Annotated in this window: 54 protein-coding genes and 1 pseudogene (2 of these 55 running past the window's edge); 30 read left to right on the top strand and 25 right to left on the bottom strand. The window is 55.0% G+C overall.

Going from position 1 to position 56,014, the window contains the following annotated elements; genetic code table 11:
- The 6 genes in view from AC2FH6_RS10105 to AC2FH6_RS10080 are tightly spaced (each overlapping or abutting the next) and all read left to right on the top strand, a layout consistent with a single transcriptional unit that may run on beyond the window.
- Positions 1-229, top strand: the 3' end of a protein-coding gene (locus AC2FH6_RS10105; RefSeq protein ID WP_496692034.1) for a UbiA family prenyltransferase. Its footprint begins 683 nt before the window's first position; only the last 229 of its 912 coding nucleotides appear in the window; its start codon lies off the left edge, out of view; its stop codon occupies positions 227-229.
- Entirely contained in the window at positions 226-2,685 is a 2,460-nt protein-coding gene (locus AC2FH6_RS10100; protein ID WP_496702355.1) for a PEP/pyruvate-binding domain-containing protein, read from the top strand. Before AC2FH6_RS10105 ends, AC2FH6_RS10100 begins: the two co-directional genes overlap by 4 nt.
- Positions 2,675-3,775, top strand: a complete 1,101-nt coding sequence (locus AC2FH6_RS10095) for a BtaA family protein (RefSeq protein WP_496702354.1) — start codon at positions 2,675-2,677, stop codon at positions 3,773-3,775. Before AC2FH6_RS10100 ends, AC2FH6_RS10095 begins: the two co-directional genes overlap by 11 nt.
- Positions 3,772-5,103, top strand: a complete 1,332-nt coding sequence (locus AC2FH6_RS10090) for a hypothetical protein (RefSeq protein WP_496702352.1) — start codon at positions 3,772-3,774, stop codon at positions 5,101-5,103. Before AC2FH6_RS10095 ends, AC2FH6_RS10090 begins: the two co-directional genes overlap by 4 nt.
- A complete protein-coding gene (locus tag AC2FH6_RS10085; protein ID WP_496692038.1) occupies positions 5,100-5,945 on the top strand; it encodes a hypothetical protein in 846 nt (281 codons plus the stop codon). Before AC2FH6_RS10090 ends, AC2FH6_RS10085 begins: the two co-directional genes overlap by 4 nt.
- Entirely contained in the window at positions 5,938-7,359 is a 1,422-nt protein-coding gene (locus tag AC2FH6_RS10080; protein ID WP_496702350.1) for an AMP-binding protein, read from the top strand. Before AC2FH6_RS10085 ends, AC2FH6_RS10080 begins: the two co-directional genes overlap by 8 nt.
- 483 nt (positions 7,360-7,842) lie before the next feature.
- On the opposite strand, the gene AC2FH6_RS10075 is transcribed toward AC2FH6_RS10080, so the two are convergent.
- Positions 7,843-8,787: a hydrogen peroxide-inducible genes activator gene (locus AC2FH6_RS10075; RefSeq protein WP_496692040.1), complete on the bottom strand. Its 945-nt coding sequence runs from the start codon at positions 8,785-8,787 to the stop codon at positions 7,843-7,845.
- A 96-nt stretch (positions 8,788-8,883) separates the two neighbouring features.
- On the opposite strand from AC2FH6_RS10075, the gene AC2FH6_RS10070 reads away from it, so the two are divergent.
- Positions 8,884-10,344: a catalase gene (locus AC2FH6_RS10070; RefSeq protein ID WP_496692041.1), complete on the top strand. Its 1,461-nt coding sequence runs from the start codon at positions 8,884-8,886 to the stop codon at positions 10,342-10,344.
- Positions 10,345-10,513: 169 nt separating this feature from the next.
- Here the strand turns inward: AC2FH6_RS10070 and AC2FH6_RS10065 are convergent, their stop codons facing one another.
- Complete coding sequence (locus tag AC2FH6_RS10065; protein WP_496702348.1) at positions 10,514-11,038, bottom strand: redoxin domain-containing protein; 525 nt, start codon at positions 11,036-11,038, stop codon at positions 10,514-10,516.
- Positions 11,039-11,096: 58 nt separating this feature from the next.
- Complete coding sequence (locus tag AC2FH6_RS10060; protein ID WP_496701326.1) at positions 11,097-11,846, bottom strand: hypothetical protein; 750 nt, start codon at positions 11,844-11,846, stop codon at positions 11,097-11,099.
- A gap of 86 nt (positions 11,847-11,932) precedes the next feature.
- Here AC2FH6_RS10060 and AC2FH6_RS10055 point away from each other — a divergent pair, with 86 nt between their 5' ends.
- The gene (locus AC2FH6_RS10055; RefSeq protein WP_496702346.1) at positions 11,933-12,478 is read left to right on the top strand and encodes a MarR family winged helix-turn-helix transcriptional regulator; all 546 of its coding nucleotides are present in this window, start codon (positions 11,933-11,935) and stop codon (positions 12,476-12,478) included.
- Complete coding sequence (locus AC2FH6_RS10050; protein ID WP_496702344.1) at positions 12,475-13,167, top strand: MOSC domain-containing protein; 693 nt, start codon at positions 12,475-12,477, stop codon at positions 13,165-13,167. The genes AC2FH6_RS10055 and AC2FH6_RS10050 overlap by 4 nt, the downstream gene beginning before the upstream one ends.
- A gap of 251 nt (positions 13,168-13,418) precedes the next feature.
- On the opposite strand, the gene AC2FH6_RS10045 is transcribed toward AC2FH6_RS10050, so the two are convergent.
- The 3 genes from AC2FH6_RS10045 to AC2FH6_RS10035 all read right to left on the bottom strand — a co-directional run bounded on the left by AC2FH6_RS10045 (position 13,419) and on the right by AC2FH6_RS10035 (position 15,471).
- Positions 13,419-13,991: a TetR/AcrR family transcriptional regulator gene (locus tag AC2FH6_RS10045; protein ID WP_496702342.1), complete on the bottom strand. Its 573-nt coding sequence runs from the start codon at positions 13,989-13,991 to the stop codon at positions 13,419-13,421.
- A complete protein-coding gene (locus AC2FH6_RS10040; protein WP_496702340.1) occupies positions 13,988-14,527 on the bottom strand; it encodes a dihydrofolate reductase family protein in 540 nt (179 codons plus the stop codon). Before AC2FH6_RS10040 ends, AC2FH6_RS10045 begins: the two co-directional genes overlap by 4 nt.
- Positions 14,528-14,598: 71 nt before the next feature.
- Complete coding sequence (locus tag AC2FH6_RS10035) at positions 14,599-15,471, bottom strand: LysR substrate-binding domain-containing protein (RefSeq protein ID WP_496702338.1); 873 nt, start codon at positions 15,469-15,471, stop codon at positions 14,599-14,601.
- A gap of 102 nt (positions 15,472-15,573) precedes the next feature.
- Between AC2FH6_RS10035 and AC2FH6_RS10030 the strand changes: the two genes are divergently transcribed.
- A complete protein-coding gene (locus tag AC2FH6_RS10030; protein ID WP_496702336.1) occupies positions 15,574-17,142 on the top strand; it encodes a trimethylamine methyltransferase family protein in 1,569 nt (522 codons plus the stop codon).
- A 454-nt stretch (positions 17,143-17,596) separates the two neighbouring features.
- Here AC2FH6_RS10030 and AC2FH6_RS10025 read toward each other — a convergent pair whose 3' ends face one another.
- From AC2FH6_RS10025 to AC2FH6_RS10005, 5 genes are all read right to left on the bottom strand, one after another.
- Entirely contained in the window at positions 17,597-19,261 is a 1,665-nt protein-coding gene (locus AC2FH6_RS10025; protein WP_496702334.1) for a Na/Pi cotransporter family protein, read from the bottom strand.
- A 304-nt stretch (positions 19,262-19,565) separates the two neighbouring features.
- A complete protein-coding gene (gene pbfA, locus AC2FH6_RS10020) occupies positions 19,566-20,918 on the bottom strand; it encodes a (R)-1-hydroxy-2-aminoethylphosphonate ammonia-lyase (protein ID WP_496702332.1) in 1,353 nt (450 codons plus the stop codon).
- Positions 20,919-21,025: 107 nt separating this feature from the next.
- Positions 21,026-22,489, bottom strand: a complete 1,464-nt coding sequence (gene phnY / locus AC2FH6_RS10015) for a phosphonoacetaldehyde dehydrogenase (protein WP_496701311.1) — start codon at positions 22,487-22,489, stop codon at positions 21,026-21,028.
- A 3-nt stretch (positions 22,490-22,492) separates the two neighbouring features.
- The gene (gene phnA, locus AC2FH6_RS10010; RefSeq protein WP_142637684.1) at positions 22,493-23,737 is read right to left on the bottom strand and encodes a phosphonoacetate hydrolase; all 1,245 of its coding nucleotides are present in this window, start codon (positions 23,735-23,737) and stop codon (positions 22,493-22,495) included.
- A 19-nt stretch (positions 23,738-23,756) separates the two neighbouring features.
- Complete coding sequence (locus tag AC2FH6_RS10005) at positions 23,757-24,944, bottom strand: 2-aminoethylphosphonate--pyruvate transaminase (protein ID WP_142637685.1); 1,188 nt, start codon at positions 24,942-24,944, stop codon at positions 23,757-23,759.
- Between the two features lie 119 nt (positions 24,945-25,063).
- Between AC2FH6_RS10005 and AC2FH6_RS10000 the strand changes: the two genes are divergently transcribed.
- Complete coding sequence (locus AC2FH6_RS10000; protein WP_142637687.1) at positions 25,064-25,954, top strand: LysR substrate-binding domain-containing protein; 891 nt, start codon at positions 25,064-25,066, stop codon at positions 25,952-25,954.
- 32 nt (positions 25,955-25,986) lie between these two features.
- Here AC2FH6_RS10000 and AC2FH6_RS09995 read toward each other — a convergent pair whose 3' ends face one another.
- The 3 genes from AC2FH6_RS09995 to AC2FH6_RS09985 form a co-directional block, all read right to left on the bottom strand.
- Positions 25,987-28,008, bottom strand: coding sequence for a putative 2-aminoethylphosphonate ABC transporter permease subunit (locus AC2FH6_RS09995; protein WP_281973208.1), 2,022 nt, complete (start codon positions 28,006-28,008; stop codon positions 25,987-25,989).
- Positions 28,005-29,120, bottom strand: a complete 1,116-nt coding sequence (locus AC2FH6_RS09990; RefSeq protein WP_281973207.1) for a putative 2-aminoethylphosphonate ABC transporter ATP-binding protein — start codon at positions 29,118-29,120, stop codon at positions 28,005-28,007. Before AC2FH6_RS09990 ends, AC2FH6_RS09995 begins: the two co-directional genes overlap by 4 nt.
- A gap of 132 nt (positions 29,121-29,252) precedes the next feature.
- Positions 29,253-30,272, bottom strand: a complete 1,020-nt coding sequence (locus AC2FH6_RS09985; RefSeq protein WP_281973206.1) for a putative 2-aminoethylphosphonate ABC transporter substrate-binding protein — start codon at positions 30,270-30,272, stop codon at positions 29,253-29,255.
- 498 nt (positions 30,273-30,770) lie between these two features.
- Here AC2FH6_RS09985 and AC2FH6_RS09980 point away from each other — a divergent pair.
- Positions 30,771-31,001 (top strand): annotated as a pseudogene (locus AC2FH6_RS09980) (transposase); the annotation flags it as partial.
- 52 nt (positions 31,002-31,053) lie between these two features.
- Here AC2FH6_RS09980 and AC2FH6_RS09975 read toward each other — a convergent pair.
- A complete protein-coding gene (locus tag AC2FH6_RS09975) occupies positions 31,054-31,893 on the bottom strand; it encodes an EamA family transporter (RefSeq protein ID WP_496701306.1) in 840 nt (279 codons plus the stop codon).
- Positions 31,894-31,945: 52 nt separating this feature from the next.
- Entirely contained in the window at positions 31,946-32,113 is a 168-nt protein-coding gene (locus AC2FH6_RS09970) for a helix-turn-helix domain-containing protein (RefSeq protein ID WP_496702458.1), read from the bottom strand.
- 858 nt (positions 32,114-32,971) lie between these two features.
- Between AC2FH6_RS09970 and AC2FH6_RS09965 the strand changes: the two genes are divergently transcribed.
- The 11 genes from AC2FH6_RS09965 (at position 32,972) to AC2FH6_RS09915 (ending at position 41,981) form a co-directional block, all read left to right on the top strand.
- Positions 32,972-33,157 (top strand): hypothetical protein, encoded by a 186-nt coding sequence (locus AC2FH6_RS09965; protein ID WP_142637697.1) that lies wholly within the window; start codon positions 32,972-32,974, stop codon positions 33,155-33,157.
- Between the two features lie 21 nt (positions 33,158-33,178).
- Entirely contained in the window at positions 33,179-34,327 is a 1,149-nt protein-coding gene (locus AC2FH6_RS09960; RefSeq protein ID WP_142637699.1) for a TRAP transporter substrate-binding protein, read from the top strand.
- Between the two features lie 113 nt (positions 34,328-34,440).
- Positions 34,441-34,953, top strand: a complete 513-nt coding sequence (locus AC2FH6_RS09955; RefSeq protein ID WP_281973202.1) for a TRAP transporter small permease — start codon at positions 34,441-34,443, stop codon at positions 34,951-34,953.
- 12 nt (positions 34,954-34,965) lie between these two features.
- Positions 34,966-36,294 (top strand): TRAP transporter large permease, encoded by a 1,329-nt coding sequence (locus tag AC2FH6_RS09950; protein ID WP_142637703.1) that lies wholly within the window; start codon positions 34,966-34,968, stop codon positions 36,292-36,294.
- Between the two features lie 12 nt (positions 36,295-36,306).
- On the top strand, positions 36,307-37,614 hold the full coding sequence (gene hisD / locus AC2FH6_RS09945) for a histidinol dehydrogenase (protein WP_282027724.1): 1,308 nt from the start codon (positions 36,307-36,309) through the stop codon (positions 37,612-37,614).
- Positions 37,607-38,368, top strand: coding sequence for an SDR family NAD(P)-dependent oxidoreductase (locus AC2FH6_RS09940; protein ID WP_496702330.1), 762 nt, complete (start codon positions 37,607-37,609; stop codon positions 38,366-38,368). Before hisD ends, AC2FH6_RS09940 begins: the two co-directional genes overlap by 8 nt.
- A complete protein-coding gene (locus AC2FH6_RS09935) occupies positions 38,365-39,345 on the top strand; it encodes a zinc-dependent alcohol dehydrogenase (protein ID WP_496702329.1) in 981 nt (326 codons plus the stop codon). The genes AC2FH6_RS09940 and AC2FH6_RS09935 overlap by 4 nt, the downstream gene beginning before the upstream one ends.
- A 33-nt stretch (positions 39,346-39,378) precedes the next feature.
- Entirely contained in the window at positions 39,379-39,792 is a 414-nt protein-coding gene (locus AC2FH6_RS09930) for a universal stress protein (protein ID WP_496702328.1), read from the top strand.
- A gap of 40 nt (positions 39,793-39,832) precedes the next feature.
- On the top strand, positions 39,833-40,339 hold the full coding sequence (comD, locus tag AC2FH6_RS09925; RefSeq protein WP_496702327.1) for a sulfopyruvate decarboxylase subunit alpha: 507 nt from the start codon (positions 39,833-39,835) through the stop codon (positions 40,337-40,339).
- Complete coding sequence (comE, locus tag AC2FH6_RS09920) at positions 40,336-40,890, top strand: sulfopyruvate decarboxylase subunit beta (protein WP_496701293.1); 555 nt, start codon at positions 40,336-40,338, stop codon at positions 40,888-40,890. Before comD ends, comE begins: the two co-directional genes overlap by 4 nt.
- On the top strand, positions 40,890-41,981 hold the full coding sequence (locus AC2FH6_RS09915) for an alpha-hydroxy acid oxidase (RefSeq protein WP_496702326.1): 1,092 nt from the start codon (positions 40,890-40,892) through the stop codon (positions 41,979-41,981). Before comE ends, AC2FH6_RS09915 begins: the two co-directional genes overlap by 1 nt.
- A 228-nt stretch (positions 41,982-42,209) precedes the next feature.
- Here AC2FH6_RS09915 and AC2FH6_RS09910 read toward each other — a convergent pair whose 3' ends face one another.
- Positions 42,210-43,088 (bottom strand): LysR substrate-binding domain-containing protein, encoded by an 879-nt coding sequence (locus AC2FH6_RS09910; protein WP_496702325.1) that lies wholly within the window; start codon positions 43,086-43,088, stop codon positions 42,210-42,212.
- A 98-nt stretch (positions 43,089-43,186) separates the two neighbouring features.
- On the opposite strand from AC2FH6_RS09910, the gene AC2FH6_RS09905 reads away from it, so the two are divergent.
- Positions 43,187-43,891 (top strand): SDR family oxidoreductase, encoded by a 705-nt coding sequence (locus AC2FH6_RS09905; RefSeq protein ID WP_142637939.1) that lies wholly within the window; start codon positions 43,187-43,189, stop codon positions 43,889-43,891.
- A gap of 24 nt (positions 43,892-43,915) precedes the next feature.
- Here the strand turns inward: AC2FH6_RS09905 and AC2FH6_RS09900 are convergent, their stop codons facing one another.
- The 4 genes from AC2FH6_RS09900 to AC2FH6_RS09885 are packed head-to-tail and all read right to left on the bottom strand — an operon-like array spanning position 43,916 to position 47,699.
- The gene (locus tag AC2FH6_RS09900) at positions 43,916-44,704 is read right to left on the bottom strand and encodes a heme ABC transporter ATP-binding protein (protein WP_496702324.1); all 789 of its coding nucleotides are present in this window, start codon (positions 44,702-44,704) and stop codon (positions 43,916-43,918) included.
- A gap of 3 nt (positions 44,705-44,707) precedes the next feature.
- Complete coding sequence (locus AC2FH6_RS09895; protein ID WP_496702323.1) at positions 44,708-45,784, bottom strand: FecCD family ABC transporter permease; 1,077 nt, start codon at positions 45,782-45,784, stop codon at positions 44,708-44,710.
- The gene (locus AC2FH6_RS09890) at positions 45,781-46,647 is read right to left on the bottom strand and encodes a heme/hemin ABC transporter substrate-binding protein (RefSeq protein ID WP_496702322.1); all 867 of its coding nucleotides are present in this window, start codon (positions 46,645-46,647) and stop codon (positions 45,781-45,783) included. The genes AC2FH6_RS09895 and AC2FH6_RS09890 overlap by 4 nt, the downstream gene beginning before the upstream one ends.
- Positions 46,644-47,699 (bottom strand): hemin-degrading factor, encoded by a 1,056-nt coding sequence (locus tag AC2FH6_RS09885; protein WP_496702321.1) that lies wholly within the window; start codon positions 47,697-47,699, stop codon positions 46,644-46,646. The genes AC2FH6_RS09890 and AC2FH6_RS09885 overlap by 4 nt, the downstream gene beginning before the upstream one ends.
- Before the next feature lie 238 nt (positions 47,700-47,937).
- Between AC2FH6_RS09885 and AC2FH6_RS09880 the strand changes: the two genes are divergently transcribed.
- From AC2FH6_RS09880 to AC2FH6_RS09855, 6 genes are read left to right on the top strand one after another with little or no spacing between them, the layout of a single operon-like run.
- On the top strand, positions 47,938-49,968 hold the full coding sequence (locus AC2FH6_RS09880; protein WP_496702320.1) for a TonB-dependent receptor domain-containing protein: 2,031 nt from the start codon (positions 47,938-47,940) through the stop codon (positions 49,966-49,968).
- Positions 49,969-49,988: 20 nt separating this feature from the next.
- Positions 49,989-50,435: a hypothetical protein gene (locus AC2FH6_RS09875; RefSeq protein ID WP_496690031.1), complete on the top strand. Its 447-nt coding sequence runs from the start codon at positions 49,989-49,991 to the stop codon at positions 50,433-50,435.
- A 4-nt stretch (positions 50,436-50,439) separates the two neighbouring features.
- Positions 50,440-51,108, top strand: a complete 669-nt coding sequence (locus AC2FH6_RS09870; protein WP_496692969.1) for a MotA/TolQ/ExbB proton channel family protein — start codon at positions 50,440-50,442, stop codon at positions 51,106-51,108.
- Positions 51,098-51,469: a biopolymer transporter ExbD gene (locus tag AC2FH6_RS09865; RefSeq protein ID WP_496701278.1), complete on the top strand. Its 372-nt coding sequence runs from the start codon at positions 51,098-51,100 to the stop codon at positions 51,467-51,469. Before AC2FH6_RS09870 ends, AC2FH6_RS09865 begins: the two co-directional genes overlap by 11 nt.
- The gene (locus tag AC2FH6_RS09860; protein WP_496701276.1) at positions 51,469-51,861 is read left to right on the top strand and encodes an ExbD/TolR family protein; all 393 of its coding nucleotides are present in this window, start codon (positions 51,469-51,471) and stop codon (positions 51,859-51,861) included. The genes AC2FH6_RS09865 and AC2FH6_RS09860 overlap by 1 nt, the downstream gene beginning before the upstream one ends.
- Positions 51,858-52,679 (top strand): energy transducer TonB, encoded by an 822-nt coding sequence (locus AC2FH6_RS09855; RefSeq protein WP_496702318.1) that lies wholly within the window; start codon positions 51,858-51,860, stop codon positions 52,677-52,679. The genes AC2FH6_RS09860 and AC2FH6_RS09855 overlap by 4 nt, the downstream gene beginning before the upstream one ends.
- A gap of 66 nt (positions 52,680-52,745) precedes the next feature.
- Here AC2FH6_RS09855 and AC2FH6_RS09850 read toward each other — a convergent pair whose 3' ends face one another.
- The 4 genes from AC2FH6_RS09850 to AC2FH6_RS09835 all read right to left on the bottom strand — a co-directional run.
- Positions 52,746-53,480 (bottom strand): ATP-binding cassette domain-containing protein, encoded by a 735-nt coding sequence (locus AC2FH6_RS09850; protein WP_496692973.1) that lies wholly within the window; start codon positions 53,478-53,480, stop codon positions 52,746-52,748.
- The gene (locus AC2FH6_RS09845; RefSeq protein WP_496702317.1) at positions 53,477-54,688 is read right to left on the bottom strand and encodes an alanine racemase; all 1,212 of its coding nucleotides are present in this window, start codon (positions 54,686-54,688) and stop codon (positions 53,477-53,479) included. The genes AC2FH6_RS09850 and AC2FH6_RS09845 overlap by 4 nt, the downstream gene beginning before the upstream one ends.
- 16 nt (positions 54,689-54,704) lie before the next feature.
- Positions 54,705-55,658: an ABC transporter permease gene (locus AC2FH6_RS09840; protein WP_496702316.1), complete on the bottom strand. Its 954-nt coding sequence runs from the start codon at positions 55,656-55,658 to the stop codon at positions 54,705-54,707.
- Between the two features lie 61 nt (positions 55,659-55,719).
- Positions 55,720-56,014: the end of a substrate-binding domain-containing protein gene (locus tag AC2FH6_RS09835; RefSeq protein WP_496692975.1), read on the bottom strand. It continues 755 nt past the right edge of the window; the window shows 295 of its 1,050 coding nt (coding positions 756-1,050); its start codon lies beyond the right edge, outside the window — the gene reads right to left on this strand; the stop codon is at positions 55,720-55,722.

Here is a 56,014-nt window from a genome sequence, read left to right as displayed (position 1 = left end):
GCTGTCATTCGTGTTTCTGGTTGGCACGGGGTTTGCGTCTGGAGCTGGTTGGTTAACCGTATTGGTCGGGGCCGCTGCTTTCGTGCCTTGTGGTCTTGCGGCACGCAGCTATGTGAAAGCTCCAACACCCAAGGCACAGGACAGGATGGACGCAATCGCGGGACTATGGGTATTTTTCTGCTATGCCACTGCGGGCTTTCTGCCGTTCCTGATCGGAGGCTTTAGATGACCCTTATCATCAATCAATCCGATGCGACTGACCCAACAGTGGTCGGAGGAAAAGCCGCTGCGCTATCAAACCTCGCTCGTCGCGGATTCAATCCACCTGCGTTTTTTGTTATCACCGATGCCGCATTCCGTGCAGGTAAGACAGGGCCTGTCGCAGCACGTGGGTTGAGTAAGGCGCTTGGCGCTGCACTGGATGCGTTGGGTCCGGGGTATTATGCAGTGCGTAGTTCCGGTCGGGCCGAAGATGGTGTCGAACACAGCCATGCAGGTCAGTTTGATACGGTTTTGAATGTCACCGGTAGCAAGGTCATACAGGCGGCAAAACAGGTTTGGCAATCGGGGTTTGCGGATACAATCGCCACCTATCGCTCGGTCAAATCCGGGGGCGAGGCAGAAGCGCCCGCGATAATCGTACAGCGCATGATTGAGGCGACGACCGCGGGTGTTGCTTTTTCGGCCGATCCAGTGACAGGGCAGCGAAACACCGTTGTCGTGTCTGCCATCAAAGGTTTAGGCGATGCGCTGGTAGCAGGTGAGGTTGATGGTGAGGATTGGATTATTGATCAAGCCAAACAGCCCGAGTGCGCGCAAACCACGCCTCAGGTTTTGACACCGGATCAGGTGCTGCAGGTCGCGATGCTGGCGCGCAAAGCGGAAGAGGCTTTTGGCGTTCCGCAAGACATTGAATGGGCGTTCGATGCGGATGGGCTGCACATTCTTCAGGCTCGGCCGATTACGACCGAGCTGCGACCAGTGGCGGTGCCGGATGATGTACTTACCATTTTTGACAATTCGAACATCGTCGAAAGCTATCCGGGCATGGTCAGTCCACTGACCTATTCTTTTGCACTGCACGTCTACTCACGGGTTTATCGCGCTTTTGTGCGGCTTCTGGGCGTTTCGAATAAAACCGTCGCGCAGAACTCAGCCATATTCGACAATTTTCTTGGGCGTATTGATGGGCGTGTCTACTACAATCTGGTCAACTGGTATCGGGCGCTGGCGTTGCTGCCGGGGTTCTCGCTGAATCGCGATTACATGGAAACGATGATGGGTGTGTCCGAACCCATGCCCCGCGAGATCACAGATAGCATTGGACCTGCTCCTGCCAGAGGTGTGCGCAAGATACTGGAATACGCCAAACTAGCGACGGTAGCGGGCAGTCTGATCTGGCAGGCCGTGCGTTTGCCGCGCACGCGGCGTAAATTCTATGTCAGGCTGAACGATGTTCTGGACCGTGGTCTGGACATAGAAGCTGCGAATGCGACCGAACTGGCCGCCGAGTATCGTCAGATCGAAAGCACTCTTCTAGATCGCTGGGATGCGCCGCTTATCAATGATTTCCTTTGCATGATCGCGTTTGGGGCATCGCGCAACTTGCTGCTCAAGTGGTTGGGTGAAGACGGGCTGTTGCTGCATAACGACGTCATGATTGGTCAGGGTGATATCGTCTCAGCCGAACCGGCGCAGCGTATTGCCCGCATGGCCGGCTTGGTCCGCGAGGTCGGGATTGCTGATCAGCTAGGCGCGGAATGCCGGTTGGAAACCCTTGCTCCTTACCCTGAGATCGAAGCCGAGGTTAGATCTTATCTCGATAAATTCGGGGATCGATGCACTGAGGAGTTGAAGCTGGAGAGCATTCCGCTGCGCGATGATCCCACCAGCCTGTTGATGGCCGTCGCAGCCAGTGCCGCCCGTCCTGAGGGTAAGCGACACATCGGCACCGAGCCGGATTGGAAAACCCTGTTTCCCGGCAATCCGCTGAAACGCTACCTATCCAAATGGTTCGTAGGCTGGGCCAAGGGCCGCGTACGTGACCGTGAAAACCTGCGCTTTGAACGCACCCGTATTTTTGGCCATGCCAGACGTGTTTTTCTGGGAATTGGTCGAGAGTTTTCGGCAAGGGGGCTGCTTGCAGAACCCCGCGACGTATTTCATCTGACGACGTATGAGGTCTTGGGAGCCGTCGAAGGGTTCAGCCTATCGCCTGATCTGAAAACCATAGTCGCGCAGCGTCAGCGCGAAGAATCCGCTGCGTCCCAGCGTCCGGATCCGCCAGAACGTATAGAAATTCGAGGTCCCGCCATTGCTCCGATTTGGGCGGAAATTGAAGAGGTAGACAGTGATCCGGAGCGGATAAAATCCGGTACCGGCTGTTCAGCTGGACAAGTTATCGCAAAGGCCCGTGTGATCCGTGACCCGCGGACTGAGGCGCTGCAACCTGGTGACATCCTCGTGGCGCGTCACACCGATCCGGGCTGGATCGCAGTATTTTCGAACGCCTCGGCCATTGTTGTGGAACGGGGGTCACTTTTGTCGCATTCCGCAATAGTGGCGCGAGAGTTGGGAATCCCATGTGTGGTCGGTCTGAAAGGGGCCACTCATTGGATCAAGGATGGCGAAACCCTGTCGGTCGACGGGGCTAGTGGCAAGGTGGAACGGTGCGATGGGGCATAGTGAAATCGAAGGCAAGGCTGATTTTGATCACATCCGCTATGCACAGCTGTGGGAAGATGCAGACGTTTTGACCGACGCGCTGGGCGATTGTGCGGGGGGAACGCTGGTATCCATCTGCTCGGCCGGGGATAATGCGCTGGCTATGTTGATACTCGATCCAGCGAAAGTTGTGGTTGTCGATTTGTCGCCAGCACAAATCGCCTGCCTAAAGCTACGAATTGGCGCTTTCCAGACCCTGACACATCCCGAGTTTCTGGAGCTGACGGGATCGCAGCCCAGCAAGAGGAGAGCAGCCCTGCTGGAGCGAGCTTTGCAGGATACCGACCCTGAAACCCGAACCTTCTGGAGTGGTTTTGTCCCTGACGTGGAACGTTACGGGGCAGGCGGGGTTGGCAAGTTCGAGCGGTATTTTCGCATCTTCCGCACCCGGCTTTTGCCGTTTGTGCATTCACGACGTACGATTGATGACGTTTTTACGCCCCGGTCACCTGAGGCGCGCGAGGTTTTTTTCGATACGCGCTTTGACACCTTCAGATGGCGGCTGTTGTTGAATGTGTTCTTTTCCCGTTTTGTGATGGGGCGCATGGGCCGCGATAAGGCGTTTTTCGATCACGTAGAGGGCAGCCCCGCCCAGCATGTGGCTCGTCGCATTCGCCACGCGGGCGTTGATACCGACCCGTCACAGAATCCCTATTTGCACTGGATTCTGAAAGGCACGCATGGAGACGCGTTGCCGATGGCATGGCGGCCCGAGCATTTTGATACGATCCGCACCCGCCTGGATCGTCTCGATATCCGTCCGGGATCATTAGAGGCTTTTGTCTCGACCGGTGAAAAAGCCGACGGGTTCAACCTGTCTGACATTTTCGAATACATGTCGCCCGATGTATTCGAGCAAGTCTATGGCTCGATCCTGTCAGCTGCCGCGCCCAAGGCACGTCTCGTGTATTGGAACATGATGGCACCGCGCCGCGTGCCTGCGCGATACAGGAGCGTAGTTGAAACACATCGCACGACTGAGGATCGACTGAAGTCACGCGACATGGCGTTTTTCTACTCGGATTTCGTCGTGGAAGAGGTGCTTTCGTGAGCATCCAGGCCCAGATTTTACTGGCCTTGGCGTCTGTTGCGGTCCTGTTGGGATTGATGGCCGTTGTCCGATGGCTGGCGCAAAAGGTCGGCTTGAGCGCAGAAGTGCAACGTAAACTGATGCATGTTGGAACCGGACTCTTTACACTGGTTCTGCCGTGGATTTTTCCGGAACGCTGGCCAATATACATGCTAATCGGGGTAACGCTGATCGTCATGCTGATCTTGCGCCTGCCCCGGTTCTCACAAGGTCTGGGCGCAACCCTACACAGCGTCGAGCGCACGTCATACGGCGATTTCCTGTTGGCGCTATCCGTTGGGCTTTGCTTGTTGCTGGCCGGGGAAAACACCCTGTATTACGTGCTTCCGATCGCCGTTTTAACACTGGCTGATGCCGCAGCCGCGCTTGCCGGGACCACGTACGGGACCAAACGCTATGTGGTCGAAGATGGCGAAAAAAGCCTAGAAGGGTCAGTGGTGTTTTTTGTCGTAACTCTATTGGTTGCGATCATCTGCTTCTTGTTTTCGTCGAAACTCCCACCGTCCAACATCATAATGCTGTGCCTTATGGTTGCGGCCTTTGGCACATTGGTCGAGGCACAAAGCTGGCGGGGGTTTGACAACTTGTTCCTGCCGCTTGGCTTGCTGATTTTTTTGAAAGTTCACTACTACAGCTCCTTGGCAGAGCTGGCGTTGTTGGCCATTTTGTTCTTTGCCGCACTTGCCAGTTTTGGGGTGGTGGGAACCAAGCTGGGCCTGACCAAACATACGACCCGTGTGTATGTTGTTGCGGTTTTTCTGCTGCTGGCGACCGCGAAACTGCAGAACACAGTACTGCCGATCATGGTTCTCGCGGCACACGGCTGGGCGCGTACTGCTTCTCCTTGCGACAGTAAGTTCCCCGATTTGGATATCGTAGCCGCCTTGGGGCTAATAGGGTTCGGCTGGCTTGCAGCGGGAAATGCAACGGGATGGGATGCAATATCCTTTTTTGGACTGAGTGCAATGGGGTTGGCCATGGGGCTCACAGCTGTGGCGCTGCGTGCCATTCCTATTGCGATACCGCTTGCTGCCGCTGTCCTGTTTCTAATCCGTACCTGGGCGGTTTCCCTGAATTCTGACCAATCAAACTGGGCCGAGCCTTTGACCGCGCTCTCACTTGTATCACTCGCATTTATGGCGATTGTGCCCTTGGTGCTTCCGCATTTGCTCCAAAAGAACCGCGTTTCGAGGCTCACGCTTTTGGCGCTGTTACCTCCGCTTGCCTATTACATCTGGTCCATAGCAGGGTCTATTGACGGCGGGATTGTTGCTGGAGTTGTATCATGACGAAAGAAAACATTCAGACCAAAGGCGCCAAACTATCTGTTTATCTGCAGGGCCCTGATTGGGATGGTGCCCCAGCTGCAACAATAGGCGACTTCTCGTGCGAGACCCCAGAGGCCGGTCTGGAGGTACTGCAAACGGCTATTGGACGGGTCCGGTACGCCGGGGTTGATCGGATAATTGGACCTATGTCCGGTGATACATGGCACAGCTATCGGTTTGTATCGGACAGTGATGGATCAGCACCCTTTTTAATGGAGCCGACGCACAAATCACATGAGCCCGATGTGTTTAGGGCGGCAGGATTTGCCGCCATCAGCAAGTATTTCTCGGCGCGAGTATCATTGGCGCAAACGGCCAATTCGTCTCTAGCTGCAGTTGATGGGTTCGACGTAGAACCCTGGGACGGAACCAACCCTGAGGAGTTGTTCCGGCAGGTGTATCAACTATCTGTCGAGGCTTTTTCCCGAAACGCTTTTTATAAACCTATTTCTGAGCGCGATTTTCTTGCAATGTATATGCCTGTTGTTCCGATGTTGAAGCGCGAGCTTATCTTTTTTGCCCGCCGTCCGGACAGCTCATTAGCGGGCTTTCTGTTTGGTATTCCGAACTATGCTGAAGGCCCAAACCCAACAGCCGCGATCCTGAAAACTTATGCAAGCCTTGAGCGTGGTGCGGGTCGCCATTTGGCCAGTCATTTCCACAAGTCTGCTCTGAAGCTAGGCTTTGATTCCGCTATCCACGCGCTGATCCATGATGACAACCAATCAGCGGATCGCAGTGTTGTTGAAGGAGCCACCGTATTTCGACGGTACAACCTGTTAGGACTGCGCCTGGATGACTAACTTGTTGGACCAATTTGCCGTAGCGGTTGATAGACACCCGGACCGGACGGCCATTGTTGAAGGCAGCGGTCGCGAGGTCACCTTTCGTGATGTGCAGATACGCGCGCAGCAAATGGCTAGGAAGTGGAGACGTAAGGGGATTGGGCGTGGCGACCGCGTTCTTCTGGCGATGCCGGTCAACGCTAATCTCTACGCTAGTCTTGCGGCCTTGTGGTCGTTGGGCGCAACGGTGGTTTTGCCTGAACCCACGATGGGACTCGCGGGGCTGCGTCATGCAGCGAGAACGACCCGACCCAAGGCTTTTTGCGCGTCGGGTTATTTTGCGTTGCTCAGGTTTGTTGTGCCGGAACTCTTCAGGCTGCGCCTTTTGCTACCAGGTACCGCCCGGGGTGATCTGAGCGTCGCGCCCGTTCAAGACGGTGACACGGCGCTCATTTCCTTTACATCCGGCACTACAGGTCAGGCCAAGGCCATCCCCCGCAGCCACGCGTTTCTGATGGCACAACATGATGCCATTGCGCCGCTTCTGGACAGTGATGCAGTTGAACGGGATCTGGTAGCGTTTCCGGTGTTTACCCTGATCAACCTGGCGGCTGGGCGCACGACAGTTCTGCCGAATTGGAGAATGAGCAATCTGGATCGACTATCCTCCGAACAGTTTGCGGGCTGGATATCGAAGCAGCAAGTGACCCGTCTTTTGATCCCTCCGTCGTTGTGCGAAAAACTTGCACAGCGTAAAGATACGGGCCGGCTGCACACAGTCTTCACCGGCGGCGGTCCGGTATTCCCTGACCTGATTGAAAGGCTTCTCGCCAATTCCGGTCTGGACGTGGTCTGTGTCTATGGGTCAACCGAAGCTGAACCGATTGCGCATCTTGATGCGCGGGAAATCACCGAAGTTGATCAACTTGAAATGGTGGCGGGCAAGGGGCTTCTTGTTGGGCATCCGGTTTCGAAAATCAAACTCCGAATTCAGGACGATGAAGTTCAGGTGGCGGGCGATCATGTAAATGATGGCTATCTTGATCTCGCACACTCCAAGGAAAACAAAATCAAAGACGGTACTACGATTTGGCATCGAACCGGCGACGCGGGTCGGTTAGATGATCAGGGGCGATTGTGGCTGTGGGGCAGACTGGGGAGCGATGTGACAACCCCGGCTGGTCAAACCTTTCCTTTTGCAATCGAAGTAGCTGCCCGGCAATGGCCGAGCGTGACGAACAGCGCGCTCATGAGCTTCGATGGGCGTCCGATTTTATGCATTGAAGGCGACGCGGATCAGCTTTCAAACTGGAATAGCCTGGCGCAGGAATTCGGTGTTGCCAATGTGACCCATGTGAAAAAAATGCCTATGGACAAACGGCACAGGTCCAAAGTTGATCGGAAAAAACTCACCCAATTATTGGGTTATTAGATCACAGAATTTTCACCTTAAGAGCTCCAACGGAAAACCGTGGTCGAGCACACTTTTTGCCTTCCAACCGAAAGGCAGGAAAGTCCGGGTGCTTATGAAAAACCAGTGCCAGTATAGCTGCTCGCCGCATGAATGACTATTTCTCCCACTGCAAGTTGGCTGTGAGAAAGCGCAAGGGACAGGATGGGCTCATTTGAGACATTTATCGCAGCGTCGATGAGGTGTCGTTGTTCGTTCTGGGTTAGAAATGCTTGATGTTTGGGTCAGAATTGAATGAACCAGACCCAACCGTCACAGTTGGACTAGAAATGTGATGAACGTTCGACGTCAGAAGGCGGCTCAATGTAGGGCATCAGCCGAATTTGATCTTTGGGTGGCTTTGTTGATGGCTTAAACAAACATCACATTAGCACATTGCGATGTCGTCAGGAGGAGGCACCCACGTCATCAGCAAAGCCTATCCCAACCTTGGCTGGTCTCGCTCTAGGCATTTCCGTTCAAATATCGCGTCATATCCGGAGCGGCCATAAGCGTCTGAATGAAAGTCCCGAAGTGTTCAAGCGACCCTGCGCGCGGGTCGCTGTCGCGCCATGCCAGTCTGATAGAACGGCCAAAGATCCCATCAGCAATGGGATGTGTCGTTGCCAAGCCGCCGAAACGATCAGGGCCACTCACAGACAATGCCGGAAACAGCGCACAACCCTCTCCGAGTGCGACCATTTGCCGGAGCATTTCAAGGCTGCTCGCCACCCTCTGTCTAGGTCGGTCAATCCGATCGCAAAATGCTACGGTCTGATCCCTTAGGCAGTGCTCTTGAGAAAGCAGAACGAGCTGAGAGGACAGAACCTTGGACCAGCGAACTTTCTCATTGGGTCTGAAGTCCAGATCCTTGGGGCAGGCAAAAACAAATGGTTCGTGAAACAACGGAAGCGCTCTCAGTACAGGCTGTTTCGGGGCCGTCGCAATCAGTGCAGCGTCCAGCGTCCTCCTGACGAGCATCTCTTCAAGAACGTGAGTGGGTTCTTCGAACAATGACAACTGGAGATTGGGGTACGCATTTTTGAGAGACTTGAGGATAAGCGGCAGCAAGTAAGGCCCAAGTGTTGGAAGTACACCAAATTTTAACTCTCCCTCCAGATTGTCACTTAGGCTCAGCGACAATTCCAGCAGTTCACGGGCTTCTGTCAGAAGGATTTCTGCTTTTTGCAGAACTATCTGTCCATTTTGCGTCAACGAAATATGCCGTCCGTGGCGTTCGAATATCGAAAAGCCAAGGCGCGCCTCCAGCTTGGATACCTGTTGGCTGATTGCAGGTTGTGAAACCCCACAGATATCAGCCGCCCGGCCAAAATGGCCTTCTTCGGCAATGCTTTGAATGTACTCAAGATCTCTGAGTGAAAGGCCGGCGACTGAGGTTCTTCTAACCATGCATCACCTCTGATTATCGATCGGATAATTTATATAAGTTGGAGTAATTTGGCTGTTTTCGGTTTTGTCCTGCCAATACCAACTCAGGAGATTGACATGACCAGTAAATCGAAGCTGACCACCGCATTTGGCGCGCCAGTGCCTGACAACCAACACACACTGACGGCGGGGCCGCGTGGACCTGCGCTGCTTCAAGATGTTTGGTTTCTCGAGAAGATGGCCCACTTTGATCGCGAGGTGATCCCCGAACGTCGGATGCATGCCAAAGGGTCTGGCGCTTACGGTACATTCAAAGTGACCCATGACATCACCCAGTATACGCGTGCCAAAATGTTCTCTGATGTTGGCAAGAAGACGGATCTCTTCCTGCGGTTCTCGACCGTTGCAGGGGAACGCGGCGCAGCGGATGCAGAACGGGATATCCGCGGCTTCGCTATCAAGTTTTATACGGAAGAGGGCAACTGGGATCTTGTGGGCAACAACACCCCTGTGTTCTTCCTTCGCGATCCGCTGAAATTTCCCGATCTCAACCATGCCGTCAAACGCGATCCGCGGACGAACATGCGCAGTGCGGATAGCAATTGGGATTTCTGGACCAGCCTTCCCGAAGCCTTGCTTCAGGTGACGATTGTTATGTCTGACCGGGGGATTCCGGCCACCTACAGACACATGCACGGCTTTGGCAGCCACACGTTCAGCTTTATCAACTCGGACAACGAGCGGTTCTGGGTCAAATTCCATTTCAAAACGCAACAGGGGATAAAAAACCTCACCGACGAGGAAGCAGCACAGATCATCTCCGGTGACCGTGAAAGCCATCAGCGAGATCTTTTTGACGCCATTGAAAACGGTGATTTTCCTAAATGGACGCTTTATGTCCAAGTCATGCCAGAGAAGGATGCGGGTACATATCACCTCAACCCGTTTGATCTGACCAAGGTTTGGCCACATGGGGATTTTCCGCTGATTGAGGTTGGCGAGCTGGAATTGAACCGGAACCCTGAGAACTACTTTGCCGAGGTTGAACAAGCAGCCTTCGCCCCCTCTACAATCGTGCCTGGTATCAGCTTTTCGCCGGACAAGATGTTGCAAGGACGTTTGTTTTCTTATGGTGACACTCAGCGGTATCGGTTGGGTGTCAACCATTCCCAGATCCCTGTGAATGCGCCTCGTTGCCCGTATCATTCCTACCATCGTGATGGCGCGATGAGGGTCGACGGCAATGCCGGATCTCGGATTGGTTATGAGCCCAACATGCATGGCGAATGGTCCGAGCAACCGGATTTCTCTGAACCACCTTTGTCCATCGAAGGTGCTGCGGATCATTGGAACCACCGCGAGGATGATGACTACTTCTCGCAGCCCGGTGAGTTGTTCCGCCTGATGACGCCAGAGCAGCAAGAAGTACTGTTCGAAAACACTGCCCGCGCAATCTGGGCTGCACAAAGAGAAATTCAGATCCGCCACATATCGAACTGTTTCAAGGCAGATCCTGCATATGGTGCCGGTGTAGCAAGGGCTCTTGGTTTGACCGATGAAAGTGGGTTCCCCGCGTAAAGACAATTGGCAAGCCCCCGATCTTCGGGGGCTTCCCTGATACTGCGGGGTAGTCGACGGCGGGCACCGTTTGGTGTGATCGGGTATTCCGTCGCTGCGTGTGGCTAAACTGCCTTTTGGCGATGACCTTGGGGAAAAACGGTTTCCATACGCGGGCGCATTGGCCGGCTCACACATTGCAGCTACCTGATGCGCCTTCGTTTTGATTGACGGTGGCGGGATTGCTTGTGACCGATGCGGCCCGTCGTGTCAGAAGACTGCCAATCTCAGACCCCAACTGCAGTTCTGAGACCTGTCCAAGGTGATGCACAACGATCCGTCCCGACTGATCCAACAAGACAAGGCTTGGTGTACCGCGCATGCGAAAGCGGGACATCGTGTTTGGCAATTGCCCCACCCCCTGCCTGTCCACGCCGACAGGGAAGGTGATGCGATATTCATGCAGGAAGGCTTTCAGAGACACCGGTGTCATGGCGTCGTGATGCTCGAACACAGTGTGCAAGCCAATCACGGCTACCTTTTCTTCAGGAAACGTCTTCTGAATCGATTGCGCCAAGGGAATACCGTGCAGGACGCATCCCGGGCACAACATTTGAAATGCCTCAATAACAACAATCCGTCCCCTTAGACCGCCTAATGTTAGGGGTGTGTCTGTATTTAACCATTCCGAAACGTCTAGTTCTGGTGTTTGCATTTTCATTGCCCTCAATAACACGCAGCCGCCTTGGGTTCGGCGGCTGCGTGGTCGAATGTCAGTGAAGCTTCCCCGGCAGGCTCAGGTCGCCGGATGCGACGTCGAAAACATCTGTGACGCACAGCAAGGGCGCATGGATGTTAGCGTTCACTCGCAATGCAGAAGTGACACCATCGTAAGCGACACCATCCAGTTCTACGTTGCTGGCAAAGCCGGCATTCACCGAGATTTCGGGCCCATCGAACAAAGGCGTAAACCCAGGGCTGTCCAGAAAGATCGGGAACCCAGGCCATGTCGCAGGTAGCTTGGGCGAGGAACCCTCGGGGATGTCACGCACGGCAAGCGCGTCGGGTCCGCACGCTTCGGTCGGGGTCAACACAACCCAGTGGCTGTGCCATTCGATGCCGTCATTCGCCGGATCGCCGTCGCCGTTCTCGTCAAAAAGCGGTGTGTCATCAAAATCAGGATGACTGGTTGCGGCCATTGCAAGGATGCCTGTGCTGCCTTCGAACCCAACGGCTGAAGGGTCCAAAGAAGTAGGCCAGACATATGACCAGACGTCTGATCCACCGACCTCTCCGGTTGCCGCTGGAACCGAAGCGCCAGCCGTCCCATTCGTTGTCATGTGAAAAGTGACCGTGTTTCCATTGCGATGCGCATGCGCTGCCAGAATGTCAAAGTCCGCGACTTTACTGGCGTCCGGCGAAGATATGATGGCGCCATCTTGATGGATGGCATGGTTCCCATCTGCAAGAGCCGTGCCTCCGATGACCAGTGCCAAAGTAGAAGTGAGCGTTGAGAGTTTCATGAGCGTCTCCAAATAAATAATATCGAGTCGCTACTATAATGAGAAATGCATTGCAACTATAATTTCGACTCGCTACTAAAAGTGCTATGAACACAGACCACCGCATACGCACACTGATCAACCGTCTGGCCCGGATCGATGCTTCCGAAGGGTGGGCAGGAGATTTGAACCCGACTCAGAGGATGGCGCTGGAATACCTCGCACAGGCGAACATGTTTTCGCGCTCGCCGTCGCAAGTTGCAGAGTATATCGGAACAACCCGTGGAACGATGTCACAGACGCTCAAGGCTTTGGCGCGCAAGGGCTATGTAGAAGAGCAACGCAAAGAGCTTGATCAACGGTCGATCTCTTATGACCTGACCAAGGAGGGGGTCAAAATTGTACGTCAGCCGAACCCTGTTGCACAGGCAATTGGAGATATGCCCGTAGAAAACCAAGCCATGCTTGAGCAGGGGTTGATGCAAAGCCTCAGTCTGGCTTTGGCCGCAAATGGAGGTCGGTCATTCGGCCAATGCAAATCCTGTACATACCATGATGCCACGACGGAAAACGGTTTCTGCAAACTGTTGGGTGTATCATTGGACGTCGGTGAAAAAGACAAGATCTGTATCGAGCACGAGGAAGCCAGATGAACCATTTTGATTTATCGGCGAACATCGACGGCATATTTGTCGGAGCGGTCAAAGATTGTTGGGAAGGCAAATCGCCATCGGCCATTCAAAAAGACAGGGTGGACGGGCGGCAGTTGATTACCTCGCTCGGATTTTCCGAGGATGCACAGGCAGATTTGACCGTGCATGGAGGCGAAGACAAAGCCATCCATCATTATGCTTTTGATCACTATTCGGCTTGGCAAGCAGAGGGCCTAATGGCACCCGGCACACTGCCAGCGGCGTTCGGTGAGAACATTTCAACAACGGGGCTGACCGAGGAAAACCTCTGCATTGGCGACATCCTGTCTCTGGGTACGGCGGTTGTTCAAATCAGTCAGGGGCGGCAACCGTGCTGGAAACTCGGGCTACATACGGGGCGCAAGGAAATGCCTTACCAGTTTCAGAAGACGGGCCGAACCGGATGGTACTATCGTGTGCTCGAACCTGGCGAAGTTGGCGCCGGTGATCGGATCACCTTGGTTGAAAGGTTAAATCCAAATTGGTCTGTATTGGCCGTCACACGTGCAAGGTTGACTCGTCGCATTCTGCCAGAAGATGCCGAGGTGTTGTCTCAGATGAAAGAACTGGCTCAAGGTTGGCGACAAGCTTTCTGCCGAATGGCGGAAGGCAACACCATAGAGGATACATCGGCGAGGCTAGGTGCCTGAGGCATTGTATGAAACATTTAAGCCGTGGTTGGCGATAACGCACCTTCCTCGAACCGAAAACATCGAGATCACGAAAGCAGCCAACCGCCAAGTATCAATCCTTTGGCAAACCGAACTCATTTGAGACATAAGCCTCAGCTTCGATGAAAGTTAGTAGCTTTGGGGCAGAAATACTTGACGTTAGGGTCAGAAATGAATGACGCAAACTGCTCATTGCTTGAGGACACCCTCTGATGGGCATGTTTTTCATATCACGTCGCCGCGAGGTCACCCGCCGCTTGAGCAAGAATCCAGTCAACCCCGCGCAGAAAATCGTCTATTGTCAGGGGATTGTCTTCTCCGCTCGAGGCTGAGAGCACAAACCCATGTGCATAGTCGATCAGCACGTGAACAAGAACATCACCGCCATCGCTGTATTCGAGTTGGTCCGTGCTGACCTTTAATTCCTCGGCCACGTTCATGAGGTCCGCGCTCATGAGCGTTACATCGCCTAGGATTGCACGGAGTAGATTGGCGTTCTTCAAAGCGCAACCATAGTAAGTCGCCATAATGCAGCGGGCGCGTTTGACCGGGTTGCCACCATTCACTCCATCCAAGACGCCTGCAAAGGCAAGTTCTAGCAGATCGGACAATAGTTGCTTCTTGCTACCTGCGTGATAGGTCACGGCCATCGGAGTGACGTCAAGCTGATCGGCAAGTATGCGAAACGATAGCGCATCAACACCTTTGCTTTGGGCGATCGGCAATGCGGCCTGCAGGATCACTTGCTTCGAAAGGCGCTGTGCAGCCTTTGACGGTCGCCCCGGTGGAGAAGCTTTCGTCACCTGGTTTTCAGTCTGTAATCGAGATCTACCAGACCGGAGGAAAAGCTGCTAACCGTAACCAACTCCAGATCAACGTCACCTTCTGTTTCACCAAAGATCCGAATGCCTTCACCAATCAGGATGGGAACCAAGGTAATCCGCATGTCCTCAATCAGCCCGGCTTTGAGGAAGGATTGGATGATTGCACCGCCATCCACATAAACTCGATTGTAACCACGCGCGCCAAAATCCTCCATCAAATCAGTGGGTGTTTTGTCTGAAACTTCAACTCTATCGCGCAGTTCATCTGGAATGCCTGAGGGTTTCATTGAGCGACTGAGAACCACCACCGGTTTCGTGTAAGGCCACTCTCCAAATCCCAGAACTGTCCGGTACGATCCGGACCCCATCACGATCACGTCGACGCTACTCTGAAACGCGACAAACCCGTGATCTTCGTCTGCAGTGGGTTGCTTTTCCAACCAGTCCAGCCTGTGATCTGGCCTTGCGACAAAACCGTCTAGGCTCATTGCCATCATGATATGTCCTGTGGGCATCCTCTGGGTCCCTATAATTAATTTATATGCCGTATAATAATGGCTCTGAGGATACTCAAGGGGAATGACTGCTACGATTGACCCAGAATCCAGTCCGAGAAGGACTGTACTGCGCCGGTTGGTGCGGAGCTATACGGTTGAACCAAAAAATACCCATAGTCGGGCAGATCGGTTTCCGACAACCGAAACAGTCTTTCAGCATTTAGATCGTCCCGAACCAGATCATCCATCAAAGCTATTCCCTGTCCGTCGATGACTGCCTGCGCCCGGACATTTGGGTCAGGAACGATTAACGCATCTCTCCTTGATTGTCGGGGAAGCTTTGCGACGTTCAGCCAATCAGACCAGGCGTTGCTGTCATCACGATCTCTTAGCAGCGTAAGATGCGATATTGCCTCTTTCATTCCTAACTCTATCACTAGGTCAGCTGCCGCCCGGTCACCCACAGGATAGGGCGGCATGGGCATGAACGGAGTAACGGTGCCGCCGATCCAATTCCCGCTACCCCACCTGATTGCAAGATCCACATCCTGCATCTCAGCTTCTGAAAACTCGATCATCGGTTGAATGCGAATCTGCACGTCCGGGTGGCTTTGCATGAATGACATCAGGCGTGGCGACAGCCAGCGCGCAGCGAAATAGGTCGAGACGCCAACGGTTAGAGAACGCGTTGAAATCCCCTTTAATGCATGAATTTCAGCTTCGATTTCTTCGTATCGGGTCTGGCAGATCGCGAGCAGTTTTAATCCTTCACCAGTGAGTGTGACACCACGCGATGTGCGCTGGAACAGGATCATCCCAAGATCGGCTTCAAGCGTTTTGCTCTGATAGCTGATGGCGCCCTTTGTCATGTTGAGCGCCGATGCTGCCGTCGAGAAGCTGGAATAACGAGCAATCTCGGCAAATAGCCTGAGTAAGTCATGGTGATGAAATCGGGTACTCATATCTTTAGTGTACAAAATTTCTAAACGCTAAGAGTAGTTTTTTTCGATTTTCAAATATGTTTTTAAGGTCGAAAACTGCATTCAAGCTCGTGGAGCGATGAAATGAAGTTGGACTTGTTGAACGCAAAAGCAAAAACACCGACACCGGCGGAGCACCGCGGCCGCGCGCGCAGGTGCCGCTTGGCCCGTAGTATTGCCCCTTCTGAGAGCACACCGTTCACGGGTCGCAGGATACCTGCATACAATCTACTAAGTGAAACGGTATTGGCCCGGATCGAAGATCAAGCCGACTGGATTCTAAGCAATATTGGCGTCGAGTTTCGGGGGGATCGAACGGCACTGGATCACTTCGCCCAAACGGGTGCCCGCATCGATGGCGAACGTGTGCGGTTTGAACCGGGTCACGTCCGTGCGCTTTGCGCTGCGGCTCCAAGTGAATTTCAGTTGCATGGCCGAGACCCGGTCAGAACGGTGACACTTGGCGGTGACAACGTTGTGCTGATGCCGGGATACGGCTCTCCCTTTGTCAGCGATCTGGTGAAGGGCCGACGATATTCGACGCTGAAGGATTTCCGCAATTTCGTCAAACTGGCCTACAGTGCGGCCGCCTTGCATCATTCCGGCGGCACGGTTGTCGAGCCGACAGATGTGCCGGTGAATAAACGGCATTTGGACATGATGCTGGCGCATCTGACACTCTCAACCAAGCCCTTTATGGGCTCTGTTACGGCACCCGAGCGCGTGCGTGACAGTATCGAGATGGCACGCCTCGTCTTTGGACGGGACTTCATGGAGCACCACGCGGTGATGCAGGCCAATATCAACGTCAATTCGCCGCTGGTTTATGATGATACCATGTCGTCGGCTCTGCGTATCTATGCGGAGGCAGGCCAATGTGTCTGCGTCTCCCCTGCGATTTTCGCGGGTGCCATGGGGCCGCTTTCGCCGGCGGCGGTGGCGGCGCAAACTCTGGCAGAAGCGATGGTTGGCATTGCGCTTGCGCAACTGGTGCGCCCCGGTTGTCCGGTGGTGTTCGGCTCGTTCCACTCCACAATGAACTTGCGCACGGGCGCTCTAACCTTTGGATCGCCCGAGGCAAACATGACCACGATGGCGCTGACACAATTGGGACGAAGGCTTGGCGTACCTGTGCGCTCTGGCGGTGGGCAGATCACCGCCTCCAATGCGCCAGATGGGCAAGCGATGCAGGACAGCACCGGTGCCATGTGGTCCACGCTTTTGTCCGGAGCCCATCAGGTCTGGCATGCGGCAGGCTGGCTCGAAGGTGGGCTTGTGATGTCCTACGAGAAATTCATCATGGATCTAGACCACTGTGGCGCGATGCTGAAACTGCTGAAGGGCTTCGAAACGAATGAGGAGGCATTTGGCCGTGATGCCTATTTTGAAACGGGCCCGGGCGAAAATTTCCTGTCGACCAAACACACGCTGCGCCACTATGCGGCAGCAAATTATGAGCCACAAATTTCTGACGCAGGGCCATTCGAGACCTGGTCTGAAAATGGTGCTCTCACGTCAGATCAACGCGCCACTGCGCGGTGGCATCAGATGTTGAACGATTACCAGCGTCCTGAAATGAAACCCGGCATACAAGCCGCGCTTGAAGACTTCGTGTCAGAACGCAAAGCGCGAATGCCGGATGAATGGTACTAGAACGGAATATCCAATACCTAAGAACTCTGCCGGGATTGCCAGCTTGCTTGAGCAAGATTGAAGAACGTCGGCGCCTATGTCGTCAGGAGGACATTTCGCGGGCATAGCTGATCCAAAACTGGAAGGCATCTGATCGGGCATGGTGGAATAAAGCTGAAGTAAGTTGATAGCGGGGAGACGGGAGCTGATGGTGATCTGGTCATGGGCAACCAGAAATCTCTGAGTCTGCCAGAGTGACTTGTCGGGACCGATGATCTTTTCGCGTTTTCGGGTTGATTGGTGGGATCCTTCAATCCGGTTACTTAGACCCTTGTGCACTGCGCAGTGCTGGGCTCAGGTTTTGGAAGACACTGAACAATTTCAAATTTTGATTTCGAGAACGAACTCACTTCGGTGTTTCCAGTCGCCTTTGTTCTCGCTCTTTTCTTGTCTTCGCATTGAGACCGGCTCGGGCCTATTCAGCAATTTCGTTGATCAATCGTGTCTCGAGAAGTTGACCGTTCTGGTAAAGGACCGGGTAAGCAATCGATGCAATATGACTGTTGAAGTCCCGGAAAGCCCGCAATGTCTCTAGATGAATATCACTGGTTTCGAAGCTTTCCGTTGTTCCATGCTGCAACCGGCGCAGGTGACGCTTGCGGCTTTCACGTTCCACGCGTTTGATTTCGGTTTTCTCAAGGCTGAGAAGCCGGGCGCTTTCCAGATCGTCTGAAACAAGTACATTTGATGCCAGTTTCATGTTTGCAAGAATACCTTCATGCATCTGAACAAGTTCAGACCAGCCATCTTGCGAAAAGCTAGAGCCTTTGGCCCGCATTTCACCGGCCAATACAGTCAGGCGTTTGGCGACAACGTCACCCGCCGTTTCAAGCCTGATCGCAAACTCCATAAGGTCGCGCGCGGTCTTAGCATCGTGTTTTTCATATAGCTCAGGGTGTATCGCGGCGACAAAGGCTCGAATACCCGAGAGGCACCGGTTTACGTCCTCGTCAATGGCCTGAACCGACCGGATCTGTTCTTTGTCTCCGCTGCGGTAAAGTTCAAGAGCAGGACGGAACATGGTTTCGAGAAGATCGCTCATCCGCAGCAGCTCACGCTTGAGGCTCGGCAAGGCCTGATTGGGATTTGCCACGTCTTCCATGTCCAATGCGCTGACCGGTTGTGCGGATTGCGACTTCTGTACTTTCTGCTGGTCTGGCAAGAGCCTTTCGAACAAGTTCTGCCAGTGTCCACAAAACGGAAGGGCTAAAACCAAAAGCGACAGGTTGAAAGCAAGATGCACGTTGACTAGCATTTGCCCCCCTTGCGGGTCGCCCAAAAGCCCGGTTCGTAGGGCAAAATTTGCTGCAAACAAACTAGCCAACGCCCAACTTCCTCGCAGCGCCAAATTTGCATAGGGTATTCGTCGGGCCGTCACTGGCATTCCTCGGGTTAGCCATACCGGAATGAAGGCCGAGCCAAAGTTCGCGCCAAAAACCAAAGACATTCCGGCGGCAAATGGGATCGCTCCAATTTGCACAAGTGTCACACACATAAGGATGGCCGCTACCGAGGAATGCATGACGAAGGCTAAGGCACTCCCGACAAGAAATGCAGTGATATAGTCGCGCGACAAGTAATCCGCCACTGCGGGTAAAAATGCACTGTCCCGAATTGGATCCATCGCCTCACGAAGGAACCGAAGTGAGATCAGGATAAAGGCAACGCCCATCAGAATACGCCCTAGTTGTCGGGCTTTTTTGGCTTCGGTCTTGACGAATAGATAGCCTCCAATCGCCAGCAGCATTGGAATAAGCCAGTCCAACCGGAACGTAAGAATCTGGATGATCAATGCGGAACCCAGATCGCCTCCGAGCACAATCGCCAGACCGGCAGGAAAACTCAACATTCCACTGGCAGCAAACCCAGAGGTCAACAGCGCCACTGCCGCCGAACTTTGCAGTACAACCGCCATCATCAGACCCACAAGTGAGGCCTGCAGGTAACTGTGCTGTCGCGTCAAAACGCGCTGGAACGACGCTCCATAGCTGCGCTCAATTCCAGTGCGTACCATTCGAACTGCAAAAAGCAGCAACATCGTCGCGCCAGCAAGGCTGATTAAAAAGCTGACTATCGCCATGCTCTACCTCACTCCCACGGTTTGCTTGGAATAACAGGGTGCGCTGCAATCTTGCCAACCAACGACCGGAGACCGACCCGGTGATTTTGCGGCCGAGTAATTTCGATAAAACGCTCAGCGCCCGAGTTTGCTGAAATAAATCGGACGCGCCTGTTCCACCGGGAAAACGCATTCACTTTCTTGGCGGTAGGCAATGGCCCTTGGCGCCATAACTGAGAATTGATCTCCACGTCCATTGACCACTGTTTTCCTGGAAGCAGAGAGAGCAACGGCGTGAATTGCTCTAAAGGTATGGCCACAAAGATCAACATTCGTCCTTAATCGCGTTGACAACAATGCCGATTGCACAGTCGAGATCCTTGCGCGTGATCGTTAGCGGCGGTGACAATGTAAGCACACACCCCTGACTGATTTTGTAGCTTAGGCCAGCTTCCAAACAAGCATAATAGATCCGCTCGGCTCGTGCATTTCCAGGTGTCTTGTCGGCACGGTCATCGACAATTTCGACACCAAACATCAGACCACGGCCGCGAATGTCACCGACGATCGGGATATTCTGAAGCTCGCCCATCAGACGATCCATAGCGTGCTCGCCCAACTCAGCCGCCCGGTCAACCAACCCTTCATCTTCGATGATTTGTATTGTGGTAAGCGCGGCGCGTGCAGTCACCGGGTTTTTTTCGTGTGTATAATGTCCAATGGCAAAGTCTCCGCAGACGTCTAGTTTGGTTCGCGCGATACAAGCTGCAATCGGCAGGATGCCTCCGCCAAGTGCCTTACCCAAGGTGACGATGTCAGGGATAATCTCGTCATGCTCAAAGGCAAACATCTTGCCGGTCTTTCCAAGCCCCGTGGGAATCTCGTCCATGATCAAGAGAGCCCCGTGACGATTACACGCCTCCCGCACAGCTTTCCAGAAGCCCGGTGGCGGCACATAAGGCACCGCGCGCATAGGCTCAGCGATGACCGCAGCTACGTCTCCCTCGCGTTCTAGAACGAACTCGACCATTTTTGCACAAGCCAACCCACAGGTATCTGGGCCGGCGTGATTGTACGGGCATCGGTAACAGGCAAAAGGTGCCACGTGCTCTGCACCCGGGAGAAGCGGGCCGGCTATATGGCTGCGAAATGTCGCCTCGCCGCCGACGCTTGCGGCGCCAAAACCGGCACCGTGGAAGGCATCCCAGAAGCTAATTGTTTTGAACCGACCGGTGGCAGCGCGCGCTATCTTGAGAGCGACCTCGTTTGCATCAGAGCCGCCGGTCGTAAACAGCATTTTCCCAAGGTCGTCTGGCGCGATTTCGGCGAGCTTTTCGGCCAATTCAACCGCGGGATCATTGGTGAAGCGACGGGGTGCGAAAGACAGGTCATCCAGTTGCGCCTTGATCGCGGTGATCAAACGGGGATGTCCGTAACCGATATGATGCACTGAATTGCCATGGAAATCCATGTAACGGCGGCCGTCCAGGTCTTCGACCCAAATCCCCTCAGCTTTGGCAATGGTGCTAACGCATGGCGAGGACAGTGACTGGTGGAGAAACGCGTTAGCGTCGCGTTTCAGCAAGGGTGAAGATTTAGGCCCTATAGATTCCTTCATCCATGCTTTTCGCGCGCTGGAAGTATTGGATTCGCCTTCCGTGTGGACGATTTGTGACATGCTTTTTCCTCAACGCCGCTTGTGAAAAAATGCGGACCTCGCAAAGTCCGCCAGTACCAGGGAGGAACTTGTGGTGCCCCGACCCGGGTCGGGTCGGGGCACAAAAACTAGCGTGGCCAGGGCAGCGAGTAAGTTTTTACGTTAGTAAAAAACTTCATTGCCTCGATGACACCTTCTTTAACCCCATTACCGCTGTCCTTGATGCCTCCGAAGGGGGACATTTCGATACGGTATCCGGGTTGTTCCCAAATGTTGCAGGTGCCCACGTTCAGACCGTTGATAAAGGCAATCGCACGGTTCAAGTCGTTCGTACAGACGCCTGAGCTGAGGCCGAATTCGGTACCGTTCGAAATACGCATCACCTCGTCGTCATTGTCCGGAACCCGAACGATGGGCACAATGGGGCCAAAGGTTTCTTCCATCACCAGCTCGCTGTCATGGGGGACCTTATCGACAACGATGGGCGGCAGTAGTGCGCCCTGACGGCCCGGATGATAGAGGATTTCTGCGCCGTCGGCCTCGGCCATGTAAACGCGTTTTTCGAATAGTTCAGCTGCCTTGTCATGGATGACACAGCCCAGTTCGGTCTCGGGGTCTTGTGGGTCGCCGAACTTGATCTTCTTCGCCTTTTCCAGAACCAATGGCACAAACTTGTCGGCCACGCTTTCTTGCACCAGAATACGTTTGATCGCAGTGCAGCGCTGACCCGAATTGCCGGTGGCGCCTGCCACAGCAATGGTCGCGGCCTTCTCAAGGTCCGCGTCAGAAAGATCGTTCAAAACGATCAGAGGGTCATTGCCCCCCAGTTCCAGAGCTTGCCGCTTGTAAACGCCTTTTTCGGCGATCATCTTACCCACCGGCACGCCGCCGGTGAATGTGATGATGTCGATGTTGTCATTGGTGATCATCTCATCGCCAATGTCACCTGGCCAGCCGGTAACCACTTGGAACATCTCGGGTGGTAGACCCGCGTCGTAGAGGATGTCAGCTAATGTCAGCGCCGTCAGTGGCGTCAGTTCCGTCGGCTTACACACCATGCAGTTGTTGGTCGCGATTGATGGCGCGATCTTGTGGCTGACCATGTTAAGTGGATGATTGAATGGTGTGATTGCCGAAATCGCATTCACCGGCTCGCGCATGGTGAATATTTTTCGATCTTTGCCATTATGGGTCAGGTCGCATGAAAAGATCTCGCCATCATCCTTCATCGCCTCAGCGGCGGCGAACTGATAGACATCTTGTGCACGCTTGGTCTCATAAATCGCATGCTGGTGACAGATACCCAGTTCCAACGTCAGCCATTTGGCAAGGTATTCACGACGTTCACCAATCAACTCGCCCGCACGCTGCAGGATCTGGCTGCGCTCATACCGTGTGAGTTTTGGAGTGTAATTCGCCGCGATTTCGAACGCTTTGCGCGCATGTTCTGCCTTGCCGGCGGGTACATGCCCGACAATCTCGTTTGTGTATGGGTACAGAACCGGCACCGTTTCGTCGGTAAAGACGATCTCGCCCCCGATGCGCATTCCTTCATTGCGGATTTCGATTTTCGACATGGTTTGATCTTTCATGGATTACTGCGCCGCCGCTGTAGTTGCATAGAAAAACGCATCAAAATTGCGCAACTCGGGCGCAGTCCCCAAGTCGATAACCCGGTTTACGATGAAAGGAACTTCCTGCTCGGTCAGTCCACCGTGGCTGCGCAGCGGCTCGTTGAGAGCGGCCAGATCGTGGCGGTCTTCAGAGGTACCGATACAGATGTTCTCACCCGAGACCATCACAATATCACCAATGCGGTCACCGGGCAGTTCAAAACGCTTGATCGCTTCTTCCTTGGTCAACACGTGGGTGATGCCGGCTGTGGCTTTCAGTTTGCCGATGATGTCGCTGCGATCCGCGTCTTCGGGCAGATAGCAGGTGGCAAACGACCCGAGTGCGCCGTGGTGCACCACATAGGGGTCCGTGATCGGCAAGATGACACGGGCCGCGTCCTTGCCCAGCCATTCATCCACCAGATCCTGCACATATACTACGCTGGGCGATCCATCGGCGTGGTGCTTGGGCTTCATGCCGTGGTCGGCGGTGACCACGATGGCAGCGCCCATGGCGTCCAGTTCGGTCAGATATTTGTCAAACATCTCATAGAATGCCTTGGCCTCGGCCTGATCGGGTGCGTATTTGTGCTGCACGTAGTCGGTGGTGGTCAGATACATCACATCTGGTTTCCACTCTTTCAGCAACTTGACACCCGCAGCAAAGACAAACTCGGACAACTCTGCCGAATAGACCTCGGGTTGGGCCATGCCCAACCATGCGCTTGCTTTCTCCTGACCATGCTCAGCCTGGGTCGACGTGTCGGACTTTTCCGCAGAGAAGCATTTGGCCCGGTCGTCGTCGAACTTCAGACCCGCCCCCAACAACGCGCGCAGCTTGTCCTTCGCGGTGACTATGGCCACCTTGGCGCCAGCGTCATAGAACTGCTTGAACACGGTCGGTGCACGCAAAAAGCGCACATCGTTCATCATCACTTCTTCACCACTGTCCGGATCAATCAGATAGTTTCCACAGATGCCGTGCACGATAGGCGGACGGCCTGTCGCAATGCTGAGGTTGTTAGGGTTAGTAAACGACGGGATCACCGAATGGGCCAGCCGGTCAGTGCCGGTTTCGCGCATCCGCTTGAGAGTCGGCATCAGACCGTCAGCAATAGCTTTGTCCAGGTATTCTGGCTCACAGCCGTCAAGGCAGATGGCAATGGCGGGCACTTTGGGCATCGGGTAGACACGCTCGTTGGCTTCAACAGGGGTGTGGATGGTCATTTGGTTTGTTCCTTGATCCTTAAGCGGCCAGTTTGGCGCGTTCTTCTAAAGCTTGGAGAGGAGGTGTGGCACTCGACACACCCATTTTTTCCAAAGTTTCCTTGGCGGCAATTACAACTTTCCGCATAACCTTGTCGTCCATCTGACCGATGCACCCAACGCGGAAGCTGTCGACGACGGTCAACTTGCCGGGGTAAATGATGAACCCTTTTTCTTTCATCAGATTGTAGAACTGATCAAAGACAAAGTTATCATCGGCCGGGCAGAAGAATGTTACGATGATTGGGCTCAGCCAGCGATTGTCGAGCAGAGTTTCGAAACCCAGCTCACGCATGCCGGCGACCACAACATCCCTGTTGCTGGTGTATCGGGCTCCGCGACCGGAAACGCCGCCCTCAGCCGCATGTGCCCTGAGGGCTTCGATGAAAGCGGCAACCACATGGGTGGGCGGCGTAAATCGCCATTGACCGGTTTTGTTCATATGCGCCCACTGCGCGTGAACGTCCAGAGACAGCGAATGACTGTTACCCTTGGCATCCTCAAGCTCGTTCTTGCGCGCGATTATGAACCCAAACCCCGGAACACCCTCAATACACTTGTTGGCGGACGAAACCATTGCCTCATAGCGGACTTCCGTAGGCTTCAACTCGATCGCACCAAAGGCTGACATCGAGTCGACAAGAAGCTTGCGACCAGCGGCGTAAACCGCCTCCGATATTTCCTCTACCGGATTCAGAATGCCCGAGCTTGTTTCGCAGTGGATAGCAACGACATGGGTGATCGCGGAATCATTCGCCAGAATCTCGGCAACTTCTGAGCCACGCGGCGGCAGATAGTCGCCCTTGTCCAAAACAACATGATCGCGTTCCAGATACTCGAGCGTTTGCGCCGAGCGCTGACCGTAAGCGCCATTGGCCAGCACCAATGCCTTGCCATCGCGCGGAATGAACGAAGCCAGCATTGCCTCTACTGAAAACGATCCGCTCCCCTGCATCGGTACGCAGTCAAACTCATCGGCGCCCTCGCCAAGCAATGCCAAAAGACTGGAGCGCAACTCCTGGGTCATACCCCGAAAGTCATCATCCCAGCTTCCCCAATCCCTCAACATGGCTTCTTTCACGGCGTATGACGTGGTCAAGGGGCCAGGAGTTAGTAGATAGGGCTCGCCGAGACGCGGTTGTTCAATTTGAGGAAAAGAAGACGTCATAACCAAGCTCCAGATCAACGTTTCAAAGACACAGTTGCAGCAACCGCAGCTATATGTGAAATTGCAAATATCAATCTAATTATAAGCTCAGCCTATGCTCGAACCTTCAGGAGTTTGAAATGCGACATAGCCAGCTCAAAGCCTTTCATTTCGTGGCCAAATATGGTGGGTTTTCGCGTGCTGCAGAGGCGCTTTTTTTGACGCAGCCAGCAATTTCAGAGCAGGTTCGCAAACTTGAGCAGGATCATGATTTGTTGTTGTTCAAGCGTGAGCGAAAAAGAGTGAACCTAACCCCGGAGGGGACGCAGCTTTACCGGTACACCAAGCAGTATTTTGAGATCGAGGATCAGATCGAGGACTATCTGTCTGAAACGAGGGCTGCGATCGACGGCGAGCTGCGGATCCTTGCCGATTCCGCGCACCACTTGACCGACTTTCTGGGGCCGTTCCGAGAAAAATATTCAAACATTACGATTACCGTCCGCGCTGGCAACACCGAGGACATTTTGGAGGAACTCAGATCTTACAACGCAGAAATTGGTGTTGTTGGCAGCGTGTCTCCCGGCAAGGACATGAGCGTTCTTAGCCTCGGTTCGACCGAGATCGTGGCATTCACGGCCCGCAGTTTGCTTCTCGCCTCAAAACCTACATTGTCCCTCGCAGAGCTGGCGGAGTTGCCTCTCATCTTCAGGGAACAGGGATCAAAAACACGCCAAAAGCTCGAAGATGAAGCCAGTAAACGGGGGGTGCCGCTGAAACCGGCGATTGTGGCCGAAGGAAGAGAGGCCGTCAGAGAGTTGGTGGCATCAGGTGCAGGTATCGGGTTCGTGTCCCAGGCAGAATACGGTCACGACGACCGTCTCAGACAAATCAAGCTGCAAGACGTCGACCTGCAAATGGGAGAAAGCATGATCTATCTCTCCCAACGGCGTGAGGTGAAGACCATTCGCGCCTTCATGAAATTCGCCAATTCTGTTCTAGAAGAAAAACAAAACCCCACCAATCAGTGATCGGTGGGGAGATGCCTAAATGGGTTTTCTTGTCAGCGGGTTCGCCAGGCTTGCGTGCGACCGAGGACGCCTTTGGAAGCAATCAGGTGGATGATCCGCGCTGCGGCGTTTGTGTAGAAGATCATCATCCCCATTGCGGCAGCTGGCGCAATATCGCCCGCATCGTCCATGTTTAGCACTGCAATAGATGCCAACGTGGTTTTGGGCGAGTATAGGAACACAACCGCAGATACCGTCGTCATTGCGTTTACGAACAGATAGATTGATATGTCCAGCACGGCTGGCAGGCAAACAGGGACCGTGACACGGGCAAACAACTTCATCGTCGGTTGCTTGAGCGAGGCTGATACCGACTCGAATTCTCTGTCCATCTGCTTGAGCGCTGTCACTGCCGTCAGGTGCGACACAGTATAGAAGTGTGTCACCGTACAGATCACCAAAATTGCCATTGTTCCGTAGATACCGTTCAGCGGATTAGACGGGCTATTGAAGAAGAAGATGTATGACAGGCCCAGCACCATGCCCGGGATCGCCATTGGCAGCATCGCGAACATCTGAAAGATCGATCGACCTGTTCTGAACCCGTTCGACTTTTCAACCAGATAGGCACCAAAGAAGACGACTGAAGTACCGATCACCGCCGTCAAAAGCGCCAGCTTGATCGAGTTAATGTAAGAGCCCCAACCGCCACCATCCATCTTGTTGAAATCGTAGTTCTTCAGGCTCAGGCTCAGGTCGTAGGGCCAAAACTTGATGAGCGCCGCGAATTGGCACACAGCCAGCAGCCCAACGATGAACAAACCGATCAGACAGCAATAGACTAGAAAGAACCGATCTGCCTTTCGATTTGGGGTTGGCTGGTACGGGACCGACCGGGCCGACAATAAGGCAACCTGCTTTGATTGCACCATGCGGTCGATCGCGAACGCCAGGATTGCCGGGATCACCAGAACGACCGAGACTACGGCACCCATTTCAAAGTTCTGCTGGCCGATCACCTGCTTGTAGATATCAACCGCCAGAACGTTGAACTGACCTCCAATCACTTTTGGCAGACCAAAATCAGTTATGACCAGATTAAATACAACGAAAGCGGCCGAGATCAGACCATATCGCGCGCCGGGAACGGTGACCGTCCAAAAAGTACGCCACGGCGTTGAACGCAGGCTGACTGCAGCTTCGTATAGTCGTGCATCAGAGATCGCCAGCGCCGTTGAAATGATCAGGAAGGCGTGCGGGAAGGTGAAGAACACCGAGCCTATCACGATGCCAATCGGACCATAGATACTGGCGCCGAACAGCAACTCTTTTATCATGCCCTGATTGCCGAACAGATAGACCAGCGCGATCCCGGGCAACAGCGAAGGCACCAGGATCGGAGCCATCGCAATCAGACGAAACACACCCTTGAACCGCATGCAACTCCGGTTCAGCGCATAAGCGAACCAGAACGCCAAAGTTACTGTGACAATGGTGCTAATTACAGAAATCCAAAGGGAGTTCTTGATAGAATTGAACAGTGCCGGGGTTGAGAAGTAGTTGACGAAATTTTCCAAGCCTCGCGATTGAACTGGCCTCAGCTGAACCCGGCGGAACTGATTGGAATCGAGCGTGACCCAATCCGTATTGTCTTGTAGCGTAGAACCGACAAGAAACCGCCCGGTGTCGCTTGTGTTACGGATTTGGTACATGACCGGACTGCGAAAGCTGAAATCGGGAAAAAGCTCGGTTACCGATAGCCGCCCGTCTGAGCCGGTAGACAGATCGGTGCCTGAAAAAGCCCCGATTTGTTCGTTCAGTGTGTCGGCTGACAGGATGGTTCCGTCAAATTGCCCCGCTTCGTCACTGACCTGAAACTCGTATTGTGACAACTCCATCCGATAGGTCGAGAATGACTTGGAAAGCATCGTGTAAAGCGGCAGGACCAACGTCGCGACCAGATAGAGTGCGATCACGAACATGCTGCCGCGCATCAGGATGTCATCCCTGCTGAGCTTGGGTTTGATGTCAGGCCCAGCTGGAAGAGTCCCCGGGTTGGTTGAAATCTCGCTCATGCTGCCGTCTCCGGAACATCAAAGGCCATTAGCCGGTTTTCGGGCAGTTCAATCACCATGGTCCTACCCTCTTCCAGTTCTAGGCGGCGCACGGCATTGATCGAAAAATCTGCGATCAGTTCCGAAGATCCAAATCGCTCGTTGCTTAAGCGGCATCGCCAGAATGAACCGAGGAATTCCATTTCATCGAGAGTGACGTCGATGCAATTCCTGTTGCCGCCGGTATCGAGATAACCAGCCTCATGCGGGATGATATCCTCCGGTCGGATCGCCGCAATCGCTGGCATTCCGTCGTTGAACGTGTGGCTGAGGCACGCAAAGGTCTTTTCGCCGACACTCAGTCGACCACCCTTGGTGACCTGAGACTGGATCTGGTTCATTTCCCCGATGAAGTCTGCCACGAACAAGTTTGCGGGTTCTCGGTAAATTTCTGTAGGTGACCCCACCTGCTCGATAACCCCATGATTCATGACCACGATCCGGTCCGCCATCGCCAGCGCTTCTTCCTGATCATGCGTAACCATCACAGTAGTCACACCCAGTTTGCGCTGCAGCTCTTTGATTTCGTGACGTAGATGGACGCGCACCTTTGCGTCCAATGCTGAAAGCGGCTCATCCAGCAACAAGAGACCGGGGTTGGTCGCAATGGCGCGGGCCAACGCAATCCGCTGCTGCTGGCCACCGGACAATTGCGCAGGATACTTTTTGCCTTGTTCAGGCAACCCAACCAAATGAAGCAGTTCGCTGACACGAACGGCAATATCCGATTTGCTGCGACCAGTGTTTTCCAAGCCGAAAGCAATGTTCTTTTCGATCGTCAGGTTCGGGAACAAGGCGTAAGACTGAAACACAATCCCGAAATCACGCTCTGACGGCGGCAGATTTGACACATCCTTGCCGTCTTGCATGACAGTGCCCTTGGTTTGCAGATCGAGACCCGCAATCGCCCGGAGCAAGGTTGTTTTGCCGCAACCCGACGGCCCCAGAAAGCAGACAAATTCGCCTTCGTTGATTTCGAGGGATATGTCCTTGAGTGCAAGAAAGCTGCCGAACGCCTTCCACAAATTCTGGATGCTTAGATACAGTTCACCGGGTGGGGTTTTCTGAAGCACGGGAGCGGTCCTCATATCTGCACCTCGGGAACGGCCGATCTGGGCCGGTTGAAGCCGGGCGCGCTGGTCGCGTTGTTTGGAAAAATAGAGTGGTGTGCAGAAGAGGTGCTTACACCTCTTCTGCAGGTTGGTTTACTTCGCTTCAGACTTCCCGTCATAGCGAGACTGCCATTCTTTCAGTATCGCCGCGCGGTTGTTGGCGGCAAATTCAAAGTCGTTGTCGATCATCGCATCCAGAAGACCTTCAGGGAAGTGCTCGACCGGTTTTGCGACGCCAGGATAGGCGACAACGGCGTACCCTGTGTTGTACATCTCGTTGGCTTCCTTGGTGACGGTGAAATCAACCAGTTTCTGCGCGGCTTCGAGATTTGCAGTACCGGCAACAATAGCGGTCGCTTCCATGTCCCAGCCGACACCTTCTGACGGGACAATGATCTCAAGCGGCGCACCATCAGCTTTCGACTTAGCACCACGGAAAGCAAAAGAGATGCCAATCGGGATCTCACCTGCAGCAGCCAGTTTGCACGGCTTTGAACCAGAGTGGGTATATCGCGCGATGTTCTCGTGCAATCCGTCCATGTACTCCCAGCCGCCTTCTTCGCCGAACATCTGCAGCCAACTTGAAACATCAAGGAAACCAGTGCCCGACGAGTTCGGATTTGGCATGATCACCTGATCCTTATACATGGGGTCTGTAAGATCCTTCCACGATGTCGGCGGCGTCAATCCCGCTTTCTCGGCCTCGACGGTATTGTAGCAAACTGCGGCAACCCAAGCGTCCATGCCAACCCACGCCGGAGGATTGTCGCCATCGACAAATTTCGCGTCTAGGTCGCCAACACCCGCAGGCGCGTAAGGCTCCAGCATACCTTCGGACTTGAGCAACAACAGCGAAGTGGCCGCGAGACCCCACACGACGTCTGCCTGAGGGTTGTCCCTCTCGGCCAACAGTTTGGCGGTGATGATCCCGGTCGAATCCCGCACCCAGTTGATTTTGATGTCCGGATTGCTCGCATTGAACGTCTCAGCGTAGCGCGCCAGGTCTTCAGCTTCGACGGCTGTGTAAACTGTCAATTCGGTTTCAGATAACGCAACTGTAGCAGTCAAGGAGCTTACGGCCAGGGCTGCAAGAAATTTGGTCTTATGTTTCATCGTGATCCTCTGTCGGTTGATTATTCTCGGGAACGCCATTCTTGAGCAGCGCTTATTTGCAGTTCCATGCCCCGGCAGTGTGACAGATAAATAGATCAAGAAAAATCGATTATACCTTCCACATCATAAGCAAAACCTATGTAAGGCAATCCGCCCTAGCGCTCGGAATTGAGTGTCATACCCCATTGATATGAGATAGGAACTCTCCCTGCACCAGTCACCCAAGAGTTTCGTTCAAATCAGTGCGCTTCGGCATTCGCCCATCGAACGGGCGGTGGGCTACGAAATCCGAGGCTACATACTGCTACCTGTCGACTGACCAGCCGCCAATCGAACATGACTGTCATAGTGCTCGCAAATACCTTTGCAAATGTCTGACGTCAGCACTTGCGGGACAGTACAGGTCGATTTGATAAGAGAGATTTTCTGGCACATCGTACCCGCCAAGGAGTGGAGGTGAGATAGAAACCCAGAACACGTAAGAGCCACGGCTAAAAGATCGTCAAGGATATCCGTCGTGCTACCCGCAAGCACTATTCAGCGGAAGAGAAGATCTGGATCGTTCTGGACAAGCGCAAGGGCGAAGGCAGCATTGTGGAGCTGTGCTGCCGGGCAGGCATTGCTCAGAGTCTGTACTATAGCTGGTCCAAAGAACTCCCTGAAACTGGCAAGAAGCGCCTCGCGGGCTATAAGATACGTGCGGCGACCTTATCCGAAGTTAAAGACCTGCACCTTGGACTCGTTATCCCGCAACTTCCTTCTCCTTAGTCCAACTTGTACGTCATCTTGTTAGGGCCAGAACCACAATTCCAACTGCTACGATTATCGCCGCCAGGAGCCTGTTGGATTTTGGGCCCTCACCAAACCACATCACACCTATTATTGAAGCGAAGATGACCGAACTTTCTCGGAGCGCTGATACAACACCCAACGGCGCGAAACTCTTAACATAGAGCACCAGACCATAGGCTAAGCCGGAAATGATTCCTCCTGCTAAACCTGACCAGACATATCTCTTTGGAAGTGCGATGAGGCGGTCCCACCGAGTCGAGAAGATGAACCCCGCCACGAAGATCTCGGCCACGAACAATACCGTGATATATCCAAGCGTATTCCCTGAGAGTCTCACGCCAATACCGTCAACCAGAGAGTAGGAAGCAATCATCAAACCAGTTCCGAATGCCGCCGCGATGCCTACCCAGTTCGTTCCCTTTCCAAGTCCGCCAAAAGACAGGCAACCGATGCCGGCCGAAATGCAGACAATACCGATCCACGCGCCCGGAGGAAGGAATTCACCGGCAAGAAAGACCGCTCCCAACGCCACTAATATGGGCGTTATCCCGCGCGATATGGGGTACACCACCGATAAATCGCCGTAACGGTAGGCGGTGTTGAGAAACCAGTAGTATCCCCAATGAATCAAGGTGGAACCAATAATGTATGGAATTGCAGCCATTACTGGAAAGCCCGTAAAAGGAAGCACGGCAAGCGCAGGTATGGCATGCCCGATCGAGATTAATCCCAACATAATGGCCTTGTCAGGCGCGCCCTTTACGACCGCATTCCACAGCGCATGAAGGAAAGCCGCAAACAGTACGATGAGGATCGCATGTACTGTCATAGCTCGTCGCAATCAGCGAAAACGCCTTGTAGACACATATGATTTTGCACCTTTATGCGCTCTGCTTCATGCGCTGATCGACTGGCGTTCTACCAAATCTTCGCTTGTATCGCTGCGAAAGCGTCGTACAGGAAACAAATCCACAGGCCAATGCAATTTCTGTCATATACAGGTCAGTGAATTCGACGATGGCATGAGCCTTCTCCAACCGCTCTGCCATATGGTTTGGCTTTGAGTTCGTCATGGTTCGTAACAAAGTTAGGCATTGATTGGCGGTTAAAACTGTCAGGCTTCCGTGTCTTGAGAGAATTCAATCAGAATTGAGGAAAACGTTTTATTTGCGATATGAACGCCCTAGGGTCCTATACCCGCCTCAAGGCCAATCCGTTAACAACATTCAACACGCCAGCAGGCAGGATATCCGCGATCAGTTCACTGAAAACCATTATTGTCGCTGGCGTTGCTTGGCCGGATTCAGGGCCACGCAATAGCCGACAGCTCCAGATTGTCTGCCAGCTATTGCACTATCCGCGTCAGAACATTCGCACGCTCGGCCACGCTGGTCGAACCTCAGGCATCGGCAGCCGAATGCGCTGGGTCCAGCGCGGCCTCAACGTCTGAAGCATCAGACCGTGCGATCTGGTCAATGGGCTGGCCGGTGATCGGACTTAGATTCTCAAATTACCTGCCTGCCTTTGGCTTGCAAAAGTCGCCTCCGATCAAATTGCCATAGCGGGATACAGGGGGCGAGATACTCGCTACCGCCTGCAGATTGGTCATCTCATTTATTGATTTTCTCCATAAGTTCACGGTCGGGGCTTTTGATATCCCGCGCATCGGCTGATGCAGCGGTGTGGAACCCGGCCCACCGTTCTTGTTGTACGGCAACTTGGCTAACATGATGAATTTTCAGAATGTATCCGACCATAATAGTATTACTTTGGTCGCTGCTTGGGGTCTTCCTGTCCGCAATCGCCGAGAGCGCCAAAAAAAGCGCCTCAAATGTAAGCGCTTGCACGAATCAAATGTAAGCGCTTACAGTGTCGCTCAGAACTGCAACCTTTTCGGATCCTGTTTTATGTTCCTTACCGCCTCGCTGATCGTCTTTGTCATCTACTTCGCCAACGTCGCTCTGGGGGCCTTTGCAGCAAGCGCATTCCTTGGGGACGTGGGCGAAATGCTGGTTCTGTTTGCCGCGTCGATATTGTTTGTCGTCGCCATTCTTCAAAAAGAGGCTGACCGAAACAAAAAGAACGGCAGCTAAGGATTTCTGGGAGGAAACATAATGGACAAAGATCGCAAGGACCTTGCGTCGGCAGCACGCCGAAATTTTCTGAAATTGACGGCAACAGGCGGCTTCACAGCGGCCATGGTAGCTGGTGCTGCGGGGACGTTGTGGTCAACTGAAGCTGCAGCGCAAAGTGCCAGCGAAGAGCGCGACCGCGAGGCTGCTGCGGACCATATCATGGTTCTGGCAACTGCCTATCCGGTCGGTGCGTCGCGTGGTTATCCAATCATGCAGCTGGACCTGAAGGAAAACATCCAGAACGCGACCAACGGCAAGGTCTATGTCAAACTCGCGCCTGGCGGGCAGCTGGGTGCAGGCGGCGCGCTGGTGCAGGCGGTGCAGGGTGGCACAATTCAGGCAGCACAGCATTCGCTTTCGAATTTCGCGCCGTTTGCGTCGACCGTTGACCTGATCAACATGCCGTATCTGTGCGGGTCAAACCAGCGTTTCACAAACCTCGTCAACTCGCAGTTCTGGAAGGACACGGTCGAGCCGAAGGTTGAGGAGAACGGCTTCAAGGCGTTGTTTTATATCAACATCGACCCCCGTGTCGTTGCCATCCGCAAGGGTGGCCCCGGACCGGTCCTGACACCTGGCGACCTGTCCGGCGTCAAGTTCCGCGTTCCCGGCTCGAAGATGCTGCAGCAATACTATCGCATGGTTGGTGCGAACCCGACGCCTGTGGCGTGGGGCGAAACCCCGTCGGCCATCAAACAGGGTGTCGCTGACGCGCTTGATCCGTCCGTGGGTGCGCTCGAAGTCTTTGGTTTCAAAGATATCCTGAGCCATGTGACTTTCACCCAGGCCGTGCCAGACAGCCAAGTTTATTCGTGCAACCTGGAATGGTTTAACTCAATGCCCGCCGACGTGCAGGAAGGGATCATGTGGGGGTCCGAGATGACCTCGCACCAGAACCTTGCCAAAGTGCCATCGGCCCGCGCCTACGCTATGGCCGAACTGATCAAAGCAGGTGTCGAATTCCACTCGCTCAGCGAAGAGCAACTGGCCGAATGGAAAGCCGCTGGTGGCTACCAACGGTCCGAATGGGACGAGTTCAAGATCGATCTGGCCGGGTCCATGGACAACTTCGCCAAGATGGAAGAAGCCGCAGGTACCCAAGGCAAGTACTACGTGCATGACGCTTAACTGTCGGGTCGGGCGTGCCTCCACGCGCGCCCGATCACCAATCTTTCCCGCCTCAGTAAAATCCAAACGCGTCAGCGCGGTTTGTTTTGCTAGGCAAATCAGCAGGTTCTCACATGAGCTTTTTGCGCCGAATTGATAGAGACGCCGAGCGCTGGTTGCTTCTGGTCTTCTACGTGATGCTTGTCATCACCATGGCGATCGAGGTGCTGCGCCGGGAAATATTCTCTTTTTCCTCGATCTGGGGCGAAGAAATTGTGCGGTACTCCTTCATCTATCTCGCATGGATTGGTGCTGCGGCTGCAGTGAAAGAGCGCGCGCATATCCGCATTGACGTGCTGATGCACTACCTTGGGCCGCGTCCGAAGGCTTTGCTGTATATCTTTGGCGACCTGGTGATGTTCGGTGTTGCTGTGATTGCCCTCTATTGGTCCTACGAAGCCGTGCATGTGTCTGCCAAATTCGGGTCGGTCACGGACGGGCTGCGCATTTCCAAAGTATGGTTCCTGATGGCGGTTCCATTGGGGTTCGGCCTGATCATATTGCGGCTGATTCAATCCCTACTGCGCGACATCCATTCTCTCAGAACGGGCAAACCCGTTTTTGAGGGCGACACACTCTTTGATTGAGGGATGATTTGAATGCTTTGGCAAACCTTTGATCAAACCGTCGAGCTGGGTTGGGATTTCTATCTGCCCGTTATCATATTCGTCTCGCTGATTGCACTGGCGGTTCCGGTTTGGGCCGCCATCGGGACCTCGGCGATCCTGATGTTGGTCATGTCCGGCGACCTTCCCCTGAGCCTTGTTGGTGAAAAGCTGTTCACCGGCATTGATGCCTTTGCGCTGACCGCGGTGCCGCTGTTTATCCTGACAGGGGACGTGCTGGTCCGAACCGGGCTCAGTCGAAAATTCCTTGATGTTGCCGAGGCACTGACGTGTTTCACCAAGGGTGGTTTCGGGTCTGCGACGGTTCTTGTCTGTGGCATGTTCGCGGCCATTTCGGGATCGGACGCAGCTGGTGCGGCCGCGGTCGGACGTATGACTATCGCACGCTTGGTCGAAAGTGGCTATCCGCGCCCCTATGCCTGCGCTCTGGTGGCGGCGGGCGCCTGTACCGGCATTTTGATCCCACCGTCGATCGCCTATATCATCATCGGCCTTGTTCTGGGGATATCCGCATCGACCTTGTTCCTTGCGGCTTTGATCCCTGGGATCGCGATCCTGTTGTCGATCCTGATCACGAACCTGATCGTGAACCGCATCTACGCCTATGAAGGTGGCGGACAGATGACGATGGCCGAATGGTTGGGTAATCTGGGCCGTGCTCTAAAATCCGGTTGGTATGCGTTTATCGTGCCGGGCATCATCTTTTACGGCATATTCTCGGGCCGCCTGACACCAACAGAAGCGGGTGCAACGGCCGTCGTCGTGACAATCATCATGGGCTTTATTCTGCGGACGCTGTCCCTTGCGGATTTTCCCGCCATGCTGGTCAGTTCGGCAAAGGTGAACGGCGTCATCCTTCCCATAATCGCTTTCTCGGCTCCGCTGGCCGAAGCGCTGGCCATCATGGGTGTGCCGCAAGGTTTTGTGACATCGGTGACCGGGCTGACGGATGAACCATGGTTACTTATCCTGCTGATGATCGGAATCCTGATCGCCGCCGGTTGCGTTATGGAAACCACGCCGAATATCGTGATCCTTGCGCCTATCCTGAAACCACTCGCGGACAACATCGGCATGAACGAGATACAGTTCTGCATCATGATGATCACAGCTCTTGGCGTAGGCTTCATCACGCCGCCATTGGGGCTCAACCTGTTCGTGGTGTCTGGCATAACCGGGGAATCCATCCTCAAGATTGCCGCCCGTGCCGTTCCCTTTGTTCTTTGCATGTTCTTGGTTGTGTTGCTGATTGCTTATATGCCAGCGATTTCGACTACGTTCTTGCCCGAAATCTACAAGTAGGACCTCGCTAAGATGAAACGTGAATACCTGAAAAAAGCGACCCTAACCGCTAAATCGGATGCTTCCGAAGTCCACGAGACGGTCAGGACAATTCTGGCTGATATTGAGGCAGGCGGAGATGCAAAGGCTATGGAATACGCCGCCAAGTTCGATCGGTACGAGGGCAATGTCCTGTTGACCGCCGAAGAAATCGAGGCGGCAGGAGCGCTTGTGCCGGAGAGGCTGAAAGCGGACATCCGGTTTGCGCATGACAACGTCAAACGGTTTGCCGAGGCGCAAAAGGCCACAGTATCCGATGTCGAGGTTGAAATCGTACCGGGCATGATTGCAGGGCAAAAGGCTATCCCTGTTGATGCGGCGGGCTGTTATGTGCCCGGCGGTCGCTATAGCCACATTGCTTCGGCCATCATGACTGTGACAACGGCCAAAGTTGCAGGTTGTCGCCACATTACCGCCTGTTCGCCACCCCGCCCCGGTGTAGGAGTTGCCCCGGCCATCATTTATGCCGCGAACCTATGTGGTGCGGACAAGATTATGGCACTTGGTGGCGTTCAGGGTGTGGCTGCAATGACGTTCGGACTGTTTGGCCTGCCCAAGGCCAACATCCTCGTGGGCCCCGGCAATCAGTTTGTTGCAGAAGCCAAGCGCATTCTTTTTGGCCGTGTCGGGATCGACATGATCGCGGGCCCAACGGACAGTTTGATCCTTGCAGATGCAACAGCTGATCCGCATATCGTGGCAACGGATTTGGTAAGTCAGGCCGAACATGGCTACAACTCGCCTGTTTGGCTGGTCACAGATGACCGGGTGTTGGCCGAAAAGGTGATGGAGCTTGTGCCTGCCCTGATTGATGATCTGCCCGAGGTGAACCGCGACAACGCCTTTGCCGCTTGGCGTGACTATGCCGAAGTGATCGTTTGCTCAGATCGCGAAGAAATGGCAGTTTGCTCCGATGATTACGCACCCGAACACCTGACAGTGCAGGCCGAAGATCTGGATTGGTGGCTTGAGCGGCTCACATGTTACGGCTCGTTGTTCCTTGGGGAAGAGACAACCGTTTCCTATGGCGACAAGGCAACGGGCACCAACCATGTGCTGCCAACGTCAGGGGCCGCGAATTATACCGGCGGTTTGTCGGTCCATAAATACATGAAGATCGTCACTTGGCAGCGCGCCACACGCGAAGGTGCCAAGCAGGTAGCCGAAGCTACAGCGCGTATTTCCCGCCTTGAGGGGATGGAAGGGCACGCCCGTGCTGCGGATGTTCGTCTGGCCAAGTATTTCCCGGATGAAGCGTTCGACCTGACTGCAAATGGCTGATCCACGATCTCTGTTTGACCTGACTGGCCGCGTGGCCTGTGTAACTGGGGCCAGTTCCGGCCTCGGGCGGCGTGCGGTCATCGCACTGACAAGCGCCGGAGCTCGCGTGGTGGGCGTAGCGCGGCGCGAAGACGCGCTGCAGGGCTTGCAAGACGAGGTCGGCGAAGATGTCGATTACGTTGTGGCCGATGTTGCCGACCGTGATGCGCTCACTGACTTGGTACAGGCGGTCGGCGCACCGTTTGGCGCGCCGGACATTGTTGTGCACGCCGCGGGCATTAACACCCGTCAGACGGCGGATGAGGTGACACCAGAAGGCTGGGATCAGACCGTGGCACTGAACATCTCGGCCCCGTTTTTCCTGAGCCAGGCGCTGGTGCCCGCGATGAAGGCCAAGGGGTGGGGGCGGATCGTGAATTTTGCGTCGCTCCAAACCACGCGCGCGTTTCCCGGTGGCATCGCCTATGGCACGACCAAAGCGGGCATCGCGCAACTGACCCGCGCTATGGCCGAGGCGTGGTCGACTTATGGCATCACAGCCAATGCGATTGGGCCTGGGTTTTTTCCGACAGAACTGACCGAGGCCGTCTTTGCCGATCCGAACCGAGCCACGCGCAATGCCGCCCAGACCTGCATCGGACGCAATGGCCGTTTGGAAGACATGGACGGCCCCATGCTGTTTCTCTGCTCGGACGCGTCCGGTTACGTGACCGGACAAACCCTGATGGTCGACGGAGGGTTCACAGCAAAATGAAAGCGTTGGTCTACGAAGGTGTCGAAACGCTTGGTGTGCGCGAAGTCCCCAACCCGACAGTCGGTCAGGGCCAGTCGCTGGTTCGTATCGAAGCCTCGGGCATCTGCGGATCGGACATGCATGCCTATCTTGGCCACGACGACAGGCGCCCTGCGCCCCTGATCCTTGGCCATGAGGCCGCAGGTGTGATTGAAGGCGGCGCCCGTGACGGCGAACGGGTCACGATCAACCCGCTGGTCAGTTGTGGCACCTGTCCCGCGTGTCAGACGGGCCGCGATAATCTGTGCCCGGACCGTATGATCATTTCCATGCCGCCGCGCGAAGGGGCTTTTGCCCAATATGTGGCAATGCAAGGCAGCAATCTTATCGCGGTGCCGGATCATGTTTCGTTGCAAAAGGCTGCACTGGCCGAACCTCTGGCCGTCAGTTGGCATTCCATACGGTTGGGGCTGATGGCGCTTGATCCGGGTGCCAGCCGCACGGCGCTTGTGCTGGGCGGCGGGGCCATTGGCCTTGCTGCGGCCCTTGCCCTCAAGGCACAAGGGGTCGATGACGTAACCGTTGCTGAACCAAGCGACAAGCGACGCACATTCCTGGAAGATGAATGCCTAGTGAAATCTGTACCCGCAGGGGCAGGGCAGTACGGCATCGTGGTCGACGCCGTCGGATACGCGGCAACACGCGCGGCAGCTTCTGCCATGGCTGAACCGGGGGGTGTCATTGTCCACATCGGCCTGGGCGAAGACACGGGTGGCCTCGATATCCGGCGGATGACCTTGCAAGAGGTGACGTTCATCGGAACCTATACCTACACACCGGAGGACTTCCGGGAAACCTGCACCGCGCTTTTCGATGGTGCGCTTGGCCCGCTAGACTGGGCAGAACATCGCAGCCTGAATGATGGACCGCAGGCATTTGCCGATCTACGATCGGGAGTGGTTGCAGCCCCCAAGATCATCCTCGACCCGTGGGCCTGACACTTATGATCACCAACCAAATGGAGACACTTCATGTACCATAAAATCCTCGTCCCCATGGCGCTGGACCATGGCGTGTCGACTCATACACTTGAGATAGCCAACGCGCTGCGTGCAAAGGATGCCCAGATCTTCGCCCTTCACGTCCATGAGGCGCCCCAAGGCTCGGTCAGTGCCTATCTGGACGAAGAAACGGTTGCCGCCGGGTTTGAAAAAGCGCGCGCTGATCTTGAGGGTAAATTGTCTGGACATCCCGGTGTCACGCCGGTGATTGTAAAGGGACATTCGGCCCGCACTATCATTGACTATTCCGAGGCGCATGGCATCGACTGCATCGTGATTGGATCCCACAAGCCCGGCCTCAGAGACTATTTCCTTGGCTCCACAGCTGCCCGCGTCGTGCGGCACGCAGGCTGTGCCGTCCATGTGCATCGCGCGTCCTCTTGAGGACGCCCTCCACCTCTTTCAAGAAAGGCTCTTCTGGAACATGAACATAGACAAGAAGATCACCGACGATCTTGTCGCGAATGATATCTCATTCGTGACGACGGTGCCCTGCAAACAGCTTGCGGGCGTTATCGAAGAAATCGACCAACACCCGGATATCTTCCATATTCCGTCGAACAAGGAAGACGAGGGCATGGGCCTATGTGCCGGTGCGTGGATGGGTGGAAAACGCCCTGCGATCATCATGCAGAACACAGCCATTGGGGTGACGATCAACACTCTTGCGACGTTGATCCAGTATTACCGGATGCCTCTGCCGATGTTGATCAGCTACCGCGGAGAGCTCCGCGAACCTGTGGCGTGTCAGGTGGAAATGGCGGTGCATACCAAGGCGCTGCTGGCGCAGATGAATATCCCCACCTACCACTTCCATCACCAGAAGGATTTGGAAGAGCTGGATATGATCCTGAAGTATACCTTTATGTGCAACAAACCCGTGGCAATCCTGACCGATGCCAATTTCTGGGGAGGCTATGGCGACCAATGATCCGTTCTGAAATCCTCAAGGAAATTGCACCTCAACTTCGTGATCAACTAGTGGTCTGCAACATTGGCATCCCCAGCCAAGAACTGCATGCCATCGACGATCAACCAACGAATTTCTACATGCTCGGCACGATGGGCCTCGCTTCGTCAATCGGCTTGGGTCTGGCGCTGGCTCAGCCAAAAACCGTGATCTCTATCGATGGGGACGGGTCGGTGTTGACCAATCTGGGCACCTTGCCAACCATTGGGAACAATATGCCCCCGAATTTCATCCTGATGGTCATCGACAACGGATCATATGGATCAACCGGTGATCAGCCGACCTATACAGGGCGCAAAACCGATCTGGCGGGCATGGCGCGTGCGGCCGGATGTGACAATGTCGTTGAAGTACAGGATGTTGATACCGGCAAAGCACTGCAAGAGGCGATGGACGCACAGGTCGGCACGGTCATGATTGTGAAATGCGACAGCGGAAATGCCAAGATGCCAGTCATTACAATGGACCCGGTGATCATCAAGGATCGCTTTATGAAAGCGGTGGCTGGTTGATGAACCGCGCCGCGCGAATTCATTCCAGTGCGGATGCGCGGCGTTTGGCCAAGGCACGTCTGCCTTGGATGGTGTTTGACTATATCGATGGGGCCGCAGGGTCAGAAACAGGGGCTGCGCGTAACCGCGCTGCTCTGGATGACATTTGCCTTGAACCCCGAATATTGAAAGACGTCAGCAATCGGTCTTTGGACATGCCGCTGTTTGGCAAGATTGCCAAGCGGCCCTTTGGCATTGCGCCGATGGGGATGTGCAACCTGTCCAGACCTGGTGCCGATCTGATGCTAGCGCGGTTGGCCGCACGCGAATCCGTGCCCTTGGGGGTATCGACCGTCGCCTCAACCCCGCTGGAAAAGCTGATCGAGGTCGCCGAGGGGCACGCGTGGTTCCAGCTTTATTTCAGCGGGGACGGAACGGGGTCGTTCAAGCTGGCAAAGCGGGCGCAAGATGCCGGATACGAAACCCTGATCGTCACCGTTGACGTGCCCGAGGTTGGTCGCCGTCCGCGTGAGCTGCGCCATGGTTTTACCATGCCGTTTCGTATCGGCCCACGCCAGTTTCTGGACTTTGCCCTGCACCCGCAATGGTCGCTTATGTCACTTGCCGCAGGTCGTCCGCAGATGGCAAATTTCGAGATGCCGGGCTTTGAATTCGACCGCACCGAAAGCCGCGCGAGGGCGACTTGGACAACATTGAAGGCTCTGCGCGATTTGTGGCAGGGCAACCTGGTAGTAAAAGGCGTGACCAACGCCGAGGATGCGCTGCAGCTGAAATCCGAAGGCGTTGACGCCATTCAAGTGTCAAATCATGGCGCACGGCAACTTGAAAGCGCACCCGCTGCCGTTCACGCGCTGGGCCGGATACGAGACAGCGTTGGTGCGGATTTTCCGCTATTCTACGACAGTGGCTTACGATCTGGCGAAGACGTTCTGAAAGCCCTCGATCAGAGTGCAAATTACGTGTTTTTTGGCCGCGTATTGCAATTTGCCATCGCCGCGGCCGGCGAAGAAGGTTTGCATAGACTGTGGAATATCCTCAGCGAAGAGTTGTCCAGTGCACTTGCTCAGGTTGGTCGGACGAAACTGACCTGAAGCAACTGAACAAATGTGAATGCCGTCGGTAATGCCTCTAACGCACACGATCCGGATGCCGTTACGAACTATTTTGCCCCGGATGCTGTGTTCGACTACGCCAGCGGCTCGAGGTGTTTGCCCGCAGGTTCGAGAGCACTAAGACCCTGAATTGGGAAGCGTTGGGAAACCTAAGCAGCCCTTCATTTCAGACGCGCATGCGTGCGCTTTGCAGGAATCGAAAGCCGATCACGTTTCTTTCGCCGACCGCGATTTTAGCCAGTTTACGACTTGCATCACCGCGTGTTGGTTTGCGGCCGAACGCTCTATGAGGAGGTAAAAATCGCTACCACCGATGTCTCTTGCCGCACCAACCTCTACCAGGCGTCCTGCCTCAAGATCTCGGGAAACCATGAAACGGCTGACAAGGGCCACACCCTGCCGCGCGATCGCAGCGTCAACCGCAAGCGCTGTCTGGCTTAATCGAAGGCCGCGTTGCGATTTGTCACGAACCCCAAGGTCTGCAAGGTATCGCGGCCAAAGGTCATGCGTGTCATGAATTTTGGGCAGGCGTGCAAGGTCATCTGGTGTTAACGGATTGAATCCGTCGCTGATAAACTCGGGTGCGGCGACGGCAATCACCTCTTGCCTGAAAATAAGCGCCGCCCGAAGCGCGGCGCCAAACGGCGGCGATCCCTGCCGGACGGCAAGGTCGATCCCGTCGCTGTGAAAGCTGGAAACTTTTTCAGTGGCCATGATCCGCAAGTCGATTTCCGGATGGCTCTCTGCAAAGTCCGGCAGATTCGGGATCAACCATCTGGCAGCAAAAGTCGGGGTGACGCTTATTATAACCTTGTCCGGTTCCGGCTTTAGCTCGGCGGTTGCAGATCTAAGGCTCGCAAAGGCAACCGATATACGTGCGTGATAGCTACGGCCAACCGAGGTGAACTCCAATCCTTTGGGCACCCTTTCGAACAATGTGACTTCTAGGTGAGCTTCCAGGAGTCGCACCTGCTGCGCCACCGCCCCTTGTGTTACGCCCAACTCATCGGCAGCGGCGCGGAAACTGAGGCGGCGCCCAGCGACTTCGAAAGCCCGTAAACCGTTGAGGGGAGGAAGATCAGCCATGAGACAATAGTATTTCTACTGTAATGAAACATCAAATCTCAATCGAACGACCCATTGAAACAGGATATTTTCGCAGAATACATAAGGGGAATCGTCAGATGGCAGTAGAAAAAGTAGCTTTGATTACCGCGGGCGGGAGTGGCATGGGTGCTGACGCGGCGCGCCGGCTTGCCAAAGATGGCTTCAAAGTCGGGATCCTCTCTTCTTCGGGTAAAGGCGAAGCACTCGGCGCCGAGCTGGGTGGTTTTGGCGTCACTGGTTCTAACCTCAGTGGTGACGATCTGACTGCTTTGGTCACGGGCGCCACGGAGCGTTGGGGCCGCGTCGATGTCTTGGTCAATTCCGCCGGTCATGGCCCGAAAGGGCCCGTATTAGAGATCGGTGACGATGACTGGCATCAGGGGATGGAGGTCTATCTGATGAATGTGATCCGCCCAACACGGCTGGTGACACCCTTGATGCAGCAACAGGGCAGGGGGGTGATTATCAACATCTCTACTTTCGCGGCGTTCGAGCCCGATCCGCTGTTTCCAACATCAGGCGTCTTCCGGGCAGGATTGGCCGCCTTTGCCAAACTCTATTCCGATAAATATGCCGCAGAGAATATTCGCATGAATAACATCCTGCCAGGTTTCATCGACAGCTTGCCCGAAACAGAAGACCGCAAAGCCCGGATTCCGATGGGACGTTACGGTCATGCTGCGGAGGTCTCTTCGCTTGTCTCATGGCTGGCGTCTGAAGGCGGTGGCTATATGACGGGTCAAAACTTGCGCGTTGACGGAGGATTGACCCGCGCTGTCTGAGGCAACGTATCTGTTTGCACAACATCAAGCCTCAATGCACTTGTGCATTGCCTGAGGCAGTACAAAAGGAAGCGGGCCGGTCGGCACAATGCCGATCGGTAGGTTGATGCCGTAAACTTGCTGCATCAGGTTGTCGGTGAGGATATTTGAAGGTGTGCCAGAGCCCCAGACAGTGCCCTGTGACATCACGTAAATACAGTCTGCAAATAACGCGGTGAGGTTCAGATCGTGCATCACCACCACCACACCTCCACCTTGGGCGGCAAATTCGCTTGCGATACCAAGGACCGTAAATTGATGCGCGATATCCAGGCTGGCAACCGGTTCGTCCAGTAAAAGCCAGCTGGGATGATCGGCCCGTTGTGCCTGCCAGACCTGCGTCAAAACACGGGCTAACTGTACGCGCTGCTGCTCACCCCCGGACAGGGTCTGGTAAGACCTCTGCTCGAACCCGGCTAGGTCGACATGTGCCAGGGCGGTAGTGACCGAACCGTCATCTTGTGCGGCCAACCCGTTTGCCAGCCCCAGTCTGACAATCTCGTGCACTTTGAAAGGAAAGGCCACGCTGGTCGATTGTGGCAGCACGCCCCGTTTCGCGGCCAGTTGCCAGGGTTTTAACTCTGAGATGTCGTGGCCGTTCAGGGTGACGGTTCCGGTCGAGGCAATCTCTCCGGCCAATGCCTTTAGTAAGGTCGATTTGCCCGATCCGTTGGGCCCGATGATTGCGGTGACATGACCGGGATCGGCCTTGAAATTCACGTCGTGCAAGATGTCCTTTCGGCCCAGGCTGACGCAGATGTTCTTACCTTGCATGATTTACATTCCCATAATGCCGTGGCGGCGCAGGAGGATCCAAAGAAAGACCGGTGCGCCGAGAATTGCCGTGACGATCCCGATTGGCAGTTCCGCCGGGGCCACCACGACCCGGCTGATCATGTCGGCGCATAGCAGCAGACTGGCACCCAGCAGGGCGGAATTCATCAAAAGCCTGTGGTGGTCCGGCCCTGTGGCCAGACGTAGCAAATGGGGGACCACAATTCCGATGAATCCGATGCCGCCGGACACGGCAACAGCGGCCCCTGTTGCGCCGGAAACTGCAAGAATGGCGATGTTCTTGCTGCGCTGAACCGGGATGCCCATGTGATGGGCCACCGCCTCTCCCATCGCCAGGCCGTTAAGCGCGCGAGCCAGAAATTGTGTGCTTGCAAGGGCAACCAAAATGATTGGCGCAGCCGAGGCGATTTTGGTCCAGGTTGCCCCAGCTAACGATCCCATTCCCCAGAACGTCAGGTCGCGTAATTGCTGATCATCGGCCATGTAGACCAGAACACCCGATGCGGCGCCGGATAAGGCACCTAATGCAATGCCGGCCAGTAGCATGGTTGCGACCGATGTCTGCCCTCCGCTGGTCGAGACACGGTATAGGATCAGAACAGACGCCCAGCCACCAAGAAAAGCAGCAATGGCCACTAACCCGTTTCCGGTCCAGACCAAAACCGACACTGGCACGTGGCTGCCAAGCATGATGGCTGAAATTGCGCCCAGACCTGCGCCCGCGCTGACGCCGACAATTCCGGGGTCCGCCAACGGATTTCGGAAAAGCCCTTGCATGACCACCCCTGAAACAGCCAGTGCGGCACCGACCAGTATCCCCATTGCAAGCCGGGGCAACCGTATGTCCCAAAGGACAATCCGATTCAGGTCAGTCAGGGACCGCCCATTGATTAGGTCAATCACCGCCATGTTTAACGACGCATCCGAAGCACCGACTGAAATGCTTGCGGCGCTGGTCAGGCCAAGCAATACCAGTAAGGCCAAAGTAACCCGCCGTGCGGTTGCTCGCCGATTGTACCTGGGTGCCTCGGCGCTCATATGATCCAACGCCAGCGTCATGAGCCACCTTCATCCTGCAGGGCTGCTGACAGATCAGAAATGGCACTGGCGGTTCGAGGGCCAAACCCAAGCAGATATGCACCCTGCATGCGGATCAGCATCTTGTTCTGGCCCGCCGGGGTCAGCTTGACTGCGGGCAGTGAAAAGAGCGCGGCATCCTCGGTATTATGATCACCCCGCCGATCCATCATAAGGATGACATCAGGCGCAGCCGACACCAGCGCTTCGGGCGTCATTGGCTTGTAACCTGACACTTTGGCGGCGGCATTTACACCGCCAGCCAATCGAATGATGCTGTCTGCTTGGGTATCCACACCTCCCACTGTGATCCGGTTATCCTGCACCGACAGAACAAACAGAACCCGTTTCGGGTTGGATCCTGCGGCACTACTAGCCGCCAATTCCGCCTGATTGATCTGGCGTATGGTTTGCGCTGCCAATCCCTCGGCAGCAACGTCAGCGCCCAGCACGGCCCCAACGGTTTGGATTTTTTCGACCACGCCTTCCAGAGAGAACCCATCCTTGATCGTGACGTATTGCACGCCCGCTTCCTGCAGAACCGCAATCGCCTCTGGTGGTCCTGAACCTTCAAGCGCCAGGACCAAGTCTGGTTCTACCGACAAAACGCCTTCGGGCGACAGCGCGCGTCGGTATCCGATATCGGGCAGGTTCATCGCTTCTGTCGGGTAGGTTGATGTTCGGTCGCGACCAACAAGCCTGTCTTGCTGACCCAGAGCGTAGACGATTTCAGTGATGGAACTGCCGATCGCGATGATCCGCTTTGGTTCGTCGTCCGCAGCCTGCGCGACCTGTGTACTTAGCAGCATAGCCAAGGCAGGCCAGATCACTCGCATCCTGTTCATGTCAGCGCGGCCTCGGGTTGGGGTTCAAGTGCGGCAACTAACTCATTCCAGATTGGGCGATGGTCGGATTCGCCGGCGCGGCGGCCAAAAATCTGGAAGATCAGCCCACCTTCGGCATCGAAGGCCTCAACCGAGACGGCAGGGCCGCGCTGAGTCGGTTTGGTGACAGCCCAAACCTCTGCAATATGGTCCGTCCTCAGATGCAAATTGAAACGCGGGTCAAGCACATTGAACCAGGGTCCCATCTGCTTGATCGTTCCGATACGGCCACCGTGAATTTCGATACATCCACGATTGCCAACAAAGATCATCACCTCAATTTCATTGTCGCACACTTGTTCGAACATTGGTGATATTACCGACGGCGTCAGTTCCCTGACGAGCGGTTGGCCGGCGATGCGATAGGCCCCCAAGCGGTTCATCTTGAGCTTTGAGGTCAAGCGCATGAACTGGTGGGTGTCCGTCATCTTGGCCCATTCCGCACGTAGGATTTCCGTCTTTTCGGGGTTGGCTTTGGGCGCTTCGGTCGGTCGGCGCGGTTCTAGATCAAGAGTTTGCGATTGGTCTTCAGACGCCAGGGTACTGACAAGCTGGTTCCAATGATCCAGGTCCGAACCCTTGCGCAGGAAAATCTTATGCACTGCGTCGCCTGCGGCATCAAAAATCTGCAGGGACCTTTTCACGCCGCTGTCGGTTTTGCGTTCGATCGCAAAGGCATGGACCCAATGGCTGGGAAACATGCGCAAATCAATCTCATCCGTTAGAACCATCGAGGCATGCGCGCCCGAATGGTAATTGTCGTATTGTCCGACCTTTTCGATCACGCATGAGGTATTGCGCGTCAAAGCCATAACCTCTCCCAAACCGTTAAGCCTTGGAAAAAGGTCATCAAGTTTTGCTGTCAGCCGTGTAACGTCGTTCCCGGCGAAGGCAGCGACCAACTGGCTTTCGGTAAGTCCGATCGATTCCGCCAGATCACGGTCACGTTTGCCGCTGTTTTGCGCATAGGCTGCACGAATTTGAGCCGGGGTGTTAGGCACCTGTTCCGTCATGGGTTTTCCCATCTTCGAGTTGATTTTCAGAGGCGCTGGCCCGGCAGCCGAATTGTTCGGGTGCCCGCTGGCGAGAGTCGGCGATGCGACGACGATTTATTGTTGACTGTTTTAGTAACCTTTATTAACGAGCACAAGTCGCCAAAAAAAGGCGGCTCCAAAAAACAATAGAACAGACTGACCAAAGCCAGCATGGCGCAAGCATTTCAGGTCCTCCCACTGTTTCGAAGGGACAGAGATGCGTGTGCAAATACGGAAGATAGCTTTGCTGGGAACGGCTTCGTGCCTCAGCATGATTGCGGCTGGCGCTATGGCGCAAGAACAAGACGATGGTTTCCTTGGCACCCTGATACTTGGGGAAAGCAAACGAGAGATTCAGACAGACACCGCCGTGCCGGTCACAAATATTGATCAGGAAGAGATCGATGACCGGCAGGCCAATACGGTTGCAGAGCTGATCGACTCGGTTCCGGGAGTAAGCTTGGTGAACGGCTCGACCCCTCAGGGATCGGGCATCAATATTCGCGGCTATGGTGCAAACGGCACGTTCGGAACCGACCAGAAGGTTCTGATCCTGGTCGATGGCGCCACAACGGGCGCGGAAGAGCTGTATCGGATCGGCAACCAGCTTTTTACTGACCCCCAGCTTTACAAAAGCGTCTCGGTCATTCGGGGCACTGTCGGGTCATTCGAATATGGGTCCGGGGTTGTTGGCGGTGTCGTTCAGCTGGAAACCAAGGACGCGTCAGATTTCACCGGTGGCGAGCCGGGTTTCCGGTTCCGTCAAACCTTTGAGGGGTATTCGAACGGCAACGGTTTTGCCTCGTCCTCGATCCTGGCGTGGCAGCCGAATACGCAAACGGAATTCCTGTTCAACTATACCTATCGGGATCAGGACGATCAGGAAGACGGCAATGGTGACGAGATCGGGAACAGCGCCTTCACGTTGCCGTCGCTTCTGGCTAAGGGCAAATACAGCTTCGGCAACGATCTCGAACATTCGTTCACCGCATCCTACAACCAGTCCACATCTGAAGAGCGCGACGTTCCTTATGACTCGTTTGGCACCACGTCGGATGCCTTTGGTAATGTAGACCGTGATATCGAAACAAAGATCGGAATCCTGCGGTATCAATATCAACCCACTGGAAATGATCTGGTAGATCTGGATGTGAACCTCAGCTATTCTGAGCAGGCGATCGAAAGCAGCTATGTTCCCGGGTCTTCCAGCCTTGAAGGCACGCCATTCTTCCCCGGCATTCAGGCCCTGGCAGATGCCACACATAACTATGAAACGACAAAGCTGACGATCAAGAACACGTCGTATTTCCAGACCGGCATCGCCTCGCATGATCTGCGGGCAGGGATCGAGTTTATCAACCGCGAACGGTTGGACGCGGCATCGGCCCCGGGCGGAACTGACCGTCGTTTTGCCCTGTTTGCTGTGGACGATGTGCAGATCGGTGACAATCTGACGATTACCCCCGCGGTGCGATATGAGACGCAGGACATCGACGGTGATGATGACGCCGCGGCCCCGTTCAACGAAAGCTATGACAACAACGCGCTTATGGGCGGGTTGTCGGCGCGGTACGCGTTCAACAGCGGTTTCGCGATCTTTGGTGGTGCGGCCTACACGGAAAGCCTGCCGATCATCGATGATCTGGGCACGCCGCTTTACATGACGCAACCCGAGAGATCCCGCACGTGGGAAGCTGGTTTTTCCTATGATCGCGGTGACGTGTTTGCCGAGGGCGACGTGATCCGCGCCAAGGTCAATTTCTATCAAACGACCCTGTGGGATATCACCTCCTACGTCTCTGGCACCCCGTCTCAACCCCTGTCCGAAGTGGAAACAAAAGGCGCCGAGATCGAAGCCTCTTATGCCAATGCGGGTGGGTTCTACGTCGATTTCAACTCGAACATCGTGACGGGTACGGAAACCAGCGCCACCGGCGATGACTCGCGTTGGCGGAATGAGCCGTCGGATTCCGCGCGCCTGACATTGGGCAAGCGGTTCGGTCAGACGTTGGACGTCAGCTGGGAAATCTTCGGTGCCCGGGCCGGAACGGACTCGAGCGGGGACGCGACCGCGGGATACGGAGTAAACTCTCTGCGTGCGACCTACATGCCGCAAGAGGGTATGTTTGAAGGCTTTGAGCTGCGCGCCGGTATCGAGAACATCCTTGATAAGGACTACCGCCCGAACCTGTCGACCCGCAATTCGACGGGCCGGACCTTCAAGCTCGGCCTGGCCAAAACCTTCTGATCCCAAGGAAAGGACCCGTTATGCGAAGTGCGGCAGCAAACAAAGCCAGCGCTGTCCTGTCGACCCTGCTCTCAGTCTTGGGGGCAGGGATCGCCAGCGCAGAAGACGTGCCCAAGACTGGCGGCGTATCAATCGAACTCAGCTCTGCCGAAGCAAGGGGGCAAAACTGTCTGCTCAGCTTTGTCGCCGAAAATATGCATGAGGTCGACATCAACGGTGCGGTCTATGAAACCGTCCTGTTTGGCAAAAACGGTGCGGTCGCGTTAATTACCCTGCTGGATTTCGAAGAACTGCCCGCAGGCCGCCCACGGGTCAGGCAGTTTCAATTCACCGACATGGCCTGTGACCAGATCAGCCGGATTCTGTTCAACGGCGTGCAGGAATGCATGACCCAGAGCGGTAACAAAGATGCCTGCATGAATGGCCTCAGTCTAAAAAGCCGCCTTGAAACTGAGATGATTGGATAAAGCTATGTCCGAAATGCTGCAAAAACTGATGGAAATCCTGCAATTAGGGGGCCCGGTGGTGGCGATCCTGATTGCAGCCTCAATCGCGACCCTCGCCTTGGTCTTTTACAAAATCTGGCAATACAAAGCGGCGGGAGTCGGCCGACACGTCGAATTGTCAAGGGCGATCGACGCATGGGACCGAGAAGACCCCACGGCCGCCAGAATATACCTGAACAAAAGCCGTAGTTACCTGGCGCCGGTGATCGCAATGGCATTGTCCGGGAATGATCGCACCTTGTCCGAACGGGTCGATGCCGAGGCTGAGACGCGATTTGCAAAACTGGAACAGGGTCTCAACGTGCTGGACATCGTCTCGCAACTTGCGCCCCTGCTTGGATTGTTCGGCACAGTGCTGGGCATGATCGAAGCCTTCCAGACCCTGCAGGGGGCAGGCAACGCTGTTGACCCATCGTTGCTGGCTGGGGGCATCTGGGTGGCGCTGATGACAACAGCAGCGGGGCTGGCTGTAGCCATGCCGACGTCACTGATCCTGACCTGGTTTGAGGCCCGCGTGAACCGGGAACGCGTCTTTGCCAACCGTGCGCTCAGAACAATATTTGCCCCCGGCCATGCCGAGGAGACCGAGCAAACGGCAGGGGCGTCAATTACGGCGCTGGTACATGGCGCTTAATGTGCAAAGAAAGCGGCGCAAACGCCTGTCAATGACTTCGCTTATAGATGTCATCTTTTTGCTGCTGTTGTTTTTCATGCTGACATCCACATTCTCAAAATTTTCCGAGATTCAGTTTTCGACGGCCTCCGTCGGCGGCGCGGAGCCAGAACAAGCCATCCGGTTTATTAAACTGGATGCAGACCGAATTCTGGTCGATGGTGCGCCTGTACCATTGGCGCAGGTCGCCCCAATGCTGCTCGACGCCAATTCCCAAATCGCGCTCATCAGCCTCGGACCAAAAGCAACCTCTCAGCAGCTGATTGATCTGCTCATCGTGCTGGCACCTGTCGAAAACTTGCGCACTCAGGTTTTGGGCTGATGCAGTTGAAATCGAAGCCCAGACAAAGCCGAGAGCCAACCATCGCGCTGATCAATGTCGTGTTCCTGATGCTTATATTCTTCATGATCGCAGGCACCCTTACGCCGCCGCTCAACGGATCGGTTCAGCTTGTCGAAACGATGGATCTGGAGGGACGCGAGCCGCCTGATGCATTGGTTATCCGTGCGGATGGCACACTTGAATATCGCGGGGCAGAGCTGACCAATGCTGCGGCCTATGTAGAGCGGGCGGCTGTTGATCTGCCCTTTGATGCGGTTCGGATCGTGCCGGATCGATCCTTGCCTGCGGTTGCGCTCAAACAGATCAGCGATGACTTGCGCGGGTTGGGTGCAAGTCAGGTTTATGTCGTGACCGAAAGGGGATTACGGTGATAACCAAATCCCGCGCGGTGGTTCTGATTTCTGTCGCATTGGCCGTAGCGACACATGGCCTTGCGCTTTTGGATTATTCGACCGCCGAACAGGTGCAGGTCGAAGGTGGCGGAGAGGAGAGGGCCGCCGCGCTGGGATCTGTATTCAAGGACTTCGTCGCCGGAACAAATGCACCAGCACCGGCCAGCACGCGCAAGAAACCGGCAGCACCTCATCGGTTGCAACCCAAGGCCCGCCCTGTCAAGCAGCAGCGCACAACGTCGCCGCAAACTCTCAGCCCGGTTGTGAGCAGCGCTACGGCCGCGACCGCTGTTGCGCCAAGCCCTCTCAGGCCTCAGGACGCTGAAACACCGAACAGACAGGGTGATGCTGCTTCGGTGTCGCCGACCGAGGATGCCAAGCCGCCGGAACCGGAAAAACAGGCAAGCAATCAAACTGCCACCGCGCATGGCAACGCGAAACAATCGGGGAAAAAAGGCGACGCCACCGGGAAAACCACGAAAGGCGCGGCAAAGGTTGCTACATCCACGTCAGCGCTGACCGCATCCGGCAATGCCGACGCCAGCAACTATGCTGGACAGATTAAACGCAAGATTATCCGCGCCCGGAGAAAGAGCGCCAATATTCGAGGTGCCGCGTTGGTGTCCTTTCGAATAGCTGAGAACGGGACATTGCAGGCGGTAGGAATAGTACGCAGTTCAGGATCAAAGCGGTTGGATCAGATCGCCCTTGCCCAGGTAAAAGCGGCTGCACCTTTCCCGCCACCTCCGGCAGGGGTGAGACGAGATTATACTTTCGAAATCGTCGGGCAGCGATAGGTGTCATATCCCATCGAGCCAAAGGGCCCCTGTGTAAAGATGGGGACAGGGCTGCGCTTTGCGCCATCAACTATGAACACCGGTGATCATGGCGACAATTTCGTTCTTGTCGGTCTCGGCAGTTGTTCTGACGCCTATCTGTTCACCCCGACGTAAAACGCAGATGCGGTCGGCAAGACGAAAAACCTGATCCAGGGAATGGCTGATGATCAAGATTGCCAGATTGCGATCCTTAAGTGACGCGACGAGGTCCTCAACCTTCGCAGTCTCTGCAACGCCAAGTGCTGCAGTGGGTTCATCCAGAAGGATCAATTTGCTGGCCCAATGGGTTGCTCGCGCGATAGCAATGCCCTGTCTTTGGCCTCCGCTCAAATCACGTATGGCTGCGCGCTCAGAGGGGATGCGCACGTCAAGCTGATCAACAAGGCTTTGGGTTTCGGCACGCATGCGTGCTTTATCGAGCAGTCCAAAAGGTTTGCGCGTCAGTTCGCGGCCCAGAAACATGTTCATATAAACCGGCTGTTCGTCAGCCAATGCGAGGTCCTGATAGACCACCTCAATACCATGTGATCGAGCCGCGCTAGCATCCGAAAAACCGACTTCTTCGCCGTCGAGCGCGATCTCGCCGCTGGTTGGTCGATGCACGCCAGAGATGATCTTGACGAGCGTGGATTTACCCGCGCCATTATCACCGACCAGAGCCACGATTTCACCGGGGTAGAGGTCCAGTGAAAAATTCTGGATTGCGACCACTCCGCCAAAAGATTTGTGGATTTGCTTGAGGGAAAGAACCGGAGTCATTGCGCAAATGCTCCCGGCCAGCTGACGTGGTCGCCAAAGCCGTTTTCGATTGAGGTAAGCTCTGGCATTCCGCTGTCTACGCCTTTTATCCCGGCAACCAAAGCGCGGGTTACAAAGGCCTGCCCACGGAAACCGAAGACAACCGTGTCGCCTGGTGCGGGGTTTTGATCGCTGTCGCTGTCGATCATGGCGTAGTAATCTATTGCGGAATAATCAGGAATTTCGACATTTCGCAGGGCTGACCGGCTGATTGTCGGGCTGCTGCTTACCAGCGCCCGAACCTGGTATTTCGGGAAAACCGGATCGATATAGAGCCCGCCGCCAAAGCAATAGGCTTTCCCGCCGTGATGGTGCGAGACCTCGGAAAGGTAAAGTACGGCGGGATCCTCAGGAAGGTCTTCTACCGCATGGAGAGGTGTCGTGCCATGTAGGCCATTGCCCGGTTCAACCTGCGTGGCCCCGGCTTCGGCTAATGCTGGAAGAACAGCTGAAGATGTCGTTCCGGGGGCATTGATTTCGATCTCCGTACGCCCAGCACGCGCCAGAGCTTCTGCAGCCACGTTGAGCGTGTGGAGGTTTGGGGTCGGCACAACCTTGCGGGCATCCTGGTCGAAAAGCAGGGCGGGAAAGGTCGTAATGCCTGCAAAGCGCCCGCCCTGCAGCGCATCCAAACGGTCGGCCACCGCCAGGATATCATTCGCGTCAAATCCCCCCTCGTGGCCACGATAAAACGTATCCCCTTCAGTCTGGATGCGCGCCATCAGTGCCTGTTCTCTCTCGGCCCGAGCAGAGGCGTCTGCCGCCTCTTTTGCCTTGTTGTCCGAGAATACCGTCCAATAGTTCGGGCGTAGTTTGGCTGCGGCGAAGAGAGCTTCTTGGCGGGGCACCTGTACAAGGTGACCCAAATGACCTGTCCTTAAGCCAGCGCGGTCACATGCCAAGGCGCAGGCCATATCCACGGCGACGGACCGGCTGATGCCACCGCGTATGACCGCCTGACAAAAGCCGGAATGGCGACCCACCTGTTTGGTCATGGCAAAAGTTGTAAGGCCATGCCCACGGGCCACATCAGAGAAAAGGCGCGCGTTGCGTTCGACGGCATCCAGGTCAAGCACATAGGCGTTTGCGGGGATCTTCCCTTGTTGATGCAAGGCCATGGCGGCCTCGATGAACTTGGGGTTGCGGCGTATGAGAAGATCAAGAAACATTGGGTTGCTCCGGTGTCTATCGGCGGATTTCGCGGAGTGAAATTGCTACGGCGATCAGTATGATCAGCCCGCGTACGATCATCTGGTCCGAGACCTGAAGCCCCATCAGGATCAGCCCGTTATTCAGCATTCCCATCATGAGCGAGCCCAAAAGCGCACCTATTATGGATCCCTTGCCGCCATTAAGCGCAGTGCCACCTACGATGACAGCGGCAATGACCGTCATCAGATCGCTTTCGCCCATTGTATATTTGGCGGCTTGAATACGCCCGGCATAGAGCAAACCAGCCAGCCCAGCGGTTGCGCCGCACAAGGTCAGAACCATCAGCCGGATACGGGGAACCCTGATGCCAGAGACTTGGGCTGCGCGGGCATTGTCCCCAACGGCCAGAACGTGTGCGCCAAAACGTGTGTGTCGGTAGATGACATGGCCAATCAGCACTGCAATCACGGTCCAGATGACAAGTGAAGGTACACCAAACAGCTTGCCCGAGCCGAAGACCCCGGTGAAAATCCCGTTAACGACAGGAATGGATCGCAGATCGGTCATCGAACGCGCAATTCCGGCAAATAACCCCATGGTGGCCAAGGTCACCAGAAATGATGGCAACCGCAGATAGGCCACCAATGCACCATTGAACGCGCCGATCAGAATGCCTGCGCCAAGCCCCGCTGCGACACCCAGGATCATTGGGCCGTTCTGCATCGCAACAGCTGCCGAGAGGGCTGCAACAGCTACGACAGAGCCAAAACTCAGGTCGATCTCTCCGGCTGACAGGGCAAAGACCAATCCGATGGCCATGATCGTGGCTGGGGCTGTCTGAAGGACGATATTTGTCAGATTCCGACTGGTCAGAAACCCGTCATCGTAGAGAGTGATCCCAAAAAACAGAAAGATCGCAAGAAAGCCGAAATAAATGACACAGCGCTGTAGATCCAAGTCGCGCATACGTTGAAAAGCCTGTTCCATGGATGCCTCTGGGAATATCCGGTTGCGGCAGGTCGCCAGAGGCGACCTGCCCATCAGGTCTCTACTTCGATGTCAGACTGGCTGGTGCATCAATATTCAGCGAGTTTTGCCATCCATCGGCAACGTTGTCCGCTGTCACTGTCAATGCAGGGGCTACAACAAAGGATGGTACGTCCTCGCCCAGCAGGTCGAGCACGGCACTGGCGGCCATTGCACGCCCCAGTTCATAGGCTTCATCGGCAACAATCGCCGCGACATTCCCACCCTGAACCATATCAAGGGCAATCGGCTCTGACAGATCCAATGTCACGATCTTGGTCGAGGTGTTTCCGTTCGTCCGCAGCGCTGCAAGAATA

This window comes from Ruegeria sp. CDSC045 (genome assembly GCF_059610725.1).
The sequence above is the reverse complement of the archived record's forward strand: the minus strand, read 5'-3'. Positions and strand labels throughout refer to the sequence as shown.

Bases quoted from the DNA above. Each gene is read 5' to 3' on its own strand.
- AC2FH6_RS09890 (WP_496702322.1), bottom strand. From the start codon at position 46,647: ATGAACAGGATGCGAGTGATCTGGCCTGCCTTGGCTATGCTGCTAAGT.
- AC2FH6_RS09965 (WP_142637697.1), top strand. From the start codon at position 32,972: ATGTTCCTTACCGCCTCGCTGATCGTCTTTGTCATCTACTTCGCCAAC.
- AC2FH6_RS09935 (WP_496702329.1), top strand. From the start codon at position 38,365: ATGAAAGCGTTGGTCTACGAAGGTGTCGAAACGCTTGGTGTGCGCGAA.
- AC2FH6_RS09895 (WP_496702323.1), bottom strand. From the start codon at position 45,784: ATGACGCTGGCGTTGGATCATATGAGCGCCGAGGCACCCAGGTACAAT.
- AC2FH6_RS09940 (WP_496702330.1), top strand. From the start codon at position 37,607: ATGGCTGATCCACGATCTCTGTTTGACCTGACTGGCCGCGTGGCCTGT.
- AC2FH6_RS10080 (WP_496702350.1), top strand. From the start codon at position 5,938: ATGACTAACTTGTTGGACCAATTTGCCGTAGCGGTTGATAGACACCCG.
- AC2FH6_RS09840 (WP_496702316.1), bottom strand. From the start codon at position 55,658: ATGGAACAGGCTTTTCAACGTATGCGCGACTTGGATCTACAGCGCTGT.
- AC2FH6_RS09950 (WP_142637703.1), top strand. From the start codon at position 34,966: ATGCTTTGGCAAACCTTTGATCAAACCGTCGAGCTGGGTTGGGATTTC.
- AC2FH6_RS09915 (WP_496702326.1), top strand. From the start codon at position 40,890: ATGAACCGCGCCGCGCGAATTCATTCCAGTGCGGATGCGCGGCGTTTG.
- phnA (WP_142637684.1), bottom strand. From the start codon at position 23,737: ATGACCATCCACACCCCTGTTGAAGCCAACGAGCGTGTCTACCCGATG.
- AC2FH6_RS09995 (WP_281973208.1), bottom strand. From the start codon at position 28,008: ATGAGCGAGATTTCAACCAACCCGGGGACTCTTCCAGCTGGGCCTGAC.
- AC2FH6_RS10075 (WP_496692040.1), bottom strand. From the start codon at position 8,787: ATGGTTAGAAGAACCTCAGTCGCCGGCCTTTCACTCAGAGATCTTGAG.
- AC2FH6_RS09985 (WP_281973206.1), bottom strand. From the start codon at position 30,272: ATGAAACATAAGACCAAATTTCTTGCAGCCCTGGCCGTAAGCTCCTTG.
- AC2FH6_RS10000 (WP_142637687.1), top strand. From the start codon at position 25,064: ATGCGACATAGCCAGCTCAAAGCCTTTCATTTCGTGGCCAAATATGGT.
- AC2FH6_RS09960 (WP_142637699.1), top strand. From the start codon at position 33,179: ATGGACAAAGATCGCAAGGACCTTGCGTCGGCAGCACGCCGAAATTTT.
- AC2FH6_RS10005 (WP_142637685.1), bottom strand. From the start codon at position 24,944: ATGACGTCTTCTTTTCCTCAAATTGAACAACCGCGTCTCGGCGAGCCC.
- AC2FH6_RS10040 (WP_496702340.1), bottom strand. From the start codon at position 14,527: ATGCCCACAGGACATATCATGATGGCAATGAGCCTAGACGGTTTTGTC.
- hisD (WP_282027724.1), top strand. From the start codon at position 36,307: ATGAAACGTGAATACCTGAAAAAAGCGACCCTAACCGCTAAATCGGAT.
- AC2FH6_RS09975 (WP_496701306.1), bottom strand. From the start codon at position 31,893: ATGACAGTACATGCGATCCTCATCGTACTGTTTGCGGCTTTCCTTCAT.
- AC2FH6_RS09970 (WP_496702458.1), bottom strand. From the start codon at position 32,113: ATGGCAGAGCGGTTGGAGAAGGCTCATGCCATCGTCGAATTCACTGAC.
- AC2FH6_RS09900 (WP_496702324.1), bottom strand. From the start codon at position 44,704: ATGCAAGGTAAGAACATCTGCGTCAGCCTGGGCCGAAAGGACATCTTG.
- AC2FH6_RS10055 (WP_496702346.1), top strand. From the start codon at position 11,933: ATGAACACAGACCACCGCATACGCACACTGATCAACCGTCTGGCCCGG.
- AC2FH6_RS10065 (WP_496702348.1), bottom strand. From the start codon at position 11,038: ATGCAAACACCAGAACTAGACGTTTCGGAATGGTTAAATACAGACACA.
- AC2FH6_RS10085 (WP_496692038.1), top strand. From the start codon at position 5,100: ATGACGAAAGAAAACATTCAGACCAAAGGCGCCAAACTATCTGTTTAT.
- AC2FH6_RS09910 (WP_496702325.1), bottom strand. From the start codon at position 43,088: ATGGCTGATCTTCCTCCCCTCAACGGTTTACGGGCTTTCGAAGTCGCT.
- AC2FH6_RS09880 (WP_496702320.1), top strand. From the start codon at position 47,938: ATGCGTGTGCAAATACGGAAGATAGCTTTGCTGGGAACGGCTTCGTGC.
- AC2FH6_RS09870 (WP_496692969.1), top strand. From the start codon at position 50,440: ATGTCCGAAATGCTGCAAAAACTGATGGAAATCCTGCAATTAGGGGGC.
- AC2FH6_RS10030 (WP_496702336.1), top strand. From the start codon at position 15,574: ATGAAGTTGGACTTGTTGAACGCAAAAGCAAAAACACCGACACCGGCG.
- AC2FH6_RS09845 (WP_496702317.1), bottom strand. From the start codon at position 54,688: ATGTTTCTTGATCTTCTCATACGCCGCAACCCCAAGTTCATCGAGGCC.
- comE (WP_496701293.1), top strand. From the start codon at position 40,336: ATGATCCGTTCTGAAATCCTCAAGGAAATTGCACCTCAACTTCGTGAT.
- AC2FH6_RS09930 (WP_496702328.1), top strand. From the start codon at position 39,379: ATGTACCATAAAATCCTCGTCCCCATGGCGCTGGACCATGGCGTGTCG.
- AC2FH6_RS09955 (WP_281973202.1), top strand. From the start codon at position 34,441: ATGAGCTTTTTGCGCCGAATTGATAGAGACGCCGAGCGCTGGTTGCTT.
- AC2FH6_RS09865 (WP_496701278.1), top strand. From the start codon at position 51,098: ATGGCGCTTAATGTGCAAAGAAAGCGGCGCAAACGCCTGTCAATGACT.
- AC2FH6_RS10060 (WP_496701326.1), bottom strand. From the start codon at position 11,846: ATGAAACTCTCAACGCTCACTTCTACTTTGGCACTGGTCATCGGAGGC.
- AC2FH6_RS09905 (WP_142637939.1), top strand. From the start codon at position 43,187: ATGGCAGTAGAAAAAGTAGCTTTGATTACCGCGGGCGGGAGTGGCATG.
- phnY (WP_496701311.1), bottom strand. From the start codon at position 22,489: ATGAAAGATCAAACCATGTCGAAAATCGAAATCCGCAATGAAGGAATG.
- AC2FH6_RS09875 (WP_496690031.1), top strand. From the start codon at position 49,989: ATGCGAAGTGCGGCAGCAAACAAAGCCAGCGCTGTCCTGTCGACCCTG.
- AC2FH6_RS09885 (WP_496702321.1), bottom strand. From the start codon at position 47,699: ATGACGGAACAGGTGCCTAACACCCCGGCTCAAATTCGTGCAGCCTAT.
- AC2FH6_RS09850 (WP_496692973.1), bottom strand. From the start codon at position 53,480: ATGACTCCGGTTCTTTCCCTCAAGCAAATCCACAAATCTTTTGGCGGA.
- AC2FH6_RS10070 (WP_496692041.1), top strand. From the start codon at position 8,884: ATGACCAGTAAATCGAAGCTGACCACCGCATTTGGCGCGCCAGTGCCT.
- AC2FH6_RS10035 (WP_496702338.1), bottom strand. From the start codon at position 15,471: ATGAGTACCCGATTTCATCACCATGACTTACTCAGGCTATTTGCCGAG.
- AC2FH6_RS10095 (WP_496702354.1), top strand. From the start codon at position 2,675: ATGGGGCATAGTGAAATCGAAGGCAAGGCTGATTTTGATCACATCCGC.
- AC2FH6_RS09860 (WP_496701276.1), top strand. From the start codon at position 51,469: ATGCAGTTGAAATCGAAGCCCAGACAAAGCCGAGAGCCAACCATCGCG.
- AC2FH6_RS10025 (WP_496702334.1), bottom strand. From the start codon at position 19,261: ATGGCGATAGTCAGCTTTTTAATCAGCCTTGCTGGCGCGACGATGTTG.
- comD (WP_496702327.1), top strand. From the start codon at position 39,833: ATGAACATAGACAAGAAGATCACCGACGATCTTGTCGCGAATGATATC.
- AC2FH6_RS10050 (WP_496702344.1), top strand. From the start codon at position 12,475: ATGAACCATTTTGATTTATCGGCGAACATCGACGGCATATTTGTCGGA.
- AC2FH6_RS10100 (WP_496702355.1), top strand. From the start codon at position 226: ATGACCCTTATCATCAATCAATCCGATGCGACTGACCCAACAGTGGTC.
- pbfA (WP_496702332.1), bottom strand. From the start codon at position 20,918: ATGTCACAAATCGTCCACACGGAAGGCGAATCCAATACTTCCAGCGCG.